43 protein-coding genes (2 of these 43 only partly in view) are annotated in these 57,671 nt (G+C 65.4%); 31 read left to right on the forward strand and 12 right to left on the reverse strand.

Annotated elements, in window-relative coordinates:
* The 14 genes from C8J42_RS09770 to C8J42_RS09835 all read left to right on the forward strand — a co-directional run.
* Nucleotides 1-400 carry the 3' portion of a DUF2252 family protein gene (locus tag C8J42_RS09770; RefSeq protein ID WP_133019829.1) on the forward strand. 794 nt of this gene lie to the left of the window's left edge, so the window shows 400 of its 1,194 coding nt (coding positions 795-1,194); its start codon lies off the left edge, out of view; its stop codon occupies nt 398-400.
* Between the two features lie 120 nt (nt 401-520).
* Entirely contained in the window at nt 521-1,480 is a 960-nt protein-coding gene (locus tag C8J42_RS09775) for a glycoside hydrolase family 43 protein (RefSeq protein ID WP_133019830.1), read from the forward strand.
* A gap of 392 nt (nt 1,481-1,872) precedes the next feature.
* A complete protein-coding gene (locus tag C8J42_RS09780; RefSeq protein WP_133019831.1) occupies nt 1,873-2,823 on the forward strand; it encodes an alpha/beta hydrolase-fold protein in 951 nt (316 codons plus the stop codon).
* Nucleotides 2,824-2,974: 151 nt separating this feature from the next.
* Entirely contained in the window at nt 2,975-4,258 is a 1,284-nt protein-coding gene (locus C8J42_RS09785; RefSeq protein WP_133019995.1) for a DEAD/DEAH box helicase, read from the forward strand.
* 392 nt (nt 4,259-4,650) lie between these two features.
* A complete protein-coding gene (locus C8J42_RS09790) occupies nt 4,651-7,986 on the forward strand; it encodes an autotransporter domain-containing protein (RefSeq protein ID WP_165895467.1) in 3,336 nt (1,111 codons plus the stop codon).
* Nucleotides 7,987-8,720: 734 nt separating this feature from the next.
* Nucleotides 8,721-11,513 (forward strand): TonB-dependent receptor, encoded by a 2,793-nt coding sequence (locus tag C8J42_RS09795; RefSeq protein WP_133019833.1) that lies wholly within the window; start codon nt 8,721-8,723, stop codon nt 11,511-11,513.
* An 853-nt stretch (nt 11,514-12,366) separates the two neighbouring features.
* Nucleotides 12,367-15,555 carry a TonB-dependent receptor gene (locus C8J42_RS09800; RefSeq protein ID WP_133019996.1) on the forward strand — a complete coding sequence of 1,063 codons (3,189 nt, stop codon included), beginning with the start codon at nt 12,367-12,369 and terminating at the stop codon, nt 15,553-15,555.
* A 131-nt stretch (nt 15,556-15,686) separates the two neighbouring features.
* On the forward strand, nt 15,687-16,406 hold the full coding sequence (locus C8J42_RS09805; protein ID WP_133019834.1) for a SapC family protein: 720 nt from the start codon (nt 15,687-15,689) through the stop codon (nt 16,404-16,406).
* A 14-nt stretch (nt 16,407-16,420) separates the two neighbouring features.
* The gene (locus C8J42_RS09810) at nt 16,421-17,443 is read left to right on the forward strand and encodes a cupin-like domain-containing protein (RefSeq protein WP_243644284.1); all 1,023 of its coding nucleotides are present in this window, start codon (nt 16,421-16,423) and stop codon (nt 17,441-17,443) included.
* A 9-nt stretch (nt 17,444-17,452) separates the two neighbouring features.
* Nucleotides 17,453-18,997: a tryptophan halogenase family protein gene (locus C8J42_RS09815; RefSeq protein WP_133019836.1), complete on the forward strand. Its 1,545-nt coding sequence runs from the start codon at nt 17,453-17,455 to the stop codon at nt 18,995-18,997.
* Nucleotides 18,998-19,170: 173 nt separating this feature from the next.
* Complete coding sequence (locus C8J42_RS09820) at nt 19,171-20,154, forward strand: LacI family DNA-binding transcriptional regulator (RefSeq protein ID WP_133019837.1); 984 nt, start codon at nt 19,171-19,173, stop codon at nt 20,152-20,154.
* Nucleotides 20,155-20,252: 98 nt separating this feature from the next.
* Nucleotides 20,253-22,757: a TonB-dependent receptor gene (locus C8J42_RS09825; protein WP_133019838.1), complete on the forward strand. Its 2,505-nt coding sequence runs from the start codon at nt 20,253-20,255 to the stop codon at nt 22,755-22,757.
* Between the two features lie 14 nt (nt 22,758-22,771).
* The gene (locus tag C8J42_RS09830) at nt 22,772-24,574 is read left to right on the forward strand and encodes an alpha-amylase family glycosyl hydrolase (protein ID WP_133019839.1); all 1,803 of its coding nucleotides are present in this window, start codon (nt 22,772-22,774) and stop codon (nt 24,572-24,574) included.
* 175 nt (nt 24,575-24,749) lie between these two features.
* Nucleotides 24,750-26,093: an MFS transporter gene (locus C8J42_RS09835; protein ID WP_243644246.1), complete on the forward strand. Its 1,344-nt coding sequence runs from the start codon at nt 24,750-24,752 to the stop codon at nt 26,091-26,093.
* A gap of 103 nt (nt 26,094-26,196) precedes the next feature.
* Here the strand turns inward: C8J42_RS09835 and C8J42_RS09840 are convergent, their stop codons facing one another.
* From C8J42_RS09840 to C8J42_RS09885, 10 genes are all read right to left on the reverse strand, one after another.
* Nucleotides 26,197-27,054, reverse strand: coding sequence for a serine hydrolase (locus C8J42_RS09840; protein ID WP_133019841.1), 858 nt, complete (start codon nt 27,052-27,054; stop codon nt 26,197-26,199).
* Nucleotides 27,055-27,344: 290 nt separating this feature from the next.
* Nucleotides 27,345-28,055 carry a FadR/GntR family transcriptional regulator gene (locus tag C8J42_RS09845; protein ID WP_133019842.1) on the reverse strand — a complete coding sequence of 237 codons (711 nt, stop codon included), beginning with the start codon at nt 28,053-28,055 and terminating at the stop codon, nt 27,345-27,347.
* Nucleotides 28,052-28,804, reverse strand: coding sequence for an AraC family transcriptional regulator (locus C8J42_RS09850; protein WP_133019843.1), 753 nt, complete (start codon nt 28,802-28,804; stop codon nt 28,052-28,054). The genes C8J42_RS09845 and C8J42_RS09850 overlap by 4 nt, the downstream gene beginning before the upstream one ends.
* Nucleotides 28,805-28,900: 96 nt before the next feature.
* On the reverse strand, nt 28,901-30,205 hold the full coding sequence (locus tag C8J42_RS09855) for an MFS transporter (RefSeq protein WP_133019844.1): 1,305 nt from the start codon (nt 30,203-30,205) through the stop codon (nt 28,901-28,903).
* Between the two features lie 9 nt (nt 30,206-30,214).
* The gene (locus tag C8J42_RS09860; protein WP_133019845.1) at nt 30,215-31,150 is read right to left on the reverse strand and encodes an alpha/beta hydrolase; all 936 of its coding nucleotides are present in this window, start codon (nt 31,148-31,150) and stop codon (nt 30,215-30,217) included.
* Nucleotides 31,151-31,273: 123 nt separating this feature from the next.
* The gene (locus C8J42_RS09865) at nt 31,274-32,677 is read right to left on the reverse strand and encodes an FAD-linked oxidase C-terminal domain-containing protein (RefSeq protein WP_133019846.1); all 1,404 of its coding nucleotides are present in this window, start codon (nt 32,675-32,677) and stop codon (nt 31,274-31,276) included.
* Between the two features lies 1 nt (nt 32,678).
* A complete protein-coding gene (locus tag C8J42_RS09870; RefSeq protein WP_165895468.1) occupies nt 32,679-34,862 on the reverse strand; it encodes a TonB-dependent receptor in 2,184 nt (727 codons plus the stop codon).
* A gap of 129 nt (nt 34,863-34,991) precedes the next feature.
* Nucleotides 34,992-35,753 carry an SDR family oxidoreductase gene (locus C8J42_RS09875; protein WP_133019848.1) on the reverse strand — a complete coding sequence of 254 codons (762 nt, stop codon included), beginning with the start codon at nt 35,751-35,753 and terminating at the stop codon, nt 34,992-34,994.
* Nucleotides 35,754-35,763: 10 nt separating this feature from the next.
* Nucleotides 35,764-37,248, reverse strand: a complete 1,485-nt coding sequence (locus tag C8J42_RS09880; protein WP_243644248.1) for a carboxylesterase family protein — start codon at nt 37,246-37,248, stop codon at nt 35,764-35,766.
* A 132-nt stretch (nt 37,249-37,380) separates the two neighbouring features.
* The gene (locus C8J42_RS09885; RefSeq protein WP_133019850.1) at nt 37,381-37,848 is read right to left on the reverse strand and encodes an NUDIX domain-containing protein; all 468 of its coding nucleotides are present in this window, start codon (nt 37,846-37,848) and stop codon (nt 37,381-37,383) included.
* 207 nt (nt 37,849-38,055) lie between these two features.
* Between C8J42_RS09885 and C8J42_RS09890 the strand changes: the two genes are divergently transcribed.
* The 4 genes from C8J42_RS09890 to C8J42_RS09905 all read left to right on the forward strand — a co-directional run bounded on the left by C8J42_RS09890 (nt 38,056) and on the right by C8J42_RS09905 (nt 42,045).
* Entirely contained in the window at nt 38,056-39,237 is a 1,182-nt protein-coding gene (locus C8J42_RS09890; protein WP_133019851.1) for an alpha-hydroxy acid oxidase, read from the forward strand.
* 191 nt (nt 39,238-39,428) lie between these two features.
* Complete coding sequence (locus C8J42_RS09895; protein WP_133019852.1) at nt 39,429-40,157, forward strand: NUDIX domain-containing protein; 729 nt, start codon at nt 39,429-39,431, stop codon at nt 40,155-40,157.
* A 5-nt stretch (nt 40,158-40,162) separates the two neighbouring features.
* Complete coding sequence (locus C8J42_RS09900; RefSeq protein ID WP_133019853.1) at nt 40,163-41,152, forward strand: SPFH domain-containing protein; 990 nt, start codon at nt 40,163-40,165, stop codon at nt 41,150-41,152.
* Entirely contained in the window at nt 41,152-42,045 is an 894-nt protein-coding gene (locus C8J42_RS09905) for an NAD(+)/NADH kinase (protein ID WP_133019854.1), read from the forward strand. The genes C8J42_RS09900 and C8J42_RS09905 overlap by 1 nt, the downstream gene beginning before the upstream one ends.
* Nucleotides 42,046-42,122: 77 nt before the next feature.
* Here C8J42_RS09905 and C8J42_RS20100 read toward each other — a convergent pair whose 3' ends face one another.
* Entirely contained in the window at nt 42,123-43,685 is a 1,563-nt protein-coding gene (locus C8J42_RS20100) for a hypothetical protein (protein ID WP_165895469.1), read from the reverse strand.
* Entirely contained in the window at nt 43,685-45,079 is a 1,395-nt protein-coding gene (locus C8J42_RS09920) for a DUF4139 domain-containing protein (RefSeq protein WP_133019997.1), read from the reverse strand. Before C8J42_RS09920 ends, C8J42_RS20100 begins: the two co-directional genes overlap by 1 nt.
* 202 nt (nt 45,080-45,281) lie before the next feature.
* On the opposite strand from C8J42_RS09920, the gene C8J42_RS09925 reads away from it, so the two are divergent.
* The 13 genes from C8J42_RS09925 to C8J42_RS09985 form a co-directional block, all read left to right on the forward strand.
* Entirely contained in the window at nt 45,282-45,569 is a 288-nt protein-coding gene (locus C8J42_RS09925; protein WP_207897093.1) for a GNAT family N-acetyltransferase, read from the forward strand.
* Nucleotides 45,570-45,802: 233 nt separating this feature from the next.
* Entirely contained in the window at nt 45,803-46,981 is a 1,179-nt protein-coding gene (locus C8J42_RS09930; protein ID WP_133019858.1) for an inositol-3-phosphate synthase, read from the forward strand.
* Entirely contained in the window at nt 46,978-47,871 is an 894-nt protein-coding gene (locus C8J42_RS09935) for a hypothetical protein (protein WP_133019859.1), read from the forward strand. The genes C8J42_RS09930 and C8J42_RS09935 overlap by 4 nt, the downstream gene beginning before the upstream one ends.
* Nucleotides 47,868-48,962 carry a methyltransferase domain-containing protein gene (locus C8J42_RS09940; protein ID WP_207897094.1) on the forward strand — a complete coding sequence of 365 codons (1,095 nt, stop codon included), beginning with the start codon at nt 47,868-47,870 and terminating at the stop codon, nt 48,960-48,962. The genes C8J42_RS09935 and C8J42_RS09940 overlap by 4 nt, the downstream gene beginning before the upstream one ends.
* Nucleotides 48,963-48,964: 2 nt before the next feature.
* Complete coding sequence (locus C8J42_RS09945) at nt 48,965-49,960, forward strand: Gfo/Idh/MocA family oxidoreductase (protein ID WP_133019861.1); 996 nt, start codon at nt 48,965-48,967, stop codon at nt 49,958-49,960.
* Nucleotides 49,951-50,766: a hypothetical protein gene (locus C8J42_RS09950; protein ID WP_133019862.1), complete on the forward strand. Its 816-nt coding sequence runs from the start codon at nt 49,951-49,953 to the stop codon at nt 50,764-50,766. Before C8J42_RS09945 ends, C8J42_RS09950 begins: the two co-directional genes overlap by 10 nt.
* Nucleotides 50,763-52,283 carry a YcaO-like family protein gene (locus C8J42_RS09955; RefSeq protein WP_133019863.1) on the forward strand — a complete coding sequence of 507 codons (1,521 nt, stop codon included), beginning with the start codon at nt 50,763-50,765 and terminating at the stop codon, nt 52,281-52,283. The genes C8J42_RS09950 and C8J42_RS09955 overlap by 4 nt, the downstream gene beginning before the upstream one ends.
* Nucleotides 52,280-53,110 (forward strand): sugar phosphate isomerase/epimerase family protein, encoded by an 831-nt coding sequence (locus C8J42_RS09960; protein ID WP_133019864.1) that lies wholly within the window; start codon nt 52,280-52,282, stop codon nt 53,108-53,110. The genes C8J42_RS09955 and C8J42_RS09960 overlap by 4 nt, the downstream gene beginning before the upstream one ends.
* The gene (locus C8J42_RS09965; RefSeq protein WP_133019865.1) at nt 53,110-54,318 is read left to right on the forward strand and encodes a glycosyltransferase family 4 protein; all 1,209 of its coding nucleotides are present in this window, start codon (nt 53,110-53,112) and stop codon (nt 54,316-54,318) included. The genes C8J42_RS09960 and C8J42_RS09965 overlap by 1 nt, the downstream gene beginning before the upstream one ends.
* Nucleotides 54,319-54,325: 7 nt before the next feature.
* Entirely contained in the window at nt 54,326-55,021 is a 696-nt protein-coding gene (locus C8J42_RS09970; protein ID WP_133019866.1) for a PIG-L family deacetylase, read from the forward strand.
* A 51-nt stretch (nt 55,022-55,072) separates the two neighbouring features.
* A complete protein-coding gene (locus C8J42_RS09975; RefSeq protein ID WP_133019867.1) occupies nt 55,073-56,002 on the forward strand; it encodes a galactosyltransferase-related protein in 930 nt (309 codons plus the stop codon).
* On the forward strand, nt 55,999-57,072 hold the full coding sequence (locus C8J42_RS09980) for a glycosyltransferase (protein ID WP_133019868.1): 1,074 nt from the start codon (nt 55,999-56,001) through the stop codon (nt 57,070-57,072). The genes C8J42_RS09975 and C8J42_RS09980 overlap by 4 nt, the downstream gene beginning before the upstream one ends.
* Nucleotides 57,069-57,671 carry the 5' portion of a polysaccharide pyruvyl transferase family protein gene (locus tag C8J42_RS09985; RefSeq protein WP_133019869.1) on the forward strand. The gene runs 330 nt beyond the window's last position, so the window shows 603 of its 933 coding nt (coding positions 1-603); its start codon is at nt 57,069-57,071; its stop codon lies off the right edge, out of view. The genes C8J42_RS09980 and C8J42_RS09985 overlap by 4 nt, the downstream gene beginning before the upstream one ends.

Below are 57,671 nucleotides of genomic sequence, written 5' to 3' on the forward strand. Positions count from 1 at the left end.
CGCAAAGGGTGCGAAGATGCCGACCGACCAGGCGGCCCGCGTCGTCGAGGCTGCACGCGCGCTGTCTCCTCACCTCGGTAGCCGGATGGTCGCGGCGCGTGCGCTCGATCGGACGCTGTTCGTTCGCGAATTGTCGCCGCAGGACCTGAAGCTCGAGGTCGAGCAGTTCAGCGCGGGACAGGCCGTAAAGGCGGCGCGGTATCTCGCCTTCGTTGTCGGCAAGGCGCACGCACGCCAGATGGATACGGACACGCGCCACGAATGGGCGAGCGTGCTCGATGCAGACCGTCGCGGCACGATCGATGCGCCGAACTGGCTGTGGGAGAGCGTCGTGTCATTGGCGGGAAGCCATGAGGCGGGATATCTGGAACATTGCCGCCAGTACGCAATGCGGGCGTGATCGGCGGTAGGGCTATGCCCGCCCCGAGGTGCTCCAAATGCTGCGTGCTTTACATGACCGATCCAGCTGTCACACTTATCGCTGAACTCGGGCGCGTGCGCCGTATTGGAGCATTCGACCATGGACTTCATCGACCGGCGTACGGCTATTGCCGGTATCGGTGCGGCGATCGGGTGCGCCGCCCTGCCCGTCTCCGCGCGTGCCGCACCCGACGACGTGTTCCTGCTGAGCTATTTCACCGACAAGGATGAGGGTCGCGAGGGGCTCAAGCTCGCCAGCAGCGACGATGGGTATGTCTTTCGCGCGCTGGGCAATGGTCGTGGCTTCCTGACGCCGATGGTCGGCGAGAACAGGCTGATGCGCGATCCCAACCTGGTGCAGGGACCGGATGGGCTCTGGCATCTCGCCTGGACGAGCGATTGGTTCGGCCCCGTCATCGGTCACGCCACATCGCGCGACCTGATGCACTGGTCGCCGCAACAGACCATTCCGGTGATGAAAGGCTTTGTCGGCGTCCGTAACAGCTGGGCGCCCGAGGCGATCTACGACCGCGCGCGGGGCGATTTCGTCATCATTTGGTCGAGCAGCATCGATGGCCGTTTCGGGGCGACTGCGGGCGAAAAGTTCGCGGGGATCAAGCTGCGTCCTTATTATACGCGCACCAAGGATTTCCGTACGTTCACGCCGACCAAGTTGTTGTTCGATCCGGGTACCGACTCGATCGACTTTACCTGGCTGAGGCTGGCCGACGGCGGGTTGCGGCTGATCTACAAGGACGAGACGCACGACACCGAAACGCGGCGGTGGCTGGTCAGCCGGTCCGCGGCCTCGCCGACCGGTCCGTTCGGGCCGGTCAGCGCGCCGTTCACCAAACCAATGACGGAGGGACCGACGGCGATACGGCTCGGCGACCGCTACATCGTCTATTACGACGTGTACGAGCAGCATCGCTTCGGTGGCGCCTCGACCACGGACTTCGTCCACTGGACCGACGAAAGCGCGCGCATCCGGTTTCCCGAGAACGCACGCCACGGCACGGTCGTTCGCGTGCCTCGCGCCTTTGCCGACAGGATCGCGTGATTTAAGCGGCTAATCGCGGTCGGAACGCTATCATCACCTTGCCGAGATGCCCGGCGCGTCGTCGAAGGCGAGGACTCGATCGACTACCGTCGTGATCCCGTTCGCTACGATCGCGTCGAGCAGGTCCACGAACCTCGCGCGGCTGTCATTGGCGTACGTGCACCGATCCCCACGTAGCGGCGATGTAAATTGATGGTATGATGCGGTGCTTGGACTGGCGTTCTTCGGCGCCGCGTCGGTCGGGAAGACCGCCTTCGCCAATCCCAACAACGCATATGCCGACGCTACGCTACCGCGACGAGTGTGGCAGAGGTCCGAGCGCGCTATCGATTGCCCCGTCTATCTTGCCGACCCTCCTGTGGTAGGATCCTTGGGACGATTGGGGAACGGCGATGCGGACGATCATCATGGCGACGATGTTGCTGGCGCTGGAGTCGGGTACGACGCCGGTCGCTACCGTTCGGACGGCTAACGCCGAGGTGCGAACCTCGCTGGCGCACGGCAGGATGGAGGGTCCGTTCGAACTCCATTCCCGGGTCTATCCTGGCACGGTCAGGCGCTATTGGGTGTATGTGCCAGCAGGCTACGACACGTTTAAGCCACCCAATCTGCTGCTGTTCCAGGATGGCCAGCGCGCGGTCAACCCGGAAGGGTCGCTGAGGCTTCCCGCGGTTATCGATACGTTGATCGAGCAGAAGGCCATTCCGCAGACGCTGGGCGTGTTCGTCACGCCGGGGAATGTCTCCGCCCGGTATCCTGATACGCTCGGCATACAGAACCCGGACCATCGGCCGGAGGAGTATGACGCGCTTTCCGACGCCTATGCCCGGATGACGCTGGACGAATTGCTGCCCGCCGTGGCGCGGCGATGGCGGTTCTCCGCGGATCCGAAGCGGCGCGCGATCGGCGGCACGTCGAGTGGTGCGATCGCCGCCTGGACCGTCGCATGGCGCCATCCGGACGCGTTCGGCAATGTGATAAGCTTCATCGGCAGCTATACCTCGATCGGCCTGAAACTCGGTCCGGACGGAACGCCGCTGGCCTATGGCGGAGATACCTATCCCGGCCTGATCCGGAAAAGCGCGATCCGCCCCTTGCGCGTCTTTCTTCAGGACGGACGCAACGACCTGGATAACGAGCACGGCAACTGGTTTCTCGCGAACCAGCAGATGCTGAAAGCGCTCGAATGGGCCAATGCGCATGCCGACGCGGAAAAGCACGTGGGCGCGCGATACGATATTAACCATGCCTGGACCGAAGGTGCGCATTCGGATGCCGATGGCGGATCGATCCTGCCTGACGTACTGCGCTGGATCTGGCGGGATCAGCAACCCGGCCGGTGACCCGGATCTGGTTGGGGCCGTGCTCCACTGCAACCGCCCGCGTCTCGCATTCGACATTGACGCAGTGCAGCATCGCACCTACCAGCCCGCGCTCACAAGATGCTTGCCTACAAGGCGCAGTTTAGCTCAGCGCTGGAGGCGCCGCGTGACCATGATCATGACCTTTGCCGATCTCTCCCTCGCGCCGTTTTTGCTGCAGGCGCTAGCTGAGGAAGGCTATGCCCACCCTACCCCGATCCAGGGGCAGTCGATCCCGATGCTGCTGCAGGGGCGCGACATGCTTGGCATGGCGCAGACCGGCACGGGTAAGACCGCCGCCTTCGCGCTGCCGTTGCTCCACCGCCTCGCTGCCGACCCCCGCCCTGCACCCAAGGGCGGCGCGCGCATCCTGGTACTCGCGCCGACGCGTGAACTCGTGTCGCAGATCGCCGCCGGGTTCGAGAGCTTCGGTCGCCATCTGAAGCCGAGCGTGATGACGATCTTCGGCGGCGTCAGCCAGTTCCATCAGGTCAAGGCGCTCGAAGCCGGGGTCGACATCATCGTCGCCGCACCGGGGCGCTTGCTGGATCTGGTCGATCAGGGGCTCTGCGACCTGTCGCAGCTCGAGGCGCTGGTGCTCGACGAAGCCGATCAGATGCTCGACATGGGCTTTGCGAAGCCGATCGAGCGGCTCGTCGCGACGCTGCCGACGGATCGCCACACGTTGCTGTTCTCGGCGACCATGCCGAAGTCGATCGCCGCGCTGGCCGAGAGCCTGCTGCGCGATCCGGCGAAGGTCGAGATCGCCCCGCCGTCGACCACCGTCGACCGGATCGACCAGTCGGTGATGTTCCTCGATGCGACCGACAAGAAGGCGGCGCTGCTGGCACTGCTCAAGACCCCCGACATGGGCCAGGCGGTCGTGTTCACGTTGCAGAAGAACATCGCCAACGACGTCTGCGCGTTCATCGGCGAGGCCGGCATCACTGCCGAGGCGCTCCACGGCAACAAGTCGCAGGGCCAGCGCGAGCGGGCGCTCGACGCCTTCCGCGCCGGCACCGTCCAGGTGCTGGTCGCGACCGACATCGCTGCCCGCGGGATCGACGTCGACACCGTGACGCACGTGTTCAACCACGACCTGCCCAGCCTCCCGGAAAGCTATGTCCACCGGATCGGCCGCACCGGTCGCGCAGGTCGCAGCGGGTTCGCGATCACGCTGTGCGATGCCGAGCAGCGCGCCTGGCTACACGACGTCGAGCGCGAGATCGGTCGGACCCTGACCGTCCAGGACGATCACGAATGGCACTGCGAAGTGGCACGCCATTCGACCAAGCGCGCGCCCGTGCTGGGTGGCGGCCCGGTCAAGCAGGTCAAGCCGGCGAAGGCACCGCGCGAGCGGAAGGTCTGGACCGAGGAAGAAAAGCTAGCCGCACGGATGGCCGCAAAGGCCGCCTGATAGCGGTGCATCGTTCGACGAGGGTGCGATGCCCCTCGTCGAACGGCGGGCCGGTCTCGGTCAGACGGGCGTAACGCGTTCGCGGCACGTCCAACGCGGCATCCTAGCGTGTCCAAACCCGCCATGACTTGAAGGTCTGATGCGGTCGTCCAATGCCCATCGGGCAGTTTTTTCGCCGCACTGCGGAAGATAGACTGAGCGCCGCAAGCACCCGCTCTGGCAGCACTTGCTCTGTCACAGTTTTCGTAATGTCGGACTTATCGTCCAGCAATCTGACCGCCCAAGCGATCATTCCGCGCCCCCCGTCTTTATGACGCACCTGCAACATAAGTCGCATAAAATTGTCGCCGCAAGATGCCATGCCCCGCTTCGAAACGCGTAAGGGGAATGGTGTGTCTTTAAGTAAATTCATGGTCTGTGCGGCATCGGCGACGATGCTGACGCCGCTGTCGATCGCGGCGCAGACGATCCCGACATCGCCACCGGTCAACTACGTCAACGAGAGCAATCCGGCGATCGGCAGCATCGTTCCGAAGCTGCTCGACAGCTATGTGAAGCTGATCCGCGACCATCCCGAAGTGATGGTTCAGAACTACAAGACCGTTGTCACGATGACCAACGCGCGTACGCCGAGCCAGACCCTCGCGGCGATCCACGACGATCGCACCAATCAGGCGTACAGCATCCTGAATGGCCTGGGCGCGCTGACCAACCTTTACATGGCGGGCGCAGGGGCCTCGACCAGCGGATCGGCGCCCAACACGCTGACCCCGACCAGCTATGCGACCGCGACGCTCGCGGACTATCTCGCCAACATCAATCTCGGCAACAGCTTCAGCCCCGGCGCCGAGAAGTTCGGCAACGGCACCGCCACGCCGCTGGCCGCCGCGGTCGCGTTCATCAACAACACGGTCCGCGCGAGTTCGTCGACCGAGCCCGCGAAGCGGACGTTCGCGCGGTATCAGGGCGAGAACCCACCGATCGATCCGCTCGATCCGCGGTTCGCCAACTACAACGTCAACACCAATCGCGGCGCGCTGACGCTGGCGGACACCGCGGCGATCATCGTGCCGTCGTATTTGTCGAGCTTTACGACGCCAGCGCCTTACGCCTCCACGACGCAGTGGGTCCGCGGGTTCGTCGTAACGGCGGACATGGTTGCGGCAAATGGCGGCAAGCCGATCACCGCACCCAATTTCGGGACGTTCGATTCCGCGGGCAAGTTCACCGCGGCGACGTTCAAGGTCGGCGAATATGTTCCCGGCATCGGTGCCTCGCCGCGGCCATACCGCGTGACGACCGACGTCAACGTACCGACCCCGATGCTGCAGATCATCAATTCGTCCAACCCCTATGCAGACGGCGCCTATCCGAGCGGGCATACCAATTCGGGCATGCTGCAGGCGCTGGGCACGGCGTTCCTGATCCCGCAGCAAGGGCAGGAATTGCTCGCGCGCGCGGCGGACCTGGGTACCAATCGGATCCTCGCCGGGATGCATTCGCCGCTCGACATCATGGGTGCGCGGATCGAGGCGACGGCGCTGTCGGCGACCAACATCTATGCGGCCTTGTATGACGCGAAGGGCAATCGTCTCGACTGGACCAACCCCGCCAATGCCAGCGCGTATGCGGTCTACCAGGCCTATACCCAGACCCAGTCGTATTTGGCGTCGGCCTGCGGCACCGCGACGGTGACGGCGTGCATCGCCGCCGCCAACGCGTCCGGCGCAACCGCCGCCGATCCGTATGCCAACGTCGCGCAGAACAAAGCGACGTACCTTGCCGAGATGACCTACGGCTTCGCGCCGGTCGGTCCGGTCAGGGCGATGACCGCCGCGGACGTGCCGGTGCAGGCGCAAGTGCTGCTGCTGACGCGGTTCGGGTATCTGACCGATGCGCAGCGGACCGAGATCCTCGCGACTACCGCCCTCCCCTCGGGCTATCCCGTGCTTACCGGCAATACGCTGGACGGATGGGGCCAGCTGAACCTCTATGCCGCGAACGACGGCTATGGCGCGTTCAACGGCCAGGTCGCGGTGACGATGGACGCCGCGCAGGGCGGCTATGCGGCCGCCGACAGCTGGGGCAACGATATCGGCGGAACCGGCGGCCTGACCAAGAACGGCAGCGGCAGCCTGACCCTGACGGGGAAGAACAGCTATGCCGGCCCGACGATCGTCAATGGCGGCGCGCTAGCCGTTACCGGCTCGATCGTCTCGGCGACGACCGTCAACACCGGAGCAGTCTTTGGTGGCACGGGCAGCACCGGCGCCGTCACGGTCAATAGCGGCGGCACGCTGGTGCCGGGCACGGGAACCACGCCGGGCACGCTGACGATCAACGGTCCGCTCACGCTCGCCAGCGGCGCGACGCTGGTGCAGACGGTATCGCCTACGCTTGCAAGCCGCACGGTTGTATCCGGCGCGGCTAAACTCGACGGCACGGTGCGCGTCCAGGGTTCGGTCGGCACGCTACCGGTCACGCGCATCACTTTGGTCACGGCACGCGGTGGGGTTTCGGGCAGCTTCGCCAACGTCACGGGCGTGCCCTCCAACCTGCGCAGCGTGCTCGACTATTCGACGACGGCGGCAAGCCTGAACCTTAACCGGACCGATATCGACTATCGCGCGCTTGGGGTCACCGCGAACCAGCAACGCGTCGCAGCGGCGCTGACGAGCGCGGTGCCTTTGGCGAGCGGTGCCGGCGCGGCAACGTTGCTCAACACGGTCTACGCCACGGGCCAGGGCTCAGCGGCGGCGGGTACTGCAGCGCTCGACACTCTGTCGGGTGAAGGCCTTGCCGATGCAAACAGCGCGGCCTTGTTTGCCGGGCGGGTATTCGGCGATGCCGTGACCGATCAGCAGCGCGCGGTCCTGACCGACACCCAGATGCACCTCTGGGGCGGGCCGCTGGGTGGTCGGGAATGGACGGATGGCCGGGACACCGACGGTACGGTCGATCGCCGCAGCAACAGCTGGGGCGGGCTGATAGGGCTCGACGGTGAAGTCTCGACCGGGTGGCGTGCCGGTTTCGTCGCGGGCGGGCTCGACACCCGCTTCAACACCGCGGCACGCGCGACCAAGGGCAAGGCGTCGAGCTATCACGTCTCTGCCTACACCTCGTATGCGCTACCGACGGGCACGTATGTCCGCGGGTCGCTGGGCTATGGCCATTATGCGATCCGTACGACGCGGACCGCGGGCGGGATCGGCAGCGTCGCCAGCGAAACCGAAATCGCACGGTACCACGCCGCGGAGTTGCGCCTGCGCGGCGAAATCGGTCAGCGTATCGCAGTCCAGTCGTTCGACCTGACGCCGTTCGTCGCGGTGGAATATGCGCGTCTCTACACCGATGCGTTCGCGGAGCGCGGCAACGTGCTGGCGTTGCAGGCGGCCAAGCAGACCACGACGTCGCTCCCGGTCAATGTCGGGTTGCGGATGGATGGCAGCGTGCCGTTAGGAAACGGCCTCGCGCTGCGACCAATGATCGAAGCGAGCTACCTCCACGAGTTCCGCCGCGACCGCGATATCGGAGTCGATTTTGTCGCGCTGGCCGATCCCTCGTTCACGATCGCAGGCGCTCGACCTTCGCAAAGTGCGTTCGTCGGCAAGGCCGGACTCCAACTGCCGCTCGCCTCCGCGCTCGTCCTCTACGCCACGGGAACCGGCGTGTTGTCCTCGCAACAGCGATCCTATGCCGGCAACGTCGGCGTGAGGATCAACTTCTGAGACGTTAGAACACTCGGTCGCCCGAGCGCACGCGCGCGGATGATCGCCAATTGGCGAGGTGTTTCGATGGAACACCTCGCCGGTCTGCTGCTGCTGGCCCTCTACATGATCGGCGGGCCTTCGAACGAGTCGGAGACGATCGGCGAGATCTACCCTTCGGCATAGATTGCCGCTCAGTGACGCTGGATCTCACCCGCCTTCCAACCCAAACCAGAACTGAACTCGGATTTTCGGCATCAGGTCGCGCGCGATCTGCAGCGCATCGTCATACGCAGATCACGGATGGTCGCATTTCGGACCAATCGATCTAGCCGAACAGGCGCGATTCCATAAGCTGCCTATACGTGCCGGATGACTAGCCCGGCGGTTTTCGAGTTCGACGGTCGGCCGTGACTATGCGGACGATGGGTGCCGCTTGCACTATGCTATAGATTGGTAGCATTCTAGATCACTGGGATCTTGAGATCGTAGCGTCGTCTCGGCCAGCTTCGCATTTTGTCGACGGACTACCTCCAAAACGATCATGAGGTTTTTGCGGGCTTTGCAAACGTATCGGCCGACACGGAACTGTAATTTTCCGATAGCGTCAGGAATTAGATTGGTTATATATTACCAATACCACGCTGCGATGACAGTACCCTTTAGAGGTCCGGCCAGCGAGGTGAGTCGAGCGACGCGGGCAGGACCGTGTCTAAGGGTGACGCTGCGGCGTCGATGGGAAGGGGCTTTTGACGATGGTTTTTCGTAAGCAGGTTTTGCTCGCATCCGGTGCGGCGATATTCGGTCTGGTACCAGTTTTCGCGCAACCCGTTTTCGCGCAGTCGGCGCCCGCGCCATCGTCCGCCCCCGTCGCCACCACAACCCAGGCTGATCCCGTAGCGGACGGCGCCGATACGGACATCGTCGTCACCGGTATCCGCGGCAGCCTGCGCAGTGCGATCGCAGTCAAGCGCAACGCCAACGCGATCGTCGACGTCATTAGCGCCGAGGCGATCGGCAAGTTCCCCGACCGCAACGTTGCCGAATCCCTCTCGCACGTTCCAGGCGTCAGCATCGATCGTCGCTTCGGCGAAGGCGAGAAGGTCGCGATCCACGGCACCGACCCCGCGCTCAACCGCATGCTGCTCGACGGCCATGCGGTCGCCTCGGCGGACTGGGGTGGCAACGACAACGACCCGACCAGCCGTACCTTCAACTATTCGCTGCTCGCGCCTGAACTCGTCGAGCGCCTCGAAGTCTACAAGTCGCCCGAGCCGCGGATCGAGGAAGGCAGCATCGGCGGCACGGTCATCGTCCGCACGCGTCGCCCGCTCGACACGCCTGCCAACTCGATCTTCGCGTCCGGCGGCTATGCGTACAACGACCGCGCCGACAAGGGTAACGTTCGCGCCTCCGGCCTGTACAGCTGGCACAACGAAGGCGGCACGTTCGGCGTGCTCGGCGCCGTCACCTATGACAAGCAGAGCCTGACGCGCTCGGGTGTCGAATTCTTCGGGTTCGAGAATGCCGGCGACCGCTTTTTCCAGAAGGATGCGAACAACGCGCTGATCCGCGATGCGAGCGGACAGCCTGTCCTGAAGAGCCCGAACGCAACGATCACTGGCGGTACGCGCCAGGATCTCGCCAACGCGGTGTCGCCGTTCGGCATCAACTACGCGTATTTCACGCAGGAGCGTAAACGCATCAGCTATGTCGGTACGGTCCAGGCCAAGCCGACCGACGACATCACGCTGACGCTCAACGGCCTGCATATCGACGGCAACTACAACAACAGCAGCCAGTCGATGTACGTGATCCCCGGCGCGTGGAGCGGCGACGTTCTCCAGTCGGCAACGGTCGCGAACGGCGTCGTCACCAATGCGAGCTTCGGCGCAGCCTCGGCGAACAGCCAGAGCGCGCAGCTCGACTTGCTGATCCGCAAGACCAAGCTGACCACCGACAACCTCAACTTCGTTGCCGAGTGGGAAGGTCCCGGCGGCGCGACCGTTTCGGCGACCGGCGGCTGGAGCAAGGCGATCGGCGGGCGCAATCCGGAGTATCTGCTCGATGTGCGGACCGACCTTCCGTACAGCTACGGCTTTACCTCCAACAGCGCGAACGTAGACTATGTCGGCGACCTGACCAACCCGGCCAATTATCGCCGCAGCAACAGTCCGCAGCTGCAGACGATCGACGGCGCTCCCGTCATCGTCAACGGCACGCAGCTGAATGCGGCGCGCGCGGGCGGCATCGATTTCTCCAAGACGATCGATCGCGATTACTACGCTGGCTATGACGCGGTCATTCCGTTCGAGGCAGGGCCGTTCAAGGAAATCCGCATCGGCGGCAAGTTCACCGATCACCGCAACCGCCTGAACGCGAGCGGCTTCAACAATTACTCGACGTCGAACTACACGCTGGCGACCCTGGGCGTCGACACGATGACGACGCCGAACGGCACGTTCGACGGCACCGGCGGCACCGGCAACGCGACCAAGTACATCAACCTGTCGCAGCAGACCGTGATCGACATCCTCGCGAACTCGATCAACATCCCTGTCGCAAAGCCGACCGCGTCGTACATCGTCGACGAGACGGTCGCGGCGAACTACGTCCAGCTGAACTTCGACCAGAGCGGCTTCCGCGGCAACATCGGTGGACGCCTCGTCTATACCAAGAACGTGTCGAACTATGCCGATCAGGTCTCCGGTACCGACGGCAGCCTGCCGACGATCGTGCCGCAGCGGGTCGAGAACGACTATCTGAAGTTCCTGCCGAGCCTGAACGTTGCCTATGAAGCGGGCACGCACCTGATCTTCCGCGGCAGCGTTGCCAAGGTGATCGCGCGCCCGCGCTACGAGCAGCTTGGCGGATCGGTCGGTCGCAACGACATCACGCTGGATGCGAGCGGCGGCAACCCGAACCTGAAGCCGTACCAGTCGACCAACTACGAACTGTCGGCGGAATATTATCCGCGCGAGGGGACGCTGTTGTCGCTTGAGCTGTTCCGCCGCGAAGTGAAGGACTACATCCTCAACGGCCTCAGCCGCCAGACGTTCTTCAACGAGCTGACGCAGAGCAACGCGTCCTATCTCGTGTCGCAGCCACTCAACGGCGGCAAGGCGAACGTCAACGGCGCGCTGGTCTCGGCACAGGGTGAGATCTGGCACGGCTTCGGCCTGCAGGCGAACTACTCCTACGCCCAGAGCTCGACCGACGAGGGTCTAAACCTGCCCTATCTGTCGAAGCACACCGTCAACGTGATACCGTATTACGAGAACGGGCCGTTCCAGGCTCGCCTGAGCTATAACTACCGCTCGTCGTATTTCCGCGCGATCGGCCGCCTGAACTCGATCGACATGGTCGCGCCGTACAGCCAGCTCGACTTCTCGGCAGGCTTCAACCTGACCAAGGCAGTCACGCTGACGGTCAACGCGCAGAACCTGCTCGACTCGACTTATACGCAGTATAGCGGCTCGCGTGATCGCCCGACCGCGTTCTACAAGAACGGCCGCACGTACGTCGCCTCGGTCTCGTTCCGGATGTAAACCACGGGAGGCGCGCCGCGATGGCGCGCCTCGTCGAACTGAGCGGAGGCCGCGACCAACGTGCGACAACCGAACAGAGCCGGATCGCTGTCGAAAGCTGCAGGAACGGACCTTCATGAGGTTTGAGCGCGTCTGGCGAACCAGCGCCGGACCACCCTTCCCTGCGTCATGCGCGACCTCCTTGATCGGCACGCCCATCGTTTCGAGCAACGCGGTGCTTTCGACAGGCGCCGATCCGCGCCAATGCGAAAGCCGCACTGCGAGCGCAACTGATGGGCAAGCGAGACGCCCCCTTGCCAAATCGGTCCAATCGCGCGGTGGCAGTCCCTACGGATTGCGGGTGCCGCAACGATCCGTATCGCTAACGGTGGGGATCACGTGACCGCAATCCAGCCACGAAACTGCTTCAAGTCCATCTGCCCGCAATGAAGTCTATTTACATACCCCAAGGTATCACGTGGCGATGTCGGTGTTATTGGGTAACAATGACTGACCTTAAAACTAATTCTCTGGCGTAACCGTGATTCCCAGACCGCGCCGTCCGCATACCGTCTTCATACTATCATAATAGTGCTTATTTTATCACAGTTGAGACAGATTCCATTACGTTCAATACTGATGGGATCGAGACATCATATCCTGGGGCGGTGATCTGATCAGGTAAACCCCTGTAAATCATGGTATTCCGTAAGGACTGTTCGCGACGTCGGTCGATCGAGTTCTGACGATCGTACGGGTCTACTTCCCTCGCGCGGTTGACACTCGCTCCCCTGATGGTAGCCCTATCATACACGGCAACGACCGTGTGCAATCCGGCCTGATTAGGGCGGCCGGGAATGGGGGAGGATTTATGATGAAATTTTCGCGCACGCTCGCGCATTCGGTATCGACCATTGCGGTCGTGACCGGGCTGGCCGCTTCCAGCACTGCGATCGCGCAGACGACCACCGCTGCGACCGGCCAGGGCACTCAGACGACGACCGTCCAGCAGACGGTACCCGACACGGTGCCCGCGGCTAGCACACCCGACGACGCGGCGGCCGGTCCTGCCAACGAAATCGTCGTCACCGGCATCCGCGCCAGTCTCAATCGCGCGATCGACATCAAGCGTAATTCGGCGGGCGTCGTCGACGCCATCTCGGCCGAGGATATCGGCAAGTTTCCCGACACCAACCTCGCGGAGTCGCTGCAGCGGATCACCGGCGTGTCGATCACCCGCGCCAACGGCGAAGGCTCCCAGGTCGCGGTCCGCGGCTTCAGCGGCGGCTTCAACCTCGTGACGCTGAACGGCCGCCAGCTGGCGTCGACCAGCATTGATACCAGCACGGGCAACGCCTTCGCGGTCGGCACCGGCCGCTCGTTCGACTTCCAGAATCTCGCGTCTGAAGGCGTTGCCACGCTCGAAGTCTACAAGACCGGCCGGGCGAACATTCCGACGGGCGGCATCGGCGCTGCGATCAACGTCATCACCCGCCGGCCGCTTGACGCGCGCGAAGACGGCCTGTCGGGCTCGATTGGCGCCAAGGCACTATACGACAGTTCGGTCGAGAATGCGGAGGCCAATCTGAAGAAGGTCACGCCCGAACTATCTGGCCTGATCAACTGGAAAAACCCCAGCGAAACCTTTGGCGTCAACGTCTTCGGCAGCTATCAGTTACGCGAGTCGACATCGATCCAGTCGAACCCGAACTATTGGAACATCGTTCCGCTGGCCGATTTCTTGAATACGGCGGGCGCGTACATCACGCCGACGACGAATATCACGAACCGTCCTACTACGCAGTACGTGCAAATCCCGAACGACAGCCGCTATCAGTTCTCCGAGAACCGCCGCGAGCGCATCAACGGGCAGGCCAACATCCAGTTCAAGCCTACGGATCGGCTGGAGATCACGATCGATGGCCTGTATGCGCGCAACAAGTTGAGCGACGAGCGTAGCGAGCAGACTAACTGGTTCCAGCGGCCGTTCAGCGACGTTACCTTCGACGACAACAAAAAGATGCAGACTGCGATTATCCTGGCCGAGGCTAAGCAGGCGGATAAGGGGTACGAGCAGCAACGCTTCGCCACGAAGACCGAGCTGTACTCGGTTGGCGGCAACGTCAAGTGGAACTTCACCGATGTGCTGTCGCTGAAGCTCGATGCAAACCATTCGAAGTCGACCACGAATCCGGACAATGCGAACGGCACGTCGGCGACGACGATCTCGATCGGCGCTCCGGTTCGTGCTACGCACAAAGTCGACTTCAGCAGCGGCTTCCCACAGCAGTCGGAAACGCTCAACGATTGCAACGCGACCAACGGGGGGCGCGGCGGCAATTGCAACAACATCCTCGATATCGGAGACTTGGGCACTCAGGTCGCGCGCCGAATCTTCTCCAAGCAGGAATCGAGAGTCAATCAGTTCAGTGGTGAGCTGGGCTGGGATCTCGGCAACGATAGCCGTTTCGTGGTCGGCAGCAACTATGTGGATGCAACGACGCGCTCGGCCAGTTCCAATAACCAGCAGATTCTTGGCGACTGGAGCATCACGGACACTGGCCGCGTCCAGGAACTCGCCGGCGATCTCGTGAAGACCTATTGCATGACCTGCAAATTCGACAAGTATAACCCGAACTCGACCGGGTCGGCGCTGGTCGCATTTCGTGGGGATGCGGTCGAACTGCTGGACATCTTCTCACCCTATTACGCGAAGCTGGGTCGCCCCGACGCTTTGCAGGGTTCGTCGGACGACACCGTGGGCGAGAAGAACTTGGCGGTCTACGGCCAGATGGCTTGGGGCGGTGACATTGGCGGACGCCGTGCAAACGCGCTGATTGGCGTTCGCTACGAACGGACCCGCGTCAAGTCCGTCAGTCTTCAGTCGATACCGACGGCTTTAGCCTGGCAATCGGACAATGACTTCACCGTGATCGGCGGACCTCCAGGCGCCGCGGTCATCGCGAAGTCGAAGTACGACAACCTGCTGCCGTCGCTCGACTTCAATATCGAAGTGCTCGACAACGTCATGGCGCGCACCTCGTTCAGCCGTACGCTGGCACGGGCGGACTATGGCAATTTGTTCGCATCCGTGACGGCAAACGCTCCAAACCGTCCGACCGCACTCGGTGCGGCCCCGGCTCCAGCCACGCGGCAGGATCCGGCGCTGTTACCGCTGATCTCGGACAATTTCGACGTGTCGCTGGAGTGGTATTACAAGCCCACGAGTTTCGTCTCGGTCGGCTTCTTCAACAAGAACGTGCGCAACTTCGTCGGCAACCAGATAACCAACGGTAACCTGTTCGGGCTGCGCGACCCGGGTTCAGGCGCGCCAGGGTCGCGTTCGGGTATTGCGCAGGCGTTTCTCAGAAACAACGGCATTACCCAGACGGATAGGAACCTGTTCGCCTACGCCGCGCTTCTGCAACAGAATGGCGGAAACCAGGCGGCGGCGACTGCGGCCTTCCGCGGCGCGCTCAATCCCGCCACGGGTGAAATCAGCGATGCGGTCTACAATCCCCTCGCCCTTGCGGTCGATCTCGTTGGGGACGCCAATGATCCGCTCGTGAACTTCGCCATCAGCGGTCCGGTCAACAACAAGGAGGGCAATATCCACGGCTTCGAAGTCGCCTGGACCAACTTCTTCGGTCAGACCGGCTTCGGTTTCGCGGTTTCGTACACGAAGGTGAGTGGCGACGTGAACGTGGACCCCTATGCCGATCCGAACGTCAACATCTTCGCGCTGAGCGGTTTGGGCGACAGCGCCAACTTGACGGCAATCTACGACAAGGGCGGTATCTCGGCTCGCGTCTCGTACAACTGGCGTGACAAGTATCTCGCGGCGACGAACCAGGGCGGCAATCGCAATCCGTTGTTCACGGCCGCGTTCGGTACGTTGGACGGCAGCATAAGCTACGATGTCACGAAGGCGTTCTCGGTCTCGCTCGAAGCGGTCAACCTGACCAGCGAGCCGTTCCGCCAATATGCCCGCACCGAGACGAACCTGGTATATGTGCAGGAACTCAAGCCACGCTATTATCTCGGCGCGCGCTATCGTTTCTGATGACGACGGGAGTGGATCTTGGTCCACTCCCGACCCCACTAAAAAGGCCGCCGCCGTGCCGTGCAGCGGCCTTTTCCTTTGTCGGTCGCGGTCGCGCTGATAAGCGTGAGGCAACAACAGGACCGGAGCGGATGAAGCCCGTACAGATCAACAATATCGACCATGCCGATCTACGCGTAAGCCCGCGGGCGGGCGCCGCGTTCGGCGACGCGGCCAATCAGACGCTGATATTCCCCGCGGAGTTCGAGGCCGTGCAGCGCGAATTCGCCATCATATTCCGCCGTCGTGACGAGGGATTGCAGGCCTATGCCCTGTTGGGGCTGGACCGCGACGAGAACCTGTTCCTGTCCGGCGACTATTGGACTAGCCGCTATGTGCCCGCCAGTCACCAGCGCGGCCCCTTCTCGATCGGGATGGTCCGGGGCCCCGGGGACGATGTCGGCGAGCCGATGCTGCACGTCGATCTCGACGACGGGCGCGTCGGCGATAGCGCCGGCCTGCCGCTGTTCCTGGAACATGGCGGCAATACGCCTTACCTGGAACATATCACCGGCGTGCTCCGCCTCCTGTACGAAGGGCTGGAGACCGCGCCGGCTGCCTATACCGCGCTTGACGAGGTTGGCCTCCTCACCCCGGTTACGCTCACCGTCGATGTCAGCGAAGAGCGCCGCTACACCATAGCCGACGTGCTGGTCGTCGACCTCGAGCACCTAGCCGGTCTTAAAGGCGAACCGCTCGAGCGGCTCCATGGATCAGGCGTGCTGCGTCTTGCCATCCTGGCCGCAGCGTCGCTCGGCAACATCCAGCAGTTGATTGCGCGCAAGCAATCTCTGCTCACTCAGAACGGTTGATCGCAGTGGCAGGTATTACGCGCCGTACGCGTGTCATCGAGGGCACGAGCGCGATCAGCGTGCCAATCGCCGACCTGATCGCCGACGGCGTTCCGGTGATCCTGCGCGGGATCGCCAGCCACTTGCCGCTGGTGGCTGTCGGGCTGGAAGGTGCAGAGCCGGCAATGACGTGGCTCAAGCAGTTCGACGGTGGCCGTCCCGTCACGGCGTACGTCGGCGATCCGGCGATCGGCGGCCGCTTCGGGTATTCCGACGATTGCGCCGCGCTGAACTTCAAACGAGAGAGCGGTTCGCTGTCCGGCTATCTCGACCAGCTTCTTGTCGGCCTCGGCGATCCGGAAGCCCCCGCCATCTATATCGGCTCGACCGACATCGATCTGTACCTGCCTGGCCTTCGCGCGCAGGCCGCGCTGCCGTTCGAAGACCCGCAACTCGTCGAGAACCCACCGCTGGTCAGCATCTGGATCGGCAATCGTACCACCGCCTCGACGCATTACGACATGTCGAACAATCTGGCGTGCTGCATCGTCGGCCGACGACGCTTCACTCTGTTCCCGCCGGAACAGGTCGCCAACCTCTACCCCGGGCCGTTGGAGCCGACGCCCGCCGGACAGGTGGTGAGCATGGTCGACCTCCGCGCCCCCGATCTCGACCGCTATCCGCGCTTTGCCGAGGCGTTGGCGCACGCCGAAATCGCCGAACTCGAGCCAGGCGACGTACTGCTCTACCCGGCGTTGTGGTGGCATAATGTCGAGGCGCTAGATCCATTCAACGTGATGATCAACTATTGGTGGAACGCGGTGCCACGGTTCATGGATACGCCCATGAACACGCTGCTTCACGGCCTGTTGTCGTTGCGCGATCGGCCCGATCACGAGAAGCAGGCATGGCGCGCCATGTTCGACCATTATGTCTTCGGCCCTGCGGACCACGCCAGGGAGCACCTGCCCGAGCACGCACAGGGCGAACTCGCGCCACTGGATGCGATGTCGGCACGCCGGTTGCGCGCCAAGATCCTCCAGCGCATCAACCGATAGGAGCCGAACATGGCCGAGCAGCGCATCAGGAAAGTCGTCATCGCCGGCGGTGGTACCGCCGGCTGGCTCGCCGCCGCCGCCCTGTCGCGACAATTGGACCAGCTGCTCGACATCACGCTGGTCGAATCCGAAGAGATCGGCACCATCGGCGTCGGCGAAGCGACGATACCGACGATGCGCGCGTTCCACACGATCCTGGGCCTTGACGAACGCGAGTTCATGCGCGCGACGCAAGCGACGTTCAAGCTCGGCATTTCGTTCGAGAACTGGGCGCGAGACGGCGATCGCTACATCCATTCGTTCGGCGACATCGGCAAATCGACCTGGATGGGCGACTTCCACCATTTCTGGCTTGCCGCCAAAGCCGACGGGGATACGAGCGAGATCGGCGACTACTGCCTGGAACTCCAGGCGGCCAAGGCGGAACGGTTCGCGCTCCCCTCCGAGGGCCAGATCAACTACGCCTATCACCTCGACGCAGGCCTATACGCCCGCTTCCTGCGCACGCGTAGCGAGGCGAACGGGTTGAAACGGATCGAGGGGCGGATCGCTAACGTCGATCGCGACGGCGAGACCGGCTTCATCCGCGCGCTCGTCCTCGAGTCCGGCGAGCGCGTCGAGGGCGACCTGTTCATCGACTGCACCGGCTTTCGCGGGCTGCTGATCGAGGGCACCTACGCCGCCGGATACGAGGACTGGTCGCACTGGCTGCCCACCAACAGCGCGCTGGCCGTGCAGACCGCCGCGACGGGTCCGGCGCACCCGTACACGCGCGCGATCGCGCATGACGCGGGCTGGCGCTGGCGCATCCCGCTGCAGCACCGCGTCGGTAACGGGCTGGTCTACGCCAGCGAGCATCTGTCGGACGACGAGGCCCATGCCCGGCTGCTTGCCGCGATCGACGGCGCGCCGCTGATCGAGCCGCGGCTGATCCGCTTCCGCACCGGTCGCCGGCGGCAGGTATGGATGGGGAACTGCGTCGCGCTGAGCCTCGCCAGCGGGTTCGTCGAACCGCTCGAATCGACCAGCATCCATCTGATCATGACAGGCATTACGCGGCTGATGCAGACCTTCCCGTTCGGCGGAATCGCACCCGCGTTGGTCAGGCGGTACAACGATCAGGCGCAGGCCGAGCTTGAGCGCGTCCGCGACTTCATCATCCTCCACTATCACCTGAACGAACGTCCCGAACCCTTCTGGGCAGCGCGCCGGGACATGCCGATCCCGGACACACTCGTGGAGCGCATCGCGCTCTTCACCGAGGGCGCGCAGGCGTATCAGGGCGGCGATGACCTGTTCCGTGTCGCCAGCTGGGTGCAGGTGATGCTCGGCCAGCGCCTGACCCCGCGCGACCACCACCGCCTGGGCAGCATCATGGGCGGCCCGCAGCTCGCCGGTGTCCTGACCAATATCCGCAGCACGATCGCAGACGCGGTCGCAGGCATGCCGACGCACCAGCAGTTCCTGGATCGCTACCTTGCAGCTCCGATCACCGCCTCGCATGGGATGCATCATCGCGTCGAACGCCACGATGATGCATCCGGCAAGCGGTAGATGACGCTACGGCAGTGTTCGATCGCATAGCGATCCTATTGACATATAGTCTTTAGGGCCCGCTCGATTACCGGATCGTACAAGTCCGTCGGTAAATCGCCCGACAATTGCAGCCCCGCGGTGCTGACTGTACGACGTCGCCTACGCGCGTACCGACGAGGAACTCCACCACAATGAAACTCGCCGACCTGGCCGCACTCGCGGGCGTTTCGACCGCAACCGTGTCACGTGCGCTTGCGGGACATTCCTCCGTGAACGAGCAGACGCGCGAGCGGATACGCGAGCTGGCACGCGAGCACGACGTGCGGCCCAACCAACTGGCGCGCAACCTGCGGATGAAGAGCACCGGCGCGATCGGGCTGGTCCTGCCGCTGGGCCACGCAAAGACGCAGCATCTGACCGATCCGTTCTTCCTGTCGCTGCTCGGGTTTCTCGCGGATCTGCTGGTCGAACGCGGCTATGACATTTTGCTGTCGCGGGTGATTCCGGATGCCGACGACTGGCTCGAACGGCTGGTCGACAGCGGGCGGATCGATGGCTTGCTGCTGGTCGGCCAGTCGGATCAGTTCGCGGCGATCGAGCGCGTTTCGCAGCGATACCGCCCACTGATCGTGTGGGGTGCGAACCGTCCCGGCCAGCATCATGTGACGATCGGATCGGACAATGTCGCGGGCGGTCGATTGGCGGCGGAGCACCTGATCGCGCAAGGGCGACAGCGGCTGCTGTTCGTCGGCGACCCTGCCCCGCCCGAGTTTGCGGATCGTCTTGCCGGGTTCGCGACGGCGGCGGACGAGGCCGGCATCGCGTACACGGTGCTGGCGACTCCGATGAGCCCCGAGGCGGTTCATGCTGCGGTGGCGGAGCATCTCGCGCGCGACACCGTTCCCGACGCGATCTTCGCTGCATCGGACGTCGCGGCGATGAGCGTGCTGCGCGCGCTGGCCGAGGCGGGGATCGACGTTCCCACCACGACCTCGGTCATTGGCTATGACGACGTCTCGTTGGCGGCACACACGTCACCGTCCTTGACGACGATCCGCCAAGATCTTGCGATCGGGGCGGAATTGATGGTCGACCGCCTGTTGAAGCGGGTCGCCGGCGAGCCAGCCGAGTCCGCGATCGTTCCCCCTGCGCTGATAAAGAGACAGTCCGCCTGATTTCTGCAATCGATTGTGAAAACATGTTGCAATCGATTGCAGCGACGGTAGGAAGCGGCCTTGGGCTTCTCAGAAAGCCGTCGCGCAGGGAGAGTCGCATGAAAGTACGTCACGCATTGCTGGCTGGCATCGCCGCCGCATCGTTCGCCACCGCAGGGGCCGCACAGACCGCACCGCAGGCTGATCCGGCCGCCACGTCCGTTGATGCAGCCCCTGCCACCGACGTCCCGCAGGACGACATCGTCGTGACCGCCGTCGCGCGCGGCACGAACAAGCTCAACACCTCGATCACCACCAGTTCTATCAGTTCGGATGCGCTGATCCAGCTCGCGCCGCGCACCTCGGGCGAACTGCTCCGCAACCTCCCCGGCATCCGGGTCGAGGCATCGGGCGGCGACGGCAACGCGAACATCTCGGTGCGCGGCCTGCCGGTCGCATCGGGCGGCTCGAAGTTCCTCCAGCTGCAGGAAGACGGCCTGCCGATCCTCGAATTCGGCGACATCACGTTCGGCAATGCCGACATCTTCCTGCGCGCAGATTTCAACGTCCGGACGGTCGAGTCGGTCCGCGGCGGCTCGGCCTCGACCTTCGCCTCGAACTCGCCGGGCGGCGTGATCAACTTCATCTCGAAGACTGGCGAGCAAGAGGGCGGCGCGTTCCAGCTGAGCAGCGGGCTCGACTATCGCGAGTTCCGCGTCGACTTCGACCAGGGCGGCAAGCTGTCCGACACGCTGACCTATCATTTCGGCGGCTTCTACCGGATCGGTGACGGCCAGCGCGAAGTCGGCTTCGATGGCGTCAAGGGCGGCCAGTTCAAGGGGAACATCACCAAGTCGTTCGGCAATGGCGGCTATGTCCGCCTGTACGGCAAGTATCTCGACGACCGCGCGATCGGCTACCTCCCGAACCCGGTGCAGGTGAGCGGAACGAACGGCGACCCGACCTACAGCAACATCACCAACTTCTCGATCAACAACGGCACGCTGCACAGCGCCGACATCCGCACCGTGCAGACGCTCGACGGCAACAACCAGCTCGTCACGCGCTCGATCCGCGACGGCCAGCACCCGGTTGTGTATTCGGCGGGTCTCGAGACGCAGATCCCGGTCGCGGACGGCTGGAACATCGTCGAGCGGTTCCGCTATTCGGATATCTCGGGCGGCTTCACCTCGCCGTTCCCCTCGGCCGTCGGTTCGGCGCAGTCGATCGCCAACGGCATCGGTGGCGCCGGCGCGCAGCTATTCTACGCGAGCGGACCGCAGAACGGTCAGCGGATCGCCAACCCCGCGTCGCTCAACGGCAATGGCCTGCTGGCGAACGTCGTGCTGTTCGACGTCGACCTGAAGAGCCTCAACAACATCACCAACGACATCCGCCTCAATGGCTCGGTGCCGGTGGGTACCGGAACGCTGGCAATCACCGGCGGCTTCTACGCCTCGCGCCAGGACATCAAGAGCGACTGGCTGTGGAACTCGTTCGTCCAGACCGTCGCCGATGACGGCCGCTCGGAGCTGGTCGACATCCGCACCGCGGCGGGCGTTCCGGTCACGCAGAACGGCACGCCGGGCTATTCGGCATTCGGCTTCGGCAATTGCTGCCGCCGGTCGTACGATCTCGACTACACGACCTACGCACCGTTCGCGCAGCTCGGGCTGGAGATCGGCCGCTTCAACATCGACGGCTCGCTGCGCTACGATTTCGGCCGGGCACGCGGCAGCGTCGCCGGCGCCGATCTGGGTGCGGGCTTCGGCAGCGGCATCACGACGTTCGACATCAACGGAGACGGTGTGATCTCGGCACCCGAGCGTCAGGTCGCGGTGATCCCGAACCGCCGGTCGCCGCTCAACTACAACTACGACTATCTGTCCTACTCTGGTGGCGCGAACTATCGCCTGACCGACAGCACGGCGGTGTTCGCCCGCTACAGCCGCGGCGGTCGCGCCAACGCCGATCGCCTGTTGTTCGGCCCGTCGATCAACACGACGACCGGCGGCCTGACCGACGAAGGCGCAGCGGTCGATTTCGTCCGCCAGCTCGAAGGTGGGTTCAAGTTCCGCGAGAACGGTCTTTCGCTCTACGCCACCGGCTTCTGGGCGCGCACCGAAGAGCAGAACTTCGAGGCGACGACGCAGCGTTTCTTCAACCGCGAATATGAGGCGAAGGGCGTCGAGCTCGAGGGCCGGATCGCACGCGGGCCGTTCTCGCTGTCGGCGGGCGGCACCTACACCGATGCCAAGATCACCAAGGACGTGCTCAACCCCGCGGTCGAGGGCAACCGCCCGCGTCGCCAGGCCAAGTTCATCTTCCAGGCGACCCCGCAGGTCGATGTCGGTCGGCTGACCGTCGGCGCGAACGTGATCGGCACCACCGACAGCTACACGCAGGACAATAACGGGCTGAAGATGCCCGGCTATACGCAGGTCAACGCGTTCGTGTCGGTGCACCCGACCGAAAACGTCACGCTGTCGGTCAACGGCAACAATTTGTTCGACGTGAAGGGCATCACCGAAGCCGAGGAAGGCGCGATCCCGACCAACGGCATCGTCCGCGCGCGCTCGATCACCGGCCGGACGATCTCCGCCGCGGTCCGCGTCGGCTTCTGATCGGGCGGGTGAGCGTGACAGTGACCTCCACCGCGCGCCGTCTCGACGCGCTCGCCCCCCTGCTTAAACGACAGCTCGAACGGCTGTACGGTACCGATCGACTGGCGACGCTCTGGCCGCGGATGGAGACGATCCTCCGCGACCGGGCGAGCGAACGGCCAGCGGCGATGGTCGCGCTCGACGATGCGCGGCTGGGCGATCCCGACTGGTTCGTCGCACCCGACATGCTCGGCTATTCGACCTATGTCGATCGGTTCGCCGGCACCGTCGGAGGGTTGATCGACCGGGTCAACCATCTCGAATCGCTCGGCGTGCGCTATCTCCATTTGCTCGCGTTGCTGAAGGCGCGCGAGGGCGACAGCGATGGCGGCTTCGCGGTCGCGGACTATCTCGCGATCGAGCCGCGGCTGGGGACGATGGCTGACGTCGAGCGGCTTGCCGCACGGCTCCGCGAGGGGCGGATCAGCTTGTGCGTCGACCTTGCACTCAACCACACCGCGGACGATCATGCCTGGGCGAAGGCCGCGCTTGCGGGCGATCCGCATTACCGCGCCTTTTATCATGTTCTGGGCGGGGAGGAGGCTCAGGCGTACGAGAACGACCTCCCGCAGGTGTTTCCGACCACCGCACCGGGTAACTTCACCCATGTGCCGGCGATGGGGGGACAGGTCTGGACGACCTTCTATCCGTTCCAATGGGACCTGAACTGGTCCAATCCCGAGGTCATGCTCGCGATCGTCGACACGATGCTGAGGCTGGCGAACCACGGCTTCGAGGCGTTCCGGCTCGATTCTATCGCGTTCCTGTGGAAGCAGATCGGCACCGATTGCCGCAACCGCCCGGAAGCGCATTTCATCGTCCGCGCCCTCCGCGCCGCGCTCGATATCGTCGCGCCGGCAACACTGCTGAAGGCCGAGGCAATCGTCCCGACCGCGCTCGTACCGCCGTATTTTGGCGCCGACGAAGGCGCGGACTGGGACGGCGGGTTCGAGCCCGAATGCCATCTCGTTTATAACAATTCGCTGATGGTCGCCGGCTGGGTCGCACTGGCAGAGCAGTCCGCCACCCTGCCCCACGCGATCGTCGAGGCGAGCGGTGGCCTGCCGCGTGGTGCCAACTGGCTCAGTTACGCGCGGTGCCACGACGATATCGGCTGGGGCGCGGTGATCGGTGATCTTACGGGGATCGATCCCGACCCGGTCGGGCGGCTGAAGACGGCGGCGCGGTTCCTCGAAGGCGGCGATGGCAGCTGGGCACGCGGCGCGCCGTTCCAGTCGGACGGCTCGGTGCTGCACGGCTCGAACGGGACGATGGCGTCGCTGGCGGGGCTCGAAGCGGCGGCGGACGATGATGCGCGCGAAATGGCGTTTCGCCGGATCGCACTGCTCAACGCGCTGTCGATCGCGAGTGGTGGTCTGGCGACGACGTACATGGGTGACGAGGCGGGACTGCTCAACGACACCAGCTATCTGGACGACGCCGAGCGCGCGCATGAAGGCCGCTGGCTGCATCGGCCAGAGATGGATTGGACGGCGCTCGATGGCGAGGCTGCACGGCGGATCGGCGGGGATCTGGAAGCGCTGCGGGCGGCACGTGTTGCGAGCGGTGGCGCGGGTTCGCCAACGGCGATCGCGACGGGTTCCCCTGCACTGCTCGGGATCGGCTGCGGCAGCGACCGCGTCTTCCTGAACTTCTCCGACGCGGCCCTCTCCATCGAGGGTCTGGCCGGTTGGCAGGATCGGTTGTCCGAACAGCCTTGCGGTGCGACGCTCGCCGTCGAACCCTGGGGCGTTATCTGGGCAGGCCCAGCAGCATGAACCTGCGAATCCACAATCCTCCCCCGCAAGGGGGAGGTGGCTGGCTCTTGCCAGACGGAGGGGGAGGCATGCGAAAGGCAGGTTCCGTGCCCTCCCCCTCCGTCACCTTCGGCGCCACCTCCCCCTGGCGAGGGAGGATCGATAGGTCCACGCCCGGCCATCTCGCACAAGAGGCATGACAATGAACCTCGGCCTCATGACCAAGCCTCGCCTGTCGCTGATGCGGCTGATCGAGATGAACCTCGGGTTCCTCGGGCTGCAATTCTCGTTCGGTCTGCAACAGGCCAACATGGCGCCGATCTACGGCTATCTCGGCGCGGACGAGGCGAGCCTGCCGCTGCTATGGCTCGCCGGGCCGATGACCGGGCTGCTGATCCAGCCGTTGATCGGCGCGATGAGCGACCGGACCTCGACCCGGATCGGCCGCCGCACCCCCTATTTCCTGGTCGGCGCGGTGCTGTGCAGCCTGTGCCTGCTGGCGATGCCGTACAGCCCGACCTTGTGGGTCGCGGCCAGCCTGTTGTGGGTGCTCGATGCGGCCAACAACGTGACGATGGAGCCGTACCGCGCCTATGTCGGCGACCGCCTGCCCGACGACCAGCGCGCCGCCGGCTTCCTGACGCAGTCGGCGTTCACCGGGCTCGCGCAGACGCTGTCCTATCTGGCACCGTCGCTGCTGGTGTGGATCGGCTTCAACAAGGACGCCGTGGATGGCAACGGCATCCCCGACATCACGCGGATCGCGTTCCTGATCGGCGCGGTGCTGTCGCTGGCGACGATCGTCTGGTCGGTCGTGCGCGTCCCCGAACTGCCGCTGCCGGCTGAGGAGAAGGCGCGGCTGGCGAAGGAACCGCTGACGCTCGGCGGCACGCTGCGCGACCTCAAGACCGCGCTGGTCGAGATGCCGCGGCCGATGCGGCAGCTGGCACTGGCGATGCTATGCCAATGGTACGCTATGTTCGCGTACTGGCAGTTCATCACCTTCGCGGTCGCCCGGTCGCTGCACGGCACGTCGGACGCCAAGAGTGAAGCGTTCCGCGATACCGTGCTGACCGTCGGCCAGCTCGGCGCGTTCTACAACGCCGTCGCCTTCGTCGCGGCGATCGCGCTGGTGCCGCTCGCCCGCCGCTGGGGCGCCAAAAGCGCGCATGCCGCGTGCCTGCTCGCGTCGGGCGTGGCGATGCTGGCGATTCCCGGCCTTCGCACCGAGCCCGCGCTGTTCGTGGCGATGCTCGGTATCGGTATCGGCTGGGCAAGCATGATGGGGAACCCGTATATCATGCTGATCGACATGATCCCGCCCGAGCGCAACGGCGTCTACATGGGCATCTTCAACATGTTCATCGTCATCCCGATGATCATCGAGAGCCTCACCGTCCCGCTGTTCTACCACTCCGTCATGGGCGGCGAACCGCGCAACATCCTGTACCTCGGCGGCGCACTGATGGTGCTCGGCGCGGCGGCCACCACGCGCGTAACCATGAGCGCATCGGTGTCGCCCTCTGAACCCTCCGCCTAGGCCAGGGTCCGAGGCGGCTAAGTATCCGGCCAGTGACATGCTTTGCGGTTTGGCAAAAACTGTGCCGCCCATAGTTCGCGGCAGGCCGGTAACTAAACCTTGGTCATCGCATCTGCATGAAGAGAGCGAGCGCGTTGCGGGCGCTGTCGGCGAAATAGTCGTATATCGCGCGTGAGACTTCGGCGATAACCGGCTGGCGGTCGCGCCCCCCTCGCGCGAACACCACGATTGCGACGCGGCGGCCGTCCGGCATGGTGATGAACCCGACGTCATTGGTGATACCGTCGAGCGTACCGGTCTTGTCCTCCACCCTGGTACCCGCGGGAAGCAGGGCGCGGATACGGCGCGTGCCCGTCTGGCAGCGGCTCATCAATTCGAGCAGGAATTGACGACTTTGCGCTGCCAGGACGGTGCCGTTGTCGAGCTTGTTCAACAACGTGACCATCGCGATCGGCGTGGCGACATCCTTGCTGTCGGCAAGGTGGCCACGCTCCCTCAGCAACTGCGCGATGGTCCGGTCCATCCGGATGCCGGTAATCCTGTGCGACGAGAGCCACTGCTGGATAGCGACGGGGCCCCCGAGAGCGGCAAGCAATTGGTCGGTCGCCTGGTTGTCGCTGTGGACGATCATCAATTCCATGACCTTCGCGGCGGGACGACCGACAATCATATCGCTAAGGGTGCGGCGACCTTGGTCGACGTCGGCAAGGTAGGCGGCGGCGATCGCGATCTTGACCGTGCTCGCCATCGGAAACGGCGTGTCCCCCCTGACGGATGCGGTCGAGCCATCGCGAAGGTCCAGGGCTGCGATGCCGTAGTCACCGGAGCGTTCCGCGACCAGCAAACTCAACACGCGTTCGAGGCCGGTAGGCGCAATCGAGTCTGCGGTCGCCGGCGTCGCTATGAGGACGCTAGCGGCGATACTCGAGAGAAACAGGCAGGAAAGCCGAGGTGCGCGCATCAGTCGTCCTTGAATGTCGTCCGTCGTCGAAGTGGTGATGCTAGCCCGGAAAACCTGAACGCATCATGTTGCATGCCACTGAGGAACGAACAACGGCGAATGGCATGCGACGGGTAGCGAATCCAGCCATGTCCGGTATCTTGCTCTTCCGCCCGTCGCTTTTGACATGGCAGCGGCCGCTGCGATCAGGTCCCATGGGGTAGATGATGCCAACGCCTGCGCGTACGCGTCGAAGTCGAAAGATTCAAAAGCTACCGACCCCGGAGAAAACGATGCGGGCTGGGCGCACTTCAAAGACGCGCGAAAAGATCGCCGATGGACGCGACGAAATGCGTGCTCATTGCTGCGATCGCCGCTTTCGGGTCACGGTCGGCGATTGCACGCGCTAGGTTATGATGGTGCGCCAGCACGGCGGTACGCTGCCGCGCGGTGGTTCGCGTTGCCCAGGCCGCGGGCACCGCGTGGACCATCATCGGAGCGAACGAGCGGACGATCTGCAGGAACAGCATGTTGCGCCCCGCCTGTGCGATCGCCTGGTGGAACGCGATGTCGTGGCGGGTCAGCGCATCGACATCGGTACCCGCCGCTTCCATCGCCTCCGCCAGCCCGACGATCGTCCGTGCCTCGTCGTCGGTGCGTTCGATCGCGGCGAGTTCGGCGGTACGGAGTTCCAGCGTGCGGCGCACGTCCCAGATCTGCACCATCGAAATCTGCGCCGTCGCCACCGCGTGATCGAGCGACGTCGCCATCACCGATCCGTCGATCGCAGCGACCCGCGCGCGCCTGCCATTGCCCACGTCGATCAGCCGCAACGCCGCCAGCGCGCCGAACGCCTCGCGGAGGACTGGGCGGCTGACACCCAGCTGCGTTGCGAAATGCCCTTCGGAGGGCAGCGTGTCACCGACCTTCATGTCGTTCGTGCGGATATGCGTGCGGACCGCGTGGACCGCCTGATCGACGAGCGAGCCGCCCTCGACCAGTCGCAGGCTCGCCGTGCTCATGCCGCGAGCCGCGGTGCGCGCAGCGAGGACGGCGTCGCGCCGAACTGCCGCGAGAAGGCGCGCGTGAAACTGGCGTTGTTGAGATAGCCGCACTGGTACCCGATCGATGATACAGGCAGGTCGGTCGCGATCAGTAACTGACGGGCCGCCCCGAGCCGCCGGTCGAGCAGCGCGTCGGCGACCGTGCACGCAAACATGTCGCGGAAGCCGCGCGTGAGCTTCGCCCGGTTCAGTCCACAGGCGCGCGCGATGGAATCGAGCGTCATCTTCTCGCCCCAGCGCTCGTCGATCATCCGCTTTGCCGCGACGATCCGCTGACTGTCGCGAGCGGACAATTGCCCGGCACCCGCGAGCGGCACCAGGTCGTCCTCGACGATCCGCTGGAACGTACTGGACAGCAGCTCGATGCATTTTGCCGAACGATGCGTGCTGCGCCAGGGTTCGGGCAGCGTGCAATCGAGGATCGCGGCGACCATAATCCGCAATTCGCTCGGCAGATGGCACGCGATGTTCGCGTCGGGCGCATAATCGAAAACCCGCAGACAAGCGCCACGTTCGACCGCAAGGACGAGGATCGCGCGCTCTTCCGAAGGAACCGAACCGGTGGCGACGGTGACCTGCGCCGGCGCATCCTCGCCGAGCGTGAAGCAGAGGACCACCGCGTCGGCGGAAACGGCCGTCGCGTCGACCACGCCCTCGCCGATGAAGGCCGCCATCTCGGGCGACACCGTGACCCGTTCCTTCTGCATGCTACCCTCGCCCAACACCGATCTCCTGTTCCCGATTGCCGGGATTGGGTCGATCATGCAGCTATCCGATAGCTCACGCAAGAGCTATCTTATAGGTTAGGCCGTTGCCGATACCGGTGCACGCCGCATCGCCATCGTGAAGGCAATGACGGAGATCGCGCTGGTCACCACGCCGACGATCGCGAGACCCTGCGCGAGATGCGCCTCGCCGCCCAGCATGCCGCTTGCCGCCGCGACCAGCGTCGGTGCGAGGCCGTAGCCGATCAGCCCGGCGATCGCGATGAACGCGCCGATGCACAACCCGCGCAGTTCGTTCGGGATCAGCACGGTCAACGCCACCGAGGTCACCACCCCCGTCACTGCGCCGCACGTCACGAGCAGGCCGACCGCGACCCCGAACAGCGGGACGGAGGGCATGACCGGAAACAACGCCGCGGGCACACCGACCGCGGCGGCAACGATCGCACCGATCAGCAGGCCACCGCGCCGTCCGCTCTTCTGCCCGCGGTCGGCGGACAGGCCACCGACGATCGCACCGACGACGCCCGAGCCAAAGAGCAGCGTGCCCATCCAGCCGGCGAACTGGTCGGGCTGCAGGTGGAAATTGCGCGACAGGACCGGCGAGACCCAGATCCCGGCGGCGGCATCGGCCATGACAACGCTGATCTGGCCGATGAACAACGGGATCAGGAACACGCGCCGTGCCCAGAGCTCGCCAGCGACGACCTTGAACGGCGCATGCGTGCCCGCCGCAACCTCCTGTCGCGCCGGCTCGCGCAACAGCAACAGCGGCAGGATGGCAAACACGCTGATGACGGCAAGACCCAGATGGACGCTGCGCCACGGCATCATCCCCGCGAACCACGTCGGCGCACCACCATGGGCGAACAGGCCGAACAGCGCGCCTGACAAGCCCAGGGCGAGTGCGACGCCGAGCGACTTGCCTAGGTTGACAATCAGCATGGCCCTGCCCCGCTGCGTCGGGACACAGAAGTCGGCGCACAGCGACAGCGCCGCGGTCAAGGCGCCTGTCGTGCCGATCCCGGTCAGCATGCGCGCCACGAACAACACCGGCACGCCCTGCGCGAACGCGGTGAGCACCGTGCCCAGCGTCCACACGAGCGCGAGCGCGATCATCATCCGCACCCGGTTGTAGCGATCGACCAAGATGCCGATCGGGATCGAGAACACGGCGAGCGGCAGCGCCGCCGACAGTCCCTGGATCAAACTCAACGTATAGTCGCTGAGGTGGAGTTCGGCCTTCGCCCCCTCCTGCACCGTTCCGAACGAGCCCATCATGGTGAAGCCGATCGCCATCGCCAGCGCCAGCGCCAGCAGCGGCAACAGCGTCTTAGCAAACGGCGGTGAGGCCGCGTCGATCGGTCGGGCGAAATCGGTCATGTGAGGTCCTTATGCAAGCGCACGGCGCAGTGCCTCGTGGCTGTCGCGGCGCGCCTGTTGCGAAACCGGACCGTCGGCGAAGATGTCGAAGGCGTGATAGCCGCCGGGATAGACGTGAAGTTCGACCGGCACGCCCGCGCGGATCAACCGCGTCGCGTAGTCGATGTCCTCGTCGACGAAGAAATCGAGCGCGCCAGTCGCGATATAGGCAGGGGGCAGGTTCGCGAGATCGGTCGCCCGTGCGGGCGCGGCGTAGGGCGACACGTCGTCGCCGCCGGGGGCGTGGCCGAGCAGCGAGCTCCAGCCGAAGCGATTACTCTGTCGGGTCCACACGAACTCGCCAGCATAGGGGTTCGGCGCGCGGGTGCAGGTACGGTCGTCGAGCATCGGGTACATCAGATGCTGGAACGCGAGCGCATACTCACCACGGTCGCGCACCATCAACACCAGCGCCGCAGCATAGCCGCCGCCCGCGCTCTGTCCCAACACGCCAATCCGCGTGGGATCGATCCCGATCTGCTCGGCATGGGCAAACGTCCAGGCGAGCCCGGCATAGCAATCCTCGATCGGTCCGGGAAAGTTCGTCTCGGGCGCGAGGCGGTATTCGACCGACACCATCACGCATTGCAGGTCGGCGATCAGCGGACGGACCAGCGGGTCGTACTCGGACACCTTGCCCATCACATAGCCGCCGCCGTGGATGTGGTAGATGCACGGCAGGACGCCAGTGACGCCCACCGGGCGGTAGACGTGCAGGTCGATGTCGGGTGCGCCCGCAGGTCCCGGAACGGTGTGGATCTCGAGCGTCGCCAGCGACTCGTCGGCCGGCGGCAACATCGAAGGCCGGTCGCGCATCGCCGGCAGGATATCCGCGGTAAGCGAAATCTGGGGCATCATCTCCAGCAGTGGGCGCAGCGTAGGGTCGACGAGGTGCAGGCTGTCCATATCAAGTCCTTCTTCCCCCTCCCTGAAGGGGAGGGGTCGGGGGTGGGTCGCTCGCGGCGAACACTAGCGCTTGCCAATGAGCCGACCCACCCCCAGCCCTCCCTTCTAGGGAGGGGAGCAGTTTCAGAACGCGAAGATCTTGCCCGGATTGAACAGGTTGTGCGGATCCAATGCATGCTTCAGCGTTCGCATCAGATCGACCGCATCGCCCAGTTCCGCGACCAGCCAGTCCTGCTTGCCGATGCCGATGCCGTGTTCGCCGGTGCAGGTGCCGTCCATCGCCAGCGCCCGCTCGACCATCCTTGCGTTGATCGCCGACACCTCCGCCAGTTCCGCCTCGGACTCCGGATCGATCGAGAAGACGACATGGAAATTACCGTCGCCGACATGCCCTAAGATGGTCGCGGGGACCGACGACGCCTGAAGATCGGCCTTGGTCTCGCCGATGCACTCCGCCAGGCGGCTGATCGGCACGCACACGTCGGTCGCCCAGCCGACCGCGCCGGGGCGCAGATTGACCGCCGCATAATAGGCCTCGTGCCGTGCCTTCCACAGCTTAGAGCGTTCCTCGGGCAGGTTCGACCAGCGGAAATCGCCGCCGCCGTTCGCCGCCGCAAGTTCGCGCACCGTCTCGGCCTGTTCATCGACATAGCGCGGGGAACCGTGAAATTCGAAGAACAGCGTCGTCAGTTCGGGATAGTCGAGCTTCGACCAGGCGTTGACCGCCTTCATCTGCATGTCGTCGAGGATCTCGACGCGCGCCAGCGGCACGCCGATCTGGATCGCCTGCACCACCGTATCGACCGCGCCGTTCAGCGTGTCGAAGCTGCACACCGCGGACGAGATCGCCTCAGGAATGCCGTGCAGCCGCAGCGTCACCTCAGTGATGATGCCGAGCGTACCCTCGGAACCGACGAACAGCCGGGTCAGGTCATACCCCGCCGCCGACTTGCGCGCACGGCGGCTGGTGCGGATCTCGCGGCCGTCGGGCGTCACCACCCGCAGGCTCAGCACCGCCTCGCGCATCGTGCCGTAGCGCACCGCGTTGGTGCCGCTCGCCCGCGTCGCGGCCATCCCGCCGATCGTCGCATTGGCGCCGGGATCGATCGGGAAGAACAATCCCAGGTCGCGGATATGTTCGTTCAGCTGCTCGCGGCGGACCCCGGCCTGCACCGTGCAGTCGAAATCCTCGGCGTTGATCGACACGATCTGCGTCATCTCGGACAAGTCGACAGAGATACCACCGTGCACTGCCAGCGTGTTGCCCTCAATCGAGGTACCAGCGCCGAACGCGACGATCGGCACCTTGGCGGCGGTACACAGCTTGACGAGATCGACCACCTCCTCCGTCGATCGCGCGAAGACGACCGCGTCGGGCAGCATCGGTGCGAAATGCGCCTCGCTGCTGCCGTGGTGGAGCCGCATCGCGTCGCTCATCTGGAGCGCGTCGCCGAAACGCTGCCGGAGCGCCGCGACGAAGGCCGGGTCCAGCGGCGCGCGTTCTATGGGGTCGAAGTGCATGGTCATCCTAGAACCGGAAGCTCGCGCGCACGCCGTAGCGGCGGCGATCGCCTTGGATGGCGAGGTTCGACGCCAGCGGCGCGAGCCCGGCGCGGACCAGCGCCGACTTGTCGATATAGCTTTCGATGAACTTGGTGTTGAACAGGTTCGTGCCGAACGCCGTGATGGTCAGGCCGCTCGAGAAACGGAAGCCGAGCGAGGCGTTGGTGATCGCATAAGCCGATAGTTTCGGCGCCACATTGGGATCGAGCGAGGAGCCGATGCGGCTGCCCTTCCCGAAGATGCCGGCATCGAGCAGCACGGCATTGGCGCCGACCGGCACGGTGTAGGTCGTGTTGACGTTGAAGTTGTAATCGGGCGTGAAGATGATCCGGTCGCTCGATACGTGGACGCCGGTGGTCGCGAAATACTGGCTGTCGTCGGTGATGCGGGCATGGAGATAGGACGCGCCGGCATCGATCCGCCACTGGTTCGTCACGCGCAGATGCGCCTCCACTTCGGCGCCGTAGCTTTCGACGGTGCCGGTGTTGAGGTTGATCGCGACGAATCCCCCGCTGGTGTTGGGCGCGAGCGAGTTCTGGCCGATGAAGTCCTTATAGTCATTATAGAACACGTCGGCGTTGATCGTCAGGCGACGGTCGAACGCGTCGAACTTGGTGCCGAGTTCGTAGGTCCAGACGTTATCGCCCTTGTAGGTCGCATCCTCCGGCCGCGTACCCGGACCGTTCTGGCCACCGCCGCGGATACCCTTGGCGACCGAGGCGTAGCTCATCACCGCCGGTGTCCAGTGCTGCGTCAGCGTAACGCGCGGCTGGAACTGGTCCTTCTTGTACTCGGGCGCCGTATACGGCGTCGTGCCGTTTACCTGGCTCGCGACCAGCTTCTGGTGATCGTACCGGCCACCTACGGCGAGATCGAGCGTGCCCACTTTCAGGAACGCGGTGGCGAATATCGCGCGGGTGTCGTTGCGGACATAGGTCGACGACGGCGTGGTCGAGGCCGGCGCCGGGAAGGTCGGCCCCAGCAGCGCACGGAAATCGATCGTCGTCAGCTGATCGCTCGTCTGCGTGTAGCGGTTGCCGTACAGGCCGATCAACGTCGAGAACGCATCGCTCCACTGCGTATCGAAGCGCAGTTCGGCGGTCTTGGTCTTCAACGTCGAACCGCCGCGGGTGCGGAGCAGGTCGACCGGGCCGAAATCGCCGTCGTTGATCCCGGCGACGTTCTTCTGGTTGTAGGCGCCGATCGCGGTGATCTTGGTTTTCAGCGAGGCGGCGTCGAACTCGCCCTTCACGCTCGCACCGTAATAGTCGATTACCGCGCGGTTCAGGACGTTGGTCGCGCCGTCGAGGCGGTAGTCGGTCGGCCCGGCGACATGGATATACGATGTGCTGCCGCCCGCGGTCTGGTCGTAATTGCCATTGACGGTGAACACCGCCCAGTCGGCGGGCGTGAAGCGCAGCGTGCCGCCGACGCTCTGCTGCTTCAGCGGGTTCATGTCGCCGATCGTCAGCGTGTTGCGCATGAAGCCGTCCTGCTCATGATAGGACGCGCCCAGGCGGAACTGCAGCAGGTCGCGCACGATCGGCCCGCTGACCGAGCCCGAGACCGACGCGTAATTGTCCGTGCCGGCGACCGCGGCGTCGAACCGCCCTTCCCATTCGTTGCCCGGTTGACGTGTGATGACGTTGATCGCGCCACCCAGTGTGTTGTTGCCGAACAGCGTCCCCTGCGGCCCGCGCAGCACTTCGATCCGCGCGACGTCGACGATCGGCGAGTTCAGGTAGGACGTGTTCGGCTGATAGACGCCGTCGATAAAGATACCGACGCCTGGCTGCACGGTGTCGATCAGTGTCGTACCGATGCCGCGGATCGAGACGAACGCGCGGCCCACGCTGTCCGAATTGATGTTGAGGCCCGGCGTGTAGGACGCGACGTCCTTGACGGTGTTGACCTGCAGCTCCTTCAGCCGATCGCCGGTGATCGCGGTCACCGCGATGGGCACGTCCTTCAGCGATTCCTGGCGCTGGCGGGCAGTGACGACGATGTCATCGGAGCTGACGGACGTTGCGGTCTTGGCCGTATCGGCGGCGTCCTGCGTCGCCGATACGGCAGCGTCCTGAGCGAAGGCTGGCACGGTGGTGAAGGCGGCGGCGGCGCATCCTGCGGCGAGCAATGTCTTAAAGCGCATTGGATCCTCATCCCTGTAGAGCGCCGATCCATCGCCGGCTACTTCTACAGTCAAAGCTATCCGATAGCTCACCTGTATGAAAGGTCTCGCGCTATGCCGTCCGGCTCGCGGGCTTCGCCGATCGGTGCGTTACCAGCAGCTATAGCCGCCGTCGGCGAGAACGATGCTGCCGGTCATCAGGCTCGCCGCATCCGAGGCAAGGAACACGACGATCGACGCGACTTCTTCGGGTTCGCCGAGACGGCCCTGCGGCGTGCCGTCGATCCAGCGCTTGTACATCTCGCCCTCGCGATCCGCGAAGCTGTTGAGGACGGTGTTGATATAGGTCGGCGCAACGGCGTTGACGCGGACGCCGCGTGGCGCCCATTCAGCAGCGAGACTTCTGGTCAGCTGATGCACCGCGGCTTTCGACGCGTTGTAATAGCTTTGCGGCTGTGGCCGGTTGACGATGAACCCGCTCATCGACCCGACATTGACGATCGCGCCCCTCCCCGCCGCCAGCATGTGACGGCCAAAGGCGCGCGCACACCAGAAGGTGCCGTTGAGATTGACGTCGAGCACGTTCAGCCAATGCTCGTCGGCGACGTCTTCCGCTGGGATTTCACTGCGCGCGATGCCGGCATTGTTGACGAGGATGTCGATCGCCCCGAGCTGGTTGGCGACCGTGGTGACGCGTGCCGGGTCGGTCACGTCCATCTCGATACCGTCGACCGCATAGCCCTTGTCCGTGAGCGCCGCCTGTCCGGCTGCAATCGCCGCCTCGTCGCGGTCGGCGATCGTCACGTGCGCGCCCATCTCCGCCAGCGCTTCGGCACAGGCCAGGCCGATCCCCGCCGCGCCACCCGTCACGAGGGCACGGCGGCCAGTCAGCTTCAGTCTTTCGAGATACATCGTCGGTCCTTCAGGGCAGGAAGGGTGCGGCCGGCATGACGGGCTCATGCCGCGCCTCCTGCCGGACAAGCGAATAGACCTGCCGCGTCTCGGCATCGAATTCGACCCAGGGCAAGCGGCCATCGGTGGCGAACCGGATCCACAGCGCGTGCATCCGTTCGGCCAGATCCTGCGGCGGATTGGGTCCGCACAGACCCTGCTCGCCGGTCGCACACGCCAGGGTGTCGAACACGAACGGCAGCTCCATGCCGTGCGAGGCGCCAAGCTCGCCGCCGAACATCGGCGAGCGCCAGTCGAACTCGTACATGTGCGTGCGCCCCTTGTGCGCCTCGGCGAACCGCCGCGCGGGCCAGCGGAAGACGAGGTCGTTCATCGCATCGGTCAGCGCCTGCCCGGGCTTCCTGCCCTTCGTCCCGATCCGGTAGGCCTTCAGCACTTTGCGCGCATGCGGTTGCGACTTGTGGAGCACATAGGTCGCGAGCAGTCGCCCGATCTTGTCGCGCACGCCGGTGGGGACGAGATACAGGTTCATTTCCTCGGCATTGGTGCCGATCAGCAGATCGACCTCGGCGCCAGCGCCGTTCGCCAGCGCATCAAGCGGACGCTGCGGCACCACGTCGTCGCCGTGGACCGGGACGAAGCGGCTGATCCCGAACACCGGTTCATGGCCCGCCTCGTCGCGCAGATCGATCCGCGCGGTCGGTGCCGATACCGCCTCGACCGCATCGATCAATGCGTCGTACGGCACGCTGCTAAAGCCGGTGGCATCCGGGGTGACCTTCAGGATCTTGGCCAGCTTCTTTACCAGCCGCTGCATTACCGGAACCGAGCGCGTCATTCCGCCATGCCCGCTTTGAATGATCGCGCGCCGGAACAATCCCTTGGCGAGCGGCGAGGCGATCAGATCGGCGATCGCCATGGCACCCGCGGACTCACCAAACACCGTGACGTTGCCTGGATCGCCACCGAACGCGGTAATGCCGTCCCGTACCCAAGTCAGCGCCGCGATCATGTCGCGCAGCCCTAGGTTGGTCGGCACGCCCGGGATCGGCAGGAAGCCGTCCACGCCCATCCGGTAATTGATTGCGACGCAGATCACGCCATCGCGTGCGAACGTGCTGCCGTCCTGTACCGGCGCATCCTTGCTACCGATCACGAACCCGCCGCCGTGGATGAACACCATCACCGGCAGGCCGGTCCGGTGGTCATCGGGCCGCCAGATATTCGCCGTCAGATACTCGTCGCCCGGCGCCCAGCCCTCGCCGATCAGCGGAACGGTATCGAGGCCGGGAAACGCCTTGGTCCGCTGCGGCGCATTCGGGCCGGTCACCGTCGCGTCGCGCACGCCTTGCCACGGTACGACCGGTTGTGGCGACGCGAACCGGTTCGCACCCACCGGCGCCGCGGCGTAGGGCACGCCGAGGAACCGCCGCACGTCGCCCGCGGCACTCCCCTGCACGATACCGTCGACGGTCGAGACGATGGGTTGGCTCACGATGTTCTCTCCTCCCGATCCGCAGCCGCGGTCGGAGGACTAAGGTAGCAGTCCGGCAAAGTACGTCGCGAACTCACGTTATGCGCATCGTTGCTTTTATCGTGCAGTCCGGTGGGCCGACCAGCGCCCGCGTTACCAGGCCCCGGTACCGGTCGCGCCCTGCTGGTATTCGACGATGCGCCGTCGGGTTGCCGGCGATGTTGTCTCCGGCAGGTCGCCCAGCGGGAACCAGCCCGCCTGTTCGATCTCCCGCAGGTCGGCGCGGGCGAGAACACCGCGCGCCCCGGTTCGCACGACGAAGATCACGATGTGGTCGTCCTTGCCCTCCCCGCGGCTGTGATAGACGCCGAGCACCCGCTCGATCACCGCATCGGCAATCGCCACTTCCTCGGCAAGTTCGCGCAACAGCGCGGCGGCGATACTCTCGCCCTTCTTCACGCCGCCGCCCGGCAGATACCAGTGATCGGCATAGGTATGCCGTACCAGCGCGACCCGCCCGACCCGGTCCAGCAACACCGCACGAACACCGATCGTTCGCGGCTTGGCGATCCGCCATACCAGTCTTGCTGCCATGCCGATCAACCGATGACGTACACCCACGCGTCTATTCCCCTGCTTGTGATCGACTCGTCGCAAGGTACCCGAGAACCTGACTTTACGCCCGAGGTCGTTGGGAGGCACAGCCAACCAGCGGACGGGCATAGCGAAGGCTTTTGTAGCTCGTTCCGAAGGCGCGCAGATTACGATCGCATCGCCGACATTCTGATCACGGAAGCAATCAGTGGCGATAGAAAAGTGGCAGGACCGATGACGCGACTTCGACGGGCGAACAATGTTGCCGACCTGCGTCTGCTAGCGCGCAAACGGCTGCCGCGACCGATCTTCGACTATATCGACGGCGGCGCCGACGACGAGGTGTCGCTGCGCCGAAACGTCGACGCGTTCTCGCACTACGAGTTGGTGCCGGACGTGCTGAACGATGTCTCGGCTATCCGGACCGGCACGACGCTGTTCGGACAGCCATCACGCTGGCCGCTGATGCTGGCGCCGACCGGGCTTACCCGGATGTTCCACGGCCATGCCGAACTCGCCGTGGCACGCGCGGCCGCGCGGCACGGCATCCTCTACAGCCTGTCGACGATGGGAACGACGCGGCTCGAAGACCTTGCCCAGGCGTTCGCCGGCCCGAAGGTCTTCCAGATCTATATCTTCAAGGACCGCGGCCTGACCGCAGAGTTCGTCGCGCGCTGCCGGGACGCAGGCTTTCACGGGCTGGCGCTGACCGTCGACACGCCCGTCGCCGGCAACCGCGAGCGAGACAGGCGCAGCGGACTGTCGCTGCCGCCCAAACTGACGCTCAAGTCGCTCCTGAGTTTCGCGCGTCATCCCTCATGGTCGCTGCCCGCGCTGACAGGATCGAAATTCGATCTTGCGAACGTCAGCCACAAGATCGACGCGCTGGCATCGGGGCCGATGAGCCTGTTCGACTATATCGGCGGCCAGTTCGATAGCTCGGTCGGTTGGCGCGATGTCGAATGGCTCGCGCGCGAATGGAACGGGCCGCTCGCAATCAAGGGCGTGATGACGCCGGAGGACGCACGACGTTCGATCGCGTCGGGCGCAACGGGTGTAATGGTCTCCAATCACGGCGGTCGCCAGCTCGATGGCGCGCCTGCGCCGATCGACCAGATCGCCGCGGTACGCGACGCCATCGGCGGTGCGCCCGACGTCATCTGCGATGGCGGCATCAGGCGCGGCTCGGACATCATGAAGGCGCTGGCGCTGGGCGCGACCGCCTGTTCGATCGGGCGCCCTTATCTGTACGGCCTGGCAGCAGGCGGAGATGCAGGCGTCGACCGCGTACTAACGCTGCTCACGGAGGAGTTCGAGCGTACGATGACCCTGGCGGGCGTGAACGATATCGCGGCCGTGGCCCCCCGCCATGTTCGAATGAACCGCGCCCAGGCGGAATCCGTTGGTACCTCCTGATCGTCATCCTTCTCACGTCTGACGTGATCCAGGCATTGTCTGTGGCTGCCAAAGTATCAGACGGAGCCTTCCAGGGCATACGCTGAACTTCTCGCCTCAGTTTAAACCGTGATCGGCCCCTAGCACAACCATCCTTGACATATATCCTTCTGGCATATTAGTAATATGCCAGAAGGATATATGGGTACGATATGAACGAGACTGAGTTTCTCGATGGATATGATCCAAACCGGTACGAGCGCCCATCGGTTGCGGTCGATCTAATCCTGGCCAGCGTCATCAACGGCAGGCCCGCCGCGTTGCTCATGCAGCGTTCCGAGCATCCTTGCCTTGGTGATTGGTCGCTACCCGGTGGATTTGTCGGCATCGACGAGAGTCTCGATGTCGCGGCGCACCGCGTGCTCGAAACAAAAGTGCGGATGGCGGACGCCTATATTGAACAGCTCTACACGTTCGGTGCAATCGACCGCGACCCGCGCACCCGGGTGATCAGCGTCGCGTATTTCGCACTGCTTCCCCCTGCTCGCTTCGCAGCCGCGCTGAAGGCGGCGCCCGACCTGACATTGGCCGAACTCGTCGTCCCCTGGTCCGGCGAGACCGGGGGGCCGGTCGAGGCACGATCGCAGGACGGAGACGCGCTGCCACTGGCGTTCGACCATGCCGACATGCTCGGGCTCGCGATGCTGCGACTGCGCGGCAAGCTCGATTACTCGGATGTCGCCTTCGCGCTTCTCCCCGACCGCTTCACGCTAAGGGCGCTGCAGGACGTCCACGAGACGATCCTCGGGCGGTCGCTCAACAAGCCGGCCTTCCGCCGCCGCATGCTCGCCACGAACACGCTGGTGGCGACCGGCGAACGCGAGACCGGTGCCTCGTTCCGTCCCGCCGAACTCTTCCGCCATCATTCGACACAGGAGTAACCGTCATGGCCTCGATCAAGAACCTCGGTTTCCTCGCCCAATTGCGTAGCGATGCGAGCAATCACGTCATCCGCTACCGCAGTGGCAAGGTGAAGCAGAGCGGCCGCGGGCTGGTCTTCTGGTTCCGTCCGGAGACCGCGAGCATCGCCGAGCTGCCGATGGACGACCGCGAAATGGCGATCTTCGTGAAGGGTCGCAGCCAGGATTTCCAGAGCGTGGCGATCCAGGGCACGCTGACCTGGCACGTCGCTGATCCCGAACTGCTTGCCTCGCGCGTCGATTTCAGCCTCGGCCTGCTTACCGGTGCCTACAAGAGCGAACCGATCCAGCGGATCGAGACCCGGCTGGCGGGGCTCGTCAACCAGGCGGCGCTGCAATATCTCGCGCAGGGCTCGGTGCGGACGCTGCTCGATGCCGGTCCCGAGCCGCTGCGCCACCAGCTCGAGGCTGCGCTCGCCAACGATCCCGCGCTGAACGAAATCGGCATCGCGGTCACCGCGGTCCGCCTGACCAACCTCGCGCCATCGAGCGAGCTCGAACGCGCGCTCCAGACTCCGACGTTCGAGGCATTGCAGCAGAAGGCCGATCAGGCGACGTTCGAACGCCGCGCGCTTGCGGTCGAGAAGGAACGCGCGATCGCCGAGAACGAACTCGCCAACCGTACCGAACTCGCACGCCGCGAGATGCTGCTCATCACCCAGGAGGCCGAGAACGCACGCAACCGCGCGACAGGTCTGGCCGAGGCGCAGCAGGTCGAGGCGGGAGCGGAGGCCGAGCGGATCCGCACGGTCGAGAGTGCCAAGGCGGAAGCGGAGCAGGCGCGGATGACGATCTACCGGGACCTGCCGCCGGGGGTGATGCTCGGGCTCGCGGCGCGCGAACTGGCGGGTAAGCTCGATACGATCGAGCATCTGAACATCACGCCCGACCTGCTCGCGACCGTGCTGGACGGGTTTCGTAATGCCCCGGCTGCTCAGACTGCGCTGCCCCGCTGATGGCGACCAACGCCCCGCGCGCGGTCTTCGTCACCCGGGAGACCGACTATGACCTCCTGCTCGCGCGGCACGCGACGCGCGGGCAGGCGAAGTTCTTTCTCGAGACGCGGGGCCAAGACATCGACGCGATCGAGGATCGGCACCGCCGGTTCCACGCGACGCTGCACGAAGCCCGCTCGCTCGTTCCCGACGAATGGCGCCAGGCGAGCGTCGCTCGTGCCGACCTCGATCGATTCCTGTTCGGCCCGGAGGACGTGATCGTCGCTGTCGGGCAGGACGGGCTTGTCGCCAACGTCGCGAAGTATCTCGACGGGCAACCTGTGCTCGGGCTCAACCCCGCTCCCGATTTGTACGACGGCGTCCTAGTGCGCGTGTCGCTTGCCCGTTTGTCCGCGTTGCTACCTGCGAGCGTTGCAGGTGCGGCGCCGGCCGAGCAACGGACGATGGTCGAGGCGCGGCTGGATACCGGCGAACGGCTGCTGGCGCTGAACGAGGTGTTCGTCGGTCATCGCAGCCACCAGTCCGCGCGCTACCGGATCACCTGCGGCGACCAGGCCGAGGACCACTCGTCCAGTGGACTGATCGTCGCATCGGGGACCGGCGCGACGGGCTGGGCTCGCTCGATCATGGAGGCGACGCATGCCGCCCTCCCCCTCGATCCGCAGGAGCGCGCGGTTGGTTTCTTCGTACGCGAACCCTTCCCCAGCGTGGCGACCGCAACCTCGCTTCGTGCCGGCAAGCTTGCGGGCATGCCGCTCGCGGTCACGTCGCGGATGAACGACGGCGGGGTGATCTTCGCGGACGGCGTCGAACAGGACTTCTTCGCGTTCGACTGGGGCCGCGGCGTCACCATCGCTCCCGCCACCCGCACCCTTCATCTCATCACCGGTTGAGTCGTTCGGCACAGTGTTCGCTCAAGGCCAACACGGCCGCCGGAGACAACGACCTTCGTGCTGGTCAGCTAACGACGTCAGTAGCGGTAACGCAACACGGCCTTGCCACCCGGGGGCAGCAGCGGCGACCAAGTAGAAATCCCATCGATGCGACCAACCTCGCCGCCGTCGGCTTCGATCGCCTGGCCCGCGACGCCGATCGCCACGTCGAGCATCACGGGAACCGAGTTGCCGTTGCTCGCCGTTACGACGGCCTCGTGCGAACCGGCGGTTTCCGAAGTTAGCGCCCCCGGCGGGCTCAGCACGGCGACTGCCTGGGTTAGTGTCACACTGCTACTCACGCCGGCGCCCAGACGAACCGTCTCGCCAATTGTGCGGTCGCCGATCGTTCCCAAACCTAGAAGCAATCGCCCGCCTGCCTGATCCGCGTACAGCGCAGTGCTGCCGGCGGGCAGCGGCACGCCCAAGCTGTGCTGTTTATCGTTCTTCAGCACCAGCACGATCGACGTCGGCACACCGTCGAGTTGTTGTCCGGGATACACTGCGCGCCGGTAGCGCCGCTCGACCGGCACCGCCTTCTGAACGATCAGGGCAACCTGCTTCTGTCCCCTGGCCGCGACAGTGGTCGGCATTGGCACGCGGTACAGCTTGAGGTCGCCCAAATCCTCGGGCGGCGGCGGCGGCGGCGGCGGTGGTGGTGGTGGCGGTGCCGGAACCGGCGCAGATAGCGCGAACTCCATGACTCGCGAGCCGGTTACCACGATCTCGTCGGCCAGCTCGAATTGCTTTTGCCGCAGGTCTGAGGTCGTGGTGCCGAGCGGGTAGCAGACCAATCGCAGCGCACCAGCCGTCGCAGGGATCGCCGGAACCGCGACGCGGTTGAGCCGGCCTGCGACAGCCTGAACGTCCGCATTCGAGAAGATCTCCGGATTGCCGTTGGCGAGAGTCAGCCAAGCGAACAGGTCGACCGTGCGACCGTCGGCGGCAAGCGACGTGACGTAGCTCGCTCGCCAGTCAAAGCCCGAGGACAGATAGGAGAGTCGCACCGTGACCGTGCGCGCCGTCGGGCTGGTCGTCGTTACGCTCAGCACCGGCTTGCTCGACAGGCTCGCTGGCACCCGCGCGAAGTTCAACCGCTCGGCCAGACCCGAACAGCGCAACGCCTCGATCCCGGCAGTCGTGCGCAGGATAACCCCCGGTGTCGGGCCGGCAACGATCGTCGCGGGTTCGCTCACCAACCTTCCGCTCGCCTTGTCGGTGCGGGTCAGCGTTACTTCGCGACCAAGCGTGCCATCGACCAGCGAGGCGGGCGACAGCAGGCGGGCGTCGCGGTTCTTTTCGATAATGCCGCCAGGTAGGCCGTCGACGATGGCGCTGACAGGGACGATCCCCTCCGCCACGCCTTCGAACCGGATCACTGCGGATCCCCGAGGCAATCGTACGCGACGGGTCTCCGTCACCAGGGCGAAGCCACCGAGATACCGCAGGTTCATCGCGCCCTTGCCGTAGGGCGAGCGGTATACCGTCAACGCGACGTGATCGGGCGCGGACGACGTAACGATGGCCGTGCGGGTCTGCGCTTCCGCCCCTCCCGACAGCAACACGCCCGTCAACAGCGCGAGGAGCAGCCAAAGCCGCATCAGTAGCGGGTGTCGAAGGTCACAGTCACCGTCGCGGTGCCGTTGGCCGGCACCGCGACTTGCCACGTCATCGTGCCGGCGTTGCGACGCTCGCCCTTGGCGCTATCCGCAACGACGCGCACGTCGCCCCCGTCGAGACCGCCCTGGACGAGTTCGACCGTCACCGGCCGGCCGCGCGCATTGGTCAGCGTATACCGCATCGCCGTACGCCATCGGCTATCACCCTGCCGCGTACGCGATACGGTGGTTGGCCGCACCTTCACGTCGAAGGCATCGCCTGTTGGCAGCGCGATCGTCGATCCTTGTGGAGTATGCTCGATACGGTTTTCGCCCGTGAACTGTGGTTGGCCACGCGCGTCGCGAACATAGACCCGGACCACGCCCGCCGGCAGCGCGTCGCCCAGGCCGGCCGCGCCCGAGTTGCTGAAACGGAGCACCGACTGCGCGCTTCGTGGCTCGTCCGAGCTCCCCAGCCAGCCATTCTCGAAACGATAGCCCGCGCTTGCCGCAACGCCCTTCGCGTCTAGGAAACTGACCTGCTTGGTCTGCTTGTCGGCGATCGTGGTGCGCTCGGCCAAAGGATACAGATAGAAGTCGCCGAGCTGCCCGCGCGCGGTGCTTTCGGTTCCAGGCAACGTCGTCGTCATGCGGCGGCGGCGCGGGGTGTAATTGCCGTTCCCGTCATCATCCGTGCTGCCGACCTCGCCAGCGACCAGCAACGTTCTGGCGTTGCCGAACGTCGTGCCGCTGGTGTTCTTCAACGTCACCCAGCCTTGAACGTCCACCGTCCCACTCTTGTCGTCGAACAAAGCGACATAGTCCGCGCTCCAGCCTAGCCCACGGCTCAGGTAGGACAGCGTCGCCGGGCGCGATCCCGCACGCGTGCTGGCCAGCGTCACCGACAATGTCGGACGGGCTCGCAACGCATCGGGCACCCGGTCGAAGATCGCGCGCACGGGCAGCCCGTCGTCGCGCAACACCTCGACATGACCGTTCACCTCGATGACGACGCCACCATTGACCGCCAACACTTTCGCACGGTCGCGGGTCTCGGCGCCGGTAGCGGGGTTGGTGCGGACCAGCGTGATCGTCTCGCCCACCGCTTTCTCCATCAGGCTCGACGGGCTCAGCAGATCATAGTCGAAGTTCTGCTCGACGATCGCGGCATCGGGCACCGTCAGCGATACCGTCTCCGGCCTGATCGACGCGCTCACGTCGGGAAAGCTCTGCCGCACCCGCCCGTCTGCCAAGGCCAGCGACCGTACGTCCTGCACCAGCGCGACGTCGTTATTGTAGATGGTGACCGACACGTCCCCCTGCGCGCTACCCGCGGTCGGCGAGTCGGCGGGGGGCGGCAGTTGTTGGGCGCTCGCCGCCGTCGATCCGAGCAGCATTGCCAGCCCATACGCTCGCCAGATGTTGTCGCGCACACCATTCTCCCCTGAGTGCGCGACAATGACGCGGTCGGATCGGAAGGGCAATGCGACAATGCCCCGGCTTAGCGCTGGAAAGGCGTGGGCTCGTTGGTCGCTCCGTGATTAAGCAGAAGCCTAATCGACTCCCGATGGCGCTGAACAGAACGTACGGAATCTCGAATTGCGCCGGGCCTCGTCGAACTGGCTCGTGCCGACAAGCGGATTGGCGGCCGACACCGCGGAAGCGTTTGTTTACGACCGGATCATGACAGATCTCGACCATCACCGGAAAGGGCTTGGCCGGGCGCTGATGACCGCCCTGTGCGCGACGCGTCGTTATCCGACCCTGCCAGAACTGCGTCACGGCACCGGATGGCCGGGCAATGTATCGGACCTCGGGACGGGAAACTTTGTCGACCTATTCGACGGCATCGATCCCGATGGCGCGATTGCAGCCCCTGGCGGATAGCGGACCCGACGTTCAATCTGGCGGCTTTCGTTCCAGACTAGGTGTCGAGAATCCCATCAAGCCAACAAGGCTCTCCTGACGAGGTGGCGCCCCGACCAGGCCTCATCATCTTCCCCTCACATGACAGCAACATATGTAATTCCCGGAGCAGTTTAGCGCCAATTTCCGCAGACTTCGGTGGACTTTACTTTACGGACAGCTAGCCACGCGCTCAGTTTTGAGAGGACGTAATTATGGGCGAACGGGTCGGGATCGCAGTGATCGGACTGAATGGCGCGGTGGCCACCACTGCGGCCGCGGGGATCGCGATGATCCGCGCGGGGTCGAACGACCTGTCGGGCCTGCCGCTCGCCAGCCGCGACGTCGACGGCATGGCAGCATACCGCGATCTCCATTTCGGCGGCTGGGATCTCAGCCATGACGACCTCGCGACCGCCGCGCTGAAGCACGGCGTGCTGACCGAGAGCGAACTCGCCAACGGGGCGTCCAGCCTGTCGGACATGCGGCCCTGGCCCGCCGTCGGCTCGACTGATTTCTGTGCGAACATCGACGGCGCCAACAAGATCGCCGCGCCCGGCCACCGTGCCGCAGTCCAGCACATCCAGGACGATCTCGCGCGGTTCAAGACCGAGCAGAATCTTGACCGCGTCGTGATGATCAATCTCGCCTCGACCGAACGCAAGGCCGATCTCGGTGCGGACGCGCTGACCAGCGTCGAAGGCTTCGAGCGCGGTCTCGACGATGACGACGCGGCAATCAGCCCGGCGATGCTCTATGCCTATGCCGCGATCGCCAGCGACACGCCCTACGCCAATTTCACGCCGTCGGTCGCCGCCGACGTCGCACCGCTCGCCGAGCTTGCCCGCCAGCGCGGCGTGCCGATCGCCGGCAAGGACGGCAAGACCGGGCAGACCTTGCTAAAGACCGTGATCGCGCCGGCGCTGCGGGATCGTGCGCTGCATGTCGATGGCTGGTTCTCGACCAACATCCTCGGCAATTCGGACGGCCTCGCGCTCGACGATCCCAAGAGCCTCGCGTCGAAGGTCGATACCAAGAAGTCGGTGCTCGACCAGATCCTCGGCTATCCGGTCGAGGATCACATCATCATGATCCATTATTACAAGCCGCGCGGCGACAACAAGGAAGCGTGGGACAACATCGACCTGACCGGCTTCCTGGGCCAGAAGATGCAGCTGAAGCTGAACTTCCTGTGCAAGGATTCGGTGCTCGCCGCACCGCTGGCGATCGAGATCGCGCGCTGCCTGGCGCTGGCGCAGACGCGCGGCGAAGGCGGCGTGCAGGACCAGATGGGGATCTTCTTCAAGATGCCGCAGACCGCCGATGGCGGCGAGCCGATCCACGCGTTCGGCGAGCAGCAGCTGATCCTCGACACCTGGCTCGACCGCCGGTGACGCTGGGTGCGGCGCATCTGCCGCTGCTGCGCGAACTCGGCGACCTGAAGAGGATCCGGTCGGCGGACCGTGACGGGTCGATTGCGGAGCGGCTGTTCGCGCACGGCTGGGCGGCGCTGGCGGCGGCCGAGGCGCCGGCGGCGGTGATGCGTCGCACCGTCGCCGCCGCGCTCACCGCGGCACGACTGGGCGATCTCGACCGCACCACGCTGGCCGAGCTTGGGCTGTCCGATGCGGAAGCGTGCGCCGTGCTCGAACGCGGGTTCGACGAGGTGGCGGTGTTGCTCGACCCCGCGCTCGCGGCCGACCTCCGCAATGCACTGCCCGAGGGCGCACCGGCGGCCGGGCCGGTGCCGCGGTTCGTCACGCAGCTCGCGACACAACCGCGCGCGGGCGTCACCTGCCCGGGTCGGCCACGCCTGTTGCTCCAGCCGCCGGAGAACCATGCCGAGCACTGCCTGATCGTCGCAGTATACGGCGTGCTCGCGGCGCCCGGTTATGGCGCGGATCCGGCGGAGGTGTTCCTCGCGTCGATGGCGCATCATTTCCACAATGCGGCGATGCCCGACGCGGGGTTCACCGGCGAAGTGCTGCTCGGCGACCTGCTCGACCGCGTGATCGACGCCGCGCGCGAGCAGGCGACGGCGATGCTGGATCCGGCGGTCGCGGCGCACGTCCGCGCGGCGATCGCGCCGATCACGAGTGATGCGACGCCGGCGGCGCGCGCGTTCCACGCCGCCGACGTGCTCGACCGCGTGCTGGAGATCGAACAACATCTGCGTGCCGCCTCGGCGACGATGGACAGCGTCCTGCACACCTACGAGCTCGTCCACGCCGGCCCGGTCAAGACGTTCCACGATCGCGTTCTGGCGGACGTCGGATTGTTGTGACCTACCGCTCGCCCGTCACCGGACAGCCGCTCGTCGCGGATACGCCGCATTCGCTGGCCGCACCCGGCGAGCGCTGGCCGGTGGTCGATGGCATCCCGTATCTTCGGACCGACAGCGAGGGGCTGGTGGCGGTGGCACTCGACCATCTCGATGCGGGCTGCCCGGACGATGCGCTGGTTGCGTTGCTGACCGACCAGGATGCGTGGTGGACCGGCCCCGCGACCGATCTCGGCGAGCTGAAGCAGCTGGTCCGCGAGCGTGACACGCTATCGCTGCGCGCGGCGATGGCGTTGCTGCGGATGGGACCGGTGGCGGATTATTTCGCGCATCGCTGGAGCGATCCGACCTATCTCGCCGGGCTCGCGCTGGTCGAGGCGCACTGGCGGGAGCCGAGGACCGGGTTCGAGCTGGCGTGCGGGATCGGTCACTATCTCCGCGAGCTGGGAGCGCGAGGCGTCGCGTGCGTCGGCGCAGACGTCGTGTTCTCGAAATGCTGGCTGGCAAAGCACTGGGTCGCGCCCAAGGCCGACTATGTCGTGTTCGACGCCGCAGCTCTGTGGCCAGTGGAGACGCACAAGTTTGACCTGGTCGCGTGTCACGACGCCTTCTATTTCCTGCCCGACCAGCCGCGGATCGCTGGGCTGCTGCGTGATGCCGTCGCACCCGGCGGCGTCCTTGCGGTAAGCCATCTCCACAACGTCGCCGTCTCTGGCGGAGCAATGGGACCGGCACGCGCGTCGTCCGAATGGGCAGCGCTGTTTCCAGATGCCGTCGTTTACGATGAGCGCGAGTTGCGTCGTGCGTTGCTCGCAAGCGATGGGCCCGTATCGACCGGATGGTCCGACGACTCCGCTATCGAGGCATGGTCGATCGTCGAGACAGACGGCGGCGAAGCGCGTCCGCTGACCGGCGGGCTGGCGATGCCTGCTGCCGATGCGGTCCTGCAACCAAACCCCCTGCTCGATGGCGATACCCCGCACTGGCCCTCAGATCGCTACCGCACGGAATATGGCGCAGCCGCCACATGGCTATCGGACTCCGGCGATGCGGTGCGGAACCGTCGTGTCCTCGACCTGCCGGCGCGGTGGTGAGTATGCGTTGGGGCATCGTCGGCTTCGGCTGGGTCGCACGCGACTATATGGCGCCCGGCATCGCCGCGTCAGGCGGGACACTGGTCGCGATCGCCGACCCCTCGCCGATGGCGCAGGCCAGCGCGATGTCGGGCGGGATCCTCGCCTACGATACCGTCGAGGCGATGCTGGCCGATGCCGCGCTCGACTGCCTCTACGTCGCCACGCCCAACAATCTTCACGCCGACCCGGTCCGCGCGGCCGTTGCGGCGGGCGTGCCCGTGTTGTGCGAGAAGCCGATCGCCGCGACGCTGGACGATGCCGAGACGATCGGCGCGGCGGTTACGGGACATCTCTACGGTACCGCGTTCGACCAGCGTCACCACCCTGCTCACCGCGCGATGGCGCAGGCGATCCGCGACGGCGCCATCGGCCGACCGATCGCGGTACGGATCGTCTACGCCTGCTGGGTCGATCCGACGTGGTCGCCGTCCAGCGAAGGCGGCGGCTGCAATTGGCGCGCCGATCCGGCCGCGGCGGGCGGCGGTGCGGTCATCGACCTTGCGCTGCACGGCCTCGATCTCGCGGCGATGCTGGTCGACGAACCGCTCGACCGCCTGCACATCGATCTGCAGCGGCGCATTCATGACTATCCGGTCGACGACGGAGGCATCCTGTCGGGTCGCACCGCAGGCGGCATCCTGGTCCAGAGCCATGTCGCCTATAACTGCCCCGAGGTGCTGCCCCGTCGCCGGCTCGAGATCCTCGGCGAGGACGGCCTGCTCGTTGCGACCGATACGATGGGCCAGACCGAGGGTGGCACCGTGATGCGGCGTTGCGCACGCACCGGGGACGAGACCGCCCTGCCCTTCCACACCGCGCTCTCGCCGTTCGCCGCGCAGGCCGCCGCGTTCGCCGCCGCCGTCCGCGGCGACGCGCATGATTTCTCCATTGACCGGGACCTGTCGCTGATGCGCCTTTTCGACGCCGCCTATACGAAGGCGCGATCATGCCTCTGAGCTGGTTCGCCTGCGCGCATTGCGGTTTCTGGCAGCGCCATTTCGCGCCCGCTGATTGCCCGGTGTGCAACGATACGCGCAACGACCTGCCCGAGGACGGCTGGTGCTTCCTCCCCGAGCACGACGTCGCCGCGAGCCATGACGGCAGTTGGCGACAGGTTGCCGACGATCTCTGGGCCTTCACCACGACCCCGCATCTCGGGCTCGGCGGTACCGGCTGGCTGATCGTCCGCGAGGGCGGCAACATCGCCTTCGAGGCCGCGCCCTATTACTCGCCCGCGATGCTCGAACAGATCGAACGGCTGGGCGGCATACGCTATCTCGCGGCCAGTCACGCGCATGGCTATGGCGCGCTGTTCCAGCTCCAGCGCGACTGCAACCCTGAGATGCTCGCGATCCACAAGGACGACCTCGGCATGACCAAGGCGTTCCGCGTCACGACGCCGTATGACGACGTGCTGGAGATCGCGCCGGGGTACACGCTGCATCACGTCGGCGGCCATTACGAAGGCCAGGCGGCGCTCCACGATGCGGTCGGCAAGCGCCTGTTCTGCGGCGACATGTTCAAGATCGACCAGGACGCGGCCGGCGTCAGCCACGCGATTTCTAGTCACAAGGCGTTCCACAAGGACATCCCGCTGACCCACGGCGAGATCCGCCAGTATCGGGACGTGATCGCACCGCTCGCGTTCGATGCCGTCCTGACCCCGTTCGAATATGCCCCCGAAGTAGGTCGTGATGTCGCCGTCGCCGTGCTCGACGAAGCGCTGGCCCGTGCGCCGGGCGTGAAGAGGATCCCGCTATGACCCGCACTATCACCGGCCTGCCCGAGCAGTTGGGCGCAGCCTGCCACCTCTATCTCGACGCGTTTCCCGCCGGCGACATCGTCGCGTTTCCGATCGACGGCATCGACCGTGTCGGCATTCCGGTCTGGGTCGTCGCGCTGTTCCCCGAGACTGCGGACCTGGACGGCATCATGCCGTACGGCGTCGGCTATGGCGCGACCGACGAGGCCGCGATCCTGGGCGCGCTGGGCGAGATCGCCGAGATGGTCTGGCCGACGCTCACTTTGTCGGCGCGCGGCAAGACGCACGGTAGCTATGCCGACCTCGTCCGTGAATGCGGCGAGCGCGGGATCGCCGATCCGCTGACGCTGTGCCTGCCCGCAGGGTCCCCGGTCGGCCGCGAGACGCCGCTCGACTGGGTCGAGGCCAGGCGGTGGGCGGATGGGTCCAGCGTCCTCGTGCCGATCGACCTCGCCGCCTATTCCGCCAAGGAGCTCGAACCCGGCTACGTGCCGTTCACGACGATCATCTCCAACGGGATGGGCGCGGGGCCGGACCTCGACTGGGCGATCGGCCACGGGCTGTGCGAGATCCTGCAGCGCGACGGCAACGGACTGCTGTTCCGCGCGCTCGACCGCGGCGTCGCGATCGATCTACCCGAAAGCCTGCCCGCCGAGATCGGCGACCTTATCAACCGATTCGCCGCCGCAGACGTCCGCGTAATCCCCAAGTTCGCGACCGACGAGTTCGGCCTCGCCAACGTCTATTGCGTCGGTGTCGATGCGCGCGAGCCGGCCGTGCCGATCATGGCGACGGCGTGCGGCGAGGCAGCGCATCCCGATGCGGTGCAGGCGCTGGCCAAGGCGATCGCCGAATACGCCGCGAGCCGCGCGCGCAAGGCCTTTGCGCACGGCCCTATGGCGCTTGCCGAGTCGATCGCGCCACCCGGCTATATCGACCGGTTCATGGCGCAGGCCGGCGGTGCCGCGAAATCGAGCGATAGCCGCGCGTTCTCGGAGATGCAGCGCTGGACAGATGTCGACGCAGCGACGCTCAGGGACTGGCTCGCCGACACGATGCTCGCCGAGCGCAGCCGCCGCGCCTTTTCCGACGTGCCGCGCGCGGACGTTCCCGATGCGCGGGCTCGCGGACGGTTGGCACGGGAGGCCGTCGAGGCGGCAGGGTTCGACATCCTGTTCGTCGACATGTCCCCCGCGGATGCCGAGGTTGCGGTCGTCAAGGTGATCGTGCCCGGCATGGAAGTCGAGACGATGAGCTATTACCGGATCGGCGAGCGCAACGTCGCCAAGCTGGTCGCGCTCGATAGCCCGCTAATTACCTTCGGCGGCGAGGAAAGCCCGACGCGCCGGCCCGTTCGCCTAACCGTGGAAGCGATGGCGCGGCTGGGTGGCCAGCCGTTCTTCGATACAGCACTGGCGGACGAAATCGTCGGCCCGCTCTATCCGCTCTACCGCGAACCCGAAGCGCATCACGTCGCCTGGTCCGAACAGGGCCTCGAGACGGAGGCGGCACGATGACCCTTCGGTTTGCCTACAACACCAATGGCGCGGCCAACCACCGGCTCGACGACGCGCTGCACCTGATCGCCGATGCGGGTTACGACGGCGTCGCGCTGACCCTCGATCACCACCACCTCGATCCTTTCGCCGACGATTGGGCACGCGAGGCGGAGCGGGTCGGCGCGCTGCTGCGGTCGCTCGGGCTGGGGTTGGTGATCGAGACCGGCGCGCGCTATCTGCTCGACCCGCGCGACAAGCATGAACCGACGCTGGTCACGGCGGATCCCGAGGGCCGCGATCGGCGGATCGCTTTTCTCGCCCGCGCGCTGGAGATTGCGGCGATCCTGAACGCCGAGACCGTGTCGTTCTGGGCCGGCGTGCCAAAGGCCGGTGTCGCGCATGGAGACGCGTTCGACTGGCTCGACGCGGGGCTCGGCAAGGTTGTCGAACATGCCGCGCGCACAGGCATCCCGGTCAGCCTCGAACCCGAGCCCGGCATGCTGATCGAGACCGTCGCGGACTATGCGCGACTCGCGATCCGCCACCCGGATTTGCGGCTCGCGCTCGACACCGGGCACTGCCTCGTCACGCAGGATATGGCCCCCGACGCCGCGGTGCACGCCTATGCCGACCGTCTCGGCACCGTTGCGGTCGAGGACATGCGCCGCGGCGATCACACGCATCTCCCCTTCGGCCAGGGCGACATGGACATTCCGGCCATCCTCACCGCGCTGGAGTCGATCGGCTTCGACAAGCTGGTCTGCGTCGAACTCTCGCGCGAAAGCCCCCGCGCGCATCAGGCCATTCCGGAATCGATCGCCTATCTCCGCGCGGCGCTGACCTGATGCGGATCTGCTTCGTCTCGCGCCGCTTCTTCCCCGCGATATCGGGGATGTCGATCTACGCGATCAATCTGTTGCGTCAGCTCGTCGCGGCGGGCCACGACGTGACGATGATCAGCCAATATTACGGCGACCCCGCACGCGCCCGCGTCTACGGCGGCGGCCCCCCGCCCCCGGTGCCGGGCGTGCGCGTCGTCGGCCTCGAAGCACTGGGCGAACAGGATGGCGGCGATTTCGAGCGCGATATCGACGCGCTGGTCGAGGCTATCGCGCGCGATCATGCGGTGAATCCGTTCGACATGCTCCACGCGCAATATGGCTATCCGACCGGCTGGGCGACGATGATCGCGGCCCGGCGCCTCGGCCTGCCCTGCGTCGTGTCGATCCAGGGCGGGGACGGGCATTGGGTCGGCTCGTGCTGCGAGACGCACCGGCTCGCGATGGTCCGCGTGCTCGATCATGCCGGCGCGCTGCTGATCGGCGGCAACAGTTTCGCGGGCGAAGTCCACGATCGGCTCGGCACCCCACTCGACCGGTTCACGATCGTTCCGGGGGCGGTCGATACCGACCATTTCACGCCGGCATCCAAGGCAGCGCCCGAAGGTTCGGTCCGCCTGCTCTATCATGGCCGCGTCGACCGCCGCAAAGGCGTGCTCGACTTTCTCCACGCGCTGCCGGACGTGCGCGGCGACTGGCACGCGACCATTTCCGGCATCGGCCCCGACGTCGACCCCGCGCAGGCGCTCGCGACCGAACTCGGGCTCACCGACCGCGTGACGTTCAGCGGCTATGCGGACTATGACGCGGTTCCCGAACTCTACCGTGCACACGACGTCTTCGTGTCGCCGACCTATGCCGAGGGGTTCTCGAACACCATCCTCGAGGCGATGGCGTGCGGCCTCGCGGTCGTCTCGTGCCACGCCGTCGGTGTCGTCGACTGCGTCCGTGACGGCGAGAATGGCCTGCTGACCGATCCCGGCGACGTGCCCGCGCTTGCGGCTTCGCTGACCCGCGTCATCACCGATACGAGCCTGCGCAGACGCCTGGCCACCGCCGCGCTGGAAGAATGCCGCCGGGTGTATAGCTGGGACACGGTCGGCCAGCAGATCGTCGGCATCTACCGCGACCTGCGTAACCAGCGGCAAACCGCCTTCGACACGGACCTGCCGATGACACCCTGCCGCTTCCGCAGCGAACCGCATCTGCTGTGACCGACCGGTGAAGCTGCTCGCGATATCGCCGCATCTCGACGATGCCGCCTTCTCCGCCGGCGGGCTGCTGGCGTCGCGCGTCGATCAGGGCTGGGACGTCACGGTGGCGACCTGCTTCACCGGCAACGTCGCGCAACCAACTGGGTTCGCGCTCGCGTGCCAGGTCGACAAGGGTCTGGGCGCCGAGATCGACTATATGGCGCTGCGCCGTGCCGAGGATCTCGCGGCATGCGAAGCGCTTGGCGCGCGCGCGACGCATTTGCCGTTCCTGGAGGCGCCGCACCGTGGTTACGTATCCGCAAAAATGCTGTTCGCGGCACGCTTGCCCGACGACCGGATCGTCGACGATGTCGCGGCGGCGCTGGCTGAGCTTCTCGCGGCGGAACGGCCTGATCTCGTCCTCGGGCCAGTGTGCCTCGGCAACCATGTCGACCATCACGTCGTTCTGGAGGCGATCCGACGATCCTGTGCCGATCATACCGTATTGCTGTGGGAAGACTGGCCTTATGCCGATCGCGAAGACCGCGTTGCCGCCATGCCCGCGGTGATCGAACACCTAACGCCAGAGACACGCGCACGTCGGATCGCCGCCTGTGCCGCGTACAGGTCGCAACTCGGCTTTCAATTTGGCGGGGTCGAAGCGATGACGGAGCGAACCGAGCGGATCGCTGAGGAACGTTTCTACCCCCTCCAAGCGTTCTGACCGACCGGCCACCACCGCCGCGCGTCCCCAATTCCAAGCAGAGCCATTATCATGACCGAAGTTTCCGTCGTCACCCTGGGCAAGGGGCGTCCCGACCATCTCGTCAACGTTGTCCGCGGGCTGATGCGCCAGACGCTGATGCCGAGCGAACTGATCGTCGCGGTGATGCAGGACGATCTGTACGACCTGCCCGAGGCGCCGTTCCCAATCCGCCAGATGCAGGTCGTCGCCGACGCCCTTCCGCTCGCCTCTGCGCGTAACGTCGCGGCCCGCGCGGCGACCGGCGACGTCATCGTCTTTCTCGACATGGACTGCATCCCGACGCCCACGCTGCTCGCCGATTATGCGGGGTTCCTCGACACGTTCGACGGGCTGCTGATGGGCGAGGTCCTGTACCTGCCGGGTGGCGCGACCGATGGCGACTGGCAGTATGACCGGTTCGCCGAGATCGCGGTAAAGCATTCGGACCGTCGCGGTCCGCCGCCGCAGGGCATCGAGATCTGCACCGACTATCGCTGTTTCTGGTCGCTCAACTTCGCGATGCGGCGGACGACGTTCCTCAATCTCGGCGGCTTCGACGAGCGCTATGTTGGCTATGGCGGCGAGGATACCGATTTCGGCAAGGCGCTCGACGAGGCCGGCGTGCAGATCGCGTGGATCAAGGGCGGTCTGGCCTATCACCAATATCATCCGCACCACATGCCGCCGGTGCACCATCTCGACAGCGTCGTGCGCAACGCCGAGCTGTTCGAGACCAAATGGGGCTATCGGACGATGGGCCATTGGCTCCAGGCCTTCCGCCTGATGGGCTTGATCGACCCCACCCCGGGTCGGCCGATCCGCATCCTGCGCCGCCCCGACGCCGCCGATCTCGCGCTGACCGGGCAGCAGAGCCACCAGCCCTATGCCAATACCGCGACCGTCATTCGCCTGCTCGAAGACCGGCTGGCGGCGACCGAGAGAACTGCGGCGGCCGAATGAGGATCGCGGTCCTCTGCCATGTCCGCCAGCCGATCGCCCAACCCTTTGCTGGCGGGATGGAGTCGCAATGCTGGCATCTGGCGGCCGGTCTCCAGGCGCGCGGCCACGACGTCGTGCTGTTCGCCTCGGGGGACAGCGACCCACGCTTCACGATCGATGCGGTGATCCCGGAGCATTACGAACGCACCTTTCCGGGGGCCGAGCACCGTGGCTTCGCGCCGCTGATTGCGCATCTCGACGACGGCTACGCCGCCGCCTGCGACCGGATCGCCGCCGGTAATTTCGACGTGGTGCACAATAACAGCCTGCATCGCTTCCCACTCGAGCCGGCGCGGACCGCTGTGGTCCCGACCGTCACCTCCTTGCACGTCCCGCCCTACGATGCGCTTCGCTGGTTCGTGCACGCCAGCGTCACGCCGACCCACCGCCTGACCGCGACCTCGGCCCACCAGCTTGCCGCCTGGTGGCCCGACGGCCCGCCACGCGAAGCCTCGGTATTGCATAACGGTATCGACCTCGACGCATGGCCGTTCGTCGCGCGAGGCGATGGCAGCGCGGTCTGGTGCGGAAGAATGACGCCGGACAAGGCGCCGCATCTGGCAGCGCAGGCGGCCCGGATAGCCGGCGTCCCGCTCACGCTATTGGGACCGATCGAGGATCGCGACTATTGGGACGCCAACGTGGCGCCGCTGTTGGACGGCAGCATACGATATGGCGGGCATCAGGATGCAGCGGCACTGGCATCGGAGATGGGGCGTGCTTCGGTGTTCGTGTTCACGCCATGCTGGGACGAACCGTTCGGCTTGGTCGCGGTCGAGGCGATGGCATGCGGCCTGCCCGTGGCGGCATTCGACCGCGGCGCGTTACGCGAAGTTATCGGCGAGACAGGGTACTTCGCACCGCCCGGTGACGTTTCCGCACTCGCTGACGCCATCACGAGAGCCATCCAACGTCCCCGAGGCGCGCAGCGTGATCGGGTTGAGACGGCCTTCACCCGCGATCGGTGGCTCGATCGATGCGAGGGCCTCTACCGTGACGTGATCGATCACGAACACGGGCGGGTCGCATGACGAACAGCAATCATTTGGGAGAGCAGCGCGCGTTGCTCAACGCATTATACCGGACGCATGTCGGGCTTGGTTCTCGCTATGCGCTGGTCGACTTTCCGGACCATGCGAACGTCGGCGACAGCGCGATCTGGCTCGGTGAACTCGCCATGCTGCGAGAGGTGACGGGGCGCGATCCGTGCTACGTTTCGACCTGGCACGACTTCGATCTCGATGCCTTTCGTAGCGCCTGCCCCAACGGCGTGCTGTTCCTGCATGGCGGCGGAAACCTCGGCGACATCTGGCCGCACCACCAGCGGTTCCGCGAGGACATCCTGGCAAGGGTCCGCGATCGACCGGTCGTTCAGCTACCGCAGTCGATCCATTTTCGCGTGCCTTCCGAGGTCGATCGGTTCGCCGCGCTCGTCGCCGACCATCCGGATTTCGTCCTGTACGTCCGCGATACGCGCAGCTTGGACTTCGCACGCAAGCATCTGACCTGCCCGGCACACCTCGCCCCGGACTCGGCGTATGCGCTCGGCGAGCAATCGCGCGAGACTGCGCAATGCGATGTGCTGATGCTGATGCGCACCGACGACGAGCGGCAAGGCTATGCGATACCG

It is taken from the genome of Sphingomonas sp. PP-CE-1A-559 (assembly GCF_004340965.1).
Classification (GTDB): Bacteria; Pseudomonadota; Alphaproteobacteria; order Sphingomonadales; family Sphingomonadaceae; genus Sphingomonas.

Bases quoted from the DNA above. Each gene is read 5' to 3' on its own strand.
- C8J42_RS09775 (WP_133019830.1), top strand. From the start codon at position 521: ATGGACTTCATCGACCGGCGTACGGCTATTGCCGGTATCGGTGCGGCG.
- C8J42_RS09780 (WP_133019831.1), top strand. From the start codon at position 1,873: ATGCGGACGATCATCATGGCGACGATGTTGCTGGCGCTGGAGTCGGGT.
- C8J42_RS09785 (WP_133019995.1), top strand. From the start codon at position 2,975: ATGATCATGACCTTTGCCGATCTCTCCCTCGCGCCGTTTTTGCTGCAG.
- C8J42_RS09795 (WP_133019833.1), top strand. From the start codon at position 8,721: ATGGTTTTTCGTAAGCAGGTTTTGCTCGCATCCGGTGCGGCGATATTC.
- C8J42_RS09800 (WP_133019996.1), top strand. From the start codon at position 12,367: ATGAAATTTTCGCGCACGCTCGCGCATTCGGTATCGACCATTGCGGTC.
- C8J42_RS09805 (WP_133019834.1), top strand. From the start codon at position 15,687: ATGAAGCCCGTACAGATCAACAATATCGACCATGCCGATCTACGCGTA.
- C8J42_RS09815 (WP_133019836.1), top strand. From the start codon at position 17,453: ATGGCCGAGCAGCGCATCAGGAAAGTCGTCATCGCCGGCGGTGGTACC.
- C8J42_RS09820 (WP_133019837.1), top strand. From the start codon at position 19,171: ATGAAACTCGCCGACCTGGCCGCACTCGCGGGCGTTTCGACCGCAACC.
- C8J42_RS09825 (WP_133019838.1), top strand. From the start codon at position 20,253: ATGAAAGTACGTCACGCATTGCTGGCTGGCATCGCCGCCGCATCGTTC.
- C8J42_RS09835 (WP_243644246.1), top strand. From the start codon at position 24,750: ATGACAATGAACCTCGGCCTCATGACCAAGCCTCGCCTGTCGCTGATG.
- C8J42_RS09840 (WP_133019841.1), bottom strand. From the start codon at position 27,054: ATGCGCGCACCTCGGCTTTCCTGCCTGTTTCTCTCGAGTATCGCCGCT.
- C8J42_RS09845 (WP_133019842.1), bottom strand. From the start codon at position 28,055: ATGAGCACGGCGAGCCTGCGACTGGTCGAGGGCGGCTCGCTCGTCGAT.
- C8J42_RS09850 (WP_133019843.1), bottom strand. From the start codon at position 28,804: ATGCAGAAGGAACGGGTCACGGTGTCGCCCGAGATGGCGGCCTTCATC.
- C8J42_RS09855 (WP_133019844.1), bottom strand. From the start codon at position 30,205: ATGACCGATTTCGCCCGACCGATCGACGCGGCCTCACCGCCGTTTGCT.
- C8J42_RS09860 (WP_133019845.1), bottom strand. From the start codon at position 31,150: ATGGACAGCCTGCACCTCGTCGACCCTACGCTGCGCCCACTGCTGGAG.
- C8J42_RS09865 (WP_133019846.1), bottom strand. From the start codon at position 32,677: ATGACCATGCACTTCGACCCCATAGAACGCGCGCCGCTGGACCCGGCC.
- C8J42_RS09870 (WP_165895468.1), bottom strand. From the start codon at position 34,862: ATGCGCTTTAAGACATTGCTCGCCGCAGGATGCGCCGCCGCCGCCTTC.
- C8J42_RS09875 (WP_133019848.1), bottom strand. From the start codon at position 35,753: ATGTATCTCGAAAGACTGAAGCTGACTGGCCGCCGTGCCCTCGTGACG.
- C8J42_RS09890 (WP_133019851.1), top strand. From the start codon at position 38,056: ATGACGCGACTTCGACGGGCGAACAATGTTGCCGACCTGCGTCTGCTA.
- C8J42_RS09895 (WP_133019852.1), top strand. From the start codon at position 39,429: ATGAACGAGACTGAGTTTCTCGATGGATATGATCCAAACCGGTACGAG.
- C8J42_RS09900 (WP_133019853.1), top strand. From the start codon at position 40,163: ATGGCCTCGATCAAGAACCTCGGTTTCCTCGCCCAATTGCGTAGCGAT.
- C8J42_RS09905 (WP_133019854.1), top strand. From the start codon at position 41,152: ATGGCGACCAACGCCCCGCGCGCGGTCTTCGTCACCCGGGAGACCGAC.
- C8J42_RS20100 (WP_165895469.1), bottom strand. From the start codon at position 43,685: ATGCGGCTTTGGCTGCTCCTCGCGCTGTTGACGGGCGTGTTGCTGTCG.
- C8J42_RS09920 (WP_133019997.1), bottom strand. From the start codon at position 45,079: ATGCTGCTCGGATCGACGGCGGCGAGCGCCCAACAACTGCCGCCCCCC.
- C8J42_RS09930 (WP_133019858.1), top strand. From the start codon at position 45,803: ATGGGCGAACGGGTCGGGATCGCAGTGATCGGACTGAATGGCGCGGTG.
- C8J42_RS09945 (WP_133019861.1), top strand. From the start codon at position 48,965: ATGCGTTGGGGCATCGTCGGCTTCGGCTGGGTCGCACGCGACTATATG.
- C8J42_RS09950 (WP_133019862.1), top strand. From the start codon at position 49,951: ATGCCTCTGAGCTGGTTCGCCTGCGCGCATTGCGGTTTCTGGCAGCGC.
- C8J42_RS09955 (WP_133019863.1), top strand. From the start codon at position 50,763: ATGACCCGCACTATCACCGGCCTGCCCGAGCAGTTGGGCGCAGCCTGC.
- C8J42_RS09960 (WP_133019864.1), top strand. From the start codon at position 52,280: ATGACCCTTCGGTTTGCCTACAACACCAATGGCGCGGCCAACCACCGG.
- C8J42_RS09965 (WP_133019865.1), top strand. From the start codon at position 53,110: ATGCGGATCTGCTTCGTCTCGCGCCGCTTCTTCCCCGCGATATCGGGG.
- C8J42_RS09975 (WP_133019867.1), top strand. From the start codon at position 55,073: ATGACCGAAGTTTCCGTCGTCACCCTGGGCAAGGGGCGTCCCGACCAT.
- C8J42_RS09980 (WP_133019868.1), top strand. From the start codon at position 55,999: ATGAGGATCGCGGTCCTCTGCCATGTCCGCCAGCCGATCGCCCAACCC.